The organism is Sideroxydans sp. CL21 (assembly GCF_902459525.1).
In the GTDB taxonomy this organism is placed as follows: domain Bacteria; phylum Pseudomonadota; class Gammaproteobacteria; order Burkholderiales; family Gallionellaceae; genus Sideroxyarcus.
In genome coordinates this window covers 2,803,560-2,858,560 of sequence record NZ_LR699166.1, presented here as the reverse complement: position 1 = coordinate 2,858,560, position 55,001 = coordinate 2,803,560, and the positions used below count along the sequence as shown (strand labels likewise).

At 55.3% G+C, this 55,001-nt stretch carries 67 protein-coding genes and 4 tRNA genes (2 of these 71 cut by a window edge); 62 read left to right on the top strand and 9 right to left on the bottom strand.

Annotated elements, in window-relative coordinates; genetic code table 11:
* Positions 1-530, bottom strand: the 5' end (the start) of a protein-coding gene (locus tag QOY30_RS13530) for a proline--tRNA ligase (RefSeq protein ID WP_283745144.1). It extends 1,171 nt beyond the left edge of the window; 530 of the gene's 1,701 nt are visible here — the first part of the coding sequence; the start codon lies at positions 528-530; its stop codon lies beyond the left edge, outside the window.
* A 122-nt stretch (positions 531-652) separates the two neighbouring features.
* On the opposite strand from QOY30_RS13530, the gene QOY30_RS13525 reads away from it, so the two are divergent.
* The 3 genes from QOY30_RS13525 (at position 653) to QOY30_RS13515 (ending at position 2,824) form a co-directional block, all read left to right on the top strand.
* Entirely contained in the window at positions 653-1,210 is a 558-nt protein-coding gene (locus QOY30_RS13525; protein WP_283745143.1) for an RNA pyrophosphohydrolase, read from the top strand.
* Between the two features lie 95 nt (positions 1,211-1,305).
* The gene (locus tag QOY30_RS13520; RefSeq protein WP_283745142.1) at positions 1,306-1,809 is read left to right on the top strand and encodes a CBS domain-containing protein; all 504 of its coding nucleotides are present in this window, start codon (positions 1,306-1,308) and stop codon (positions 1,807-1,809) included.
* A 121-nt stretch (positions 1,810-1,930) separates the two neighbouring features.
* Positions 1,931-2,824, top strand: coding sequence for a PEGA domain-containing protein (locus QOY30_RS13515; protein ID WP_283745141.1), 894 nt, complete (start codon positions 1,931-1,933; stop codon positions 2,822-2,824).
* Positions 2,825-2,876: 52 nt separating this feature from the next.
* Here QOY30_RS13515 and dut read toward each other — a convergent pair whose 3' ends face one another.
* Positions 2,877-3,326 (bottom strand): dUTP diphosphatase, encoded by a 450-nt coding sequence (dut, locus tag QOY30_RS13510; protein WP_283745140.1) that lies wholly within the window; start codon positions 3,324-3,326, stop codon positions 2,877-2,879.
* A complete protein-coding gene (gene coaBC, locus QOY30_RS13505; RefSeq protein WP_283745139.1) occupies positions 3,323-4,516 on the bottom strand; it encodes a bifunctional phosphopantothenoylcysteine decarboxylase/phosphopantothenate--cysteine ligase CoaBC in 1,194 nt (397 codons plus the stop codon). Before coaBC ends, dut begins: the two co-directional genes overlap by 4 nt.
* A 324-nt stretch (positions 4,517-4,840) precedes the next feature.
* Here coaBC and radC point away from each other — a divergent pair, with 324 nt between their 5' ends.
* The 47 genes from radC to rplQ all read left to right on the top strand — a co-directional run bounded on the left by radC (position 4,841) and on the right by rplQ (position 37,616).
* Positions 4,841-5,515 (top strand): RadC family protein, encoded by a 675-nt coding sequence (radC, locus tag QOY30_RS13500; protein ID WP_283745138.1) that lies wholly within the window; start codon positions 4,841-4,843, stop codon positions 5,513-5,515.
* Between the two features lie 350 nt (positions 5,516-5,865).
* Positions 5,866-5,950: transfer RNA gene (locus QOY30_RS13495), tRNA-Tyr, on the top strand.
* A 46-nt stretch (positions 5,951-5,996) separates the two neighbouring features.
* Positions 5,997-6,070: transfer RNA gene (locus tag QOY30_RS13490), tRNA-Gly, on the top strand.
* A gap of 11 nt (positions 6,071-6,081) precedes the next feature.
* Positions 6,082-6,156: transfer RNA gene (locus QOY30_RS13485), tRNA-Thr, on the top strand.
* A 43-nt stretch (positions 6,157-6,199) separates the two neighbouring features.
* Positions 6,200-7,390: an elongation factor Tu gene (gene tuf, locus QOY30_RS13480; RefSeq protein ID WP_283745128.1), complete on the top strand. Its 1,191-nt coding sequence runs from the start codon at positions 6,200-6,202 to the stop codon at positions 7,388-7,390.
* A gap of 60 nt (positions 7,391-7,450) precedes the next feature.
* Positions 7,451-7,526, top strand: a tRNA-Trp gene (locus tag QOY30_RS13475).
* The gene (gene secE, locus QOY30_RS13470) at positions 7,521-7,904 is read left to right on the top strand and encodes a preprotein translocase subunit SecE (RefSeq protein ID WP_283746070.1); all 384 of its coding nucleotides are present in this window, start codon (positions 7,521-7,523) and stop codon (positions 7,902-7,904) included. Before QOY30_RS13475 ends, secE begins: the two co-directional genes overlap by 6 nt.
* Positions 7,904-8,437: a transcription termination/antitermination protein NusG gene (gene nusG / locus QOY30_RS13465; RefSeq protein ID WP_283745137.1), complete on the top strand. Its 534-nt coding sequence runs from the start codon at positions 7,904-7,906 to the stop codon at positions 8,435-8,437. Before secE ends, nusG begins: the two co-directional genes overlap by 1 nt.
* 91 nt (positions 8,438-8,528) lie before the next feature.
* Positions 8,529-8,960: a 50S ribosomal protein L11 gene (gene rplK, locus QOY30_RS13460; RefSeq protein ID WP_283745136.1), complete on the top strand. Its 432-nt coding sequence runs from the start codon at positions 8,529-8,531 to the stop codon at positions 8,958-8,960.
* Position 8,961: 1 nt separating this feature from the next.
* Positions 8,962-9,657, top strand: a complete 696-nt coding sequence (rplA, locus tag QOY30_RS13455; protein ID WP_283745135.1) for a 50S ribosomal protein L1 — start codon at positions 8,962-8,964, stop codon at positions 9,655-9,657.
* A gap of 258 nt (positions 9,658-9,915) precedes the next feature.
* Positions 9,916-10,410, top strand: coding sequence for a 50S ribosomal protein L10 (rplJ, locus tag QOY30_RS13450; protein WP_283745134.1), 495 nt, complete (start codon positions 9,916-9,918; stop codon positions 10,408-10,410).
* A 33-nt stretch (positions 10,411-10,443) separates the two neighbouring features.
* Positions 10,444-10,821, top strand: coding sequence for a 50S ribosomal protein L7/L12 (gene rplL, locus QOY30_RS13445; protein ID WP_283745133.1), 378 nt, complete (start codon positions 10,444-10,446; stop codon positions 10,819-10,821).
* A 159-nt stretch (positions 10,822-10,980) separates the two neighbouring features.
* The gene (gene rpoB / locus QOY30_RS13440; protein WP_283745132.1) at positions 10,981-15,048 is read left to right on the top strand and encodes a DNA-directed RNA polymerase subunit beta; all 4,068 of its coding nucleotides are present in this window, start codon (positions 10,981-10,983) and stop codon (positions 15,046-15,048) included.
* A 91-nt stretch (positions 15,049-15,139) separates the two neighbouring features.
* Entirely contained in the window at positions 15,140-19,357 is a 4,218-nt protein-coding gene (gene rpoC / locus QOY30_RS13435; protein WP_283745131.1) for a DNA-directed RNA polymerase subunit beta', read from the top strand.
* A gap of 148 nt (positions 19,358-19,505) precedes the next feature.
* Entirely contained in the window at positions 19,506-19,883 is a 378-nt protein-coding gene (gene rpsL, locus QOY30_RS13430) for a 30S ribosomal protein S12 (RefSeq protein WP_237248080.1), read from the top strand.
* A gap of 36 nt (positions 19,884-19,919) precedes the next feature.
* Positions 19,920-20,390, top strand: coding sequence for a 30S ribosomal protein S7 (gene rpsG, locus QOY30_RS13425; protein WP_283745130.1), 471 nt, complete (start codon positions 19,920-19,922; stop codon positions 20,388-20,390).
* A gap of 27 nt (positions 20,391-20,417) precedes the next feature.
* The gene (gene fusA / locus QOY30_RS13420; protein WP_283745129.1) at positions 20,418-22,514 is read left to right on the top strand and encodes an elongation factor G; all 2,097 of its coding nucleotides are present in this window, start codon (positions 20,418-20,420) and stop codon (positions 22,512-22,514) included.
* A gap of 25 nt (positions 22,515-22,539) precedes the next feature.
* Positions 22,540-23,730, top strand: coding sequence for an elongation factor Tu (gene tuf, locus QOY30_RS13415; protein WP_283745128.1), 1,191 nt, complete (start codon positions 22,540-22,542; stop codon positions 23,728-23,730).
* 88 nt (positions 23,731-23,818) lie between these two features.
* A complete protein-coding gene (gene rpsJ, locus QOY30_RS13410) occupies positions 23,819-24,130 on the top strand; it encodes a 30S ribosomal protein S10 (RefSeq protein ID WP_283745127.1) in 312 nt (103 codons plus the stop codon).
* Positions 24,131-24,218: 88 nt separating this feature from the next.
* On the top strand, positions 24,219-24,863 hold the full coding sequence (gene rplC, locus QOY30_RS13405; RefSeq protein WP_283745126.1) for a 50S ribosomal protein L3: 645 nt from the start codon (positions 24,219-24,221) through the stop codon (positions 24,861-24,863).
* Positions 24,863-25,483, top strand: coding sequence for a 50S ribosomal protein L4 (gene rplD / locus QOY30_RS13400; protein WP_283745125.1), 621 nt, complete (start codon positions 24,863-24,865; stop codon positions 25,481-25,483). Before rplC ends, rplD begins: the two co-directional genes overlap by 1 nt.
* On the top strand, positions 25,480-25,797 hold the full coding sequence (gene rplW, locus QOY30_RS13395; protein WP_283745124.1) for a 50S ribosomal protein L23: 318 nt from the start codon (positions 25,480-25,482) through the stop codon (positions 25,795-25,797). The genes rplD and rplW overlap by 4 nt, the downstream gene beginning before the upstream one ends.
* A 3-nt stretch (positions 25,798-25,800) precedes the next feature.
* On the top strand, positions 25,801-26,628 hold the full coding sequence (gene rplB / locus QOY30_RS13390) for a 50S ribosomal protein L2 (protein ID WP_283745123.1): 828 nt from the start codon (positions 25,801-25,803) through the stop codon (positions 26,626-26,628).
* Positions 26,629-26,641: 13 nt separating this feature from the next.
* On the top strand, positions 26,642-26,923 hold the full coding sequence (gene rpsS / locus QOY30_RS13385; protein ID WP_283745122.1) for a 30S ribosomal protein S19: 282 nt from the start codon (positions 26,642-26,644) through the stop codon (positions 26,921-26,923).
* A gap of 9 nt (positions 26,924-26,932) precedes the next feature.
* Complete coding sequence (gene rplV / locus QOY30_RS13380; protein ID WP_283745121.1) at positions 26,933-27,262, top strand: 50S ribosomal protein L22; 330 nt, start codon at positions 26,933-26,935, stop codon at positions 27,260-27,262.
* 3 nt (positions 27,263-27,265) lie between these two features.
* Positions 27,266-27,985, top strand: a complete 720-nt coding sequence (rpsC, locus tag QOY30_RS13375) for a 30S ribosomal protein S3 (protein ID WP_283745120.1) — start codon at positions 27,266-27,268, stop codon at positions 27,983-27,985.
* Complete coding sequence (gene rplP / locus QOY30_RS13370; protein WP_283745119.1) at positions 27,969-28,385, top strand: 50S ribosomal protein L16; 417 nt, start codon at positions 27,969-27,971, stop codon at positions 28,383-28,385. Before rpsC ends, rplP begins: the two co-directional genes overlap by 17 nt.
* A gap of 2 nt (positions 28,386-28,387) precedes the next feature.
* Entirely contained in the window at positions 28,388-28,582 is a 195-nt protein-coding gene (gene rpmC / locus QOY30_RS13365; protein ID WP_283745118.1) for a 50S ribosomal protein L29, read from the top strand.
* The gene (rpsQ, locus tag QOY30_RS13360) at positions 28,579-28,842 is read left to right on the top strand and encodes a 30S ribosomal protein S17 (protein WP_283745117.1); all 264 of its coding nucleotides are present in this window, start codon (positions 28,579-28,581) and stop codon (positions 28,840-28,842) included. The genes rpmC and rpsQ overlap by 4 nt, the downstream gene beginning before the upstream one ends.
* Positions 28,843-28,979: 137 nt before the next feature.
* On the top strand, positions 28,980-29,348 hold the full coding sequence (gene rplN / locus QOY30_RS13355) for a 50S ribosomal protein L14 (protein ID WP_283745116.1): 369 nt from the start codon (positions 28,980-28,982) through the stop codon (positions 29,346-29,348).
* Positions 29,349-29,368: 20 nt separating this feature from the next.
* Entirely contained in the window at positions 29,369-29,683 is a 315-nt protein-coding gene (rplX, locus tag QOY30_RS13350; protein ID WP_283745115.1) for a 50S ribosomal protein L24, read from the top strand.
* An 11-nt stretch (positions 29,684-29,694) separates the two neighbouring features.
* A complete protein-coding gene (rplE, locus tag QOY30_RS13345) occupies positions 29,695-30,234 on the top strand; it encodes a 50S ribosomal protein L5 (protein ID WP_283745114.1) in 540 nt (179 codons plus the stop codon).
* Positions 30,235-30,241: 7 nt separating this feature from the next.
* Positions 30,242-30,547, top strand: a complete 306-nt coding sequence (gene rpsN, locus QOY30_RS13340; RefSeq protein WP_283745113.1) for a 30S ribosomal protein S14 — start codon at positions 30,242-30,244, stop codon at positions 30,545-30,547.
* A gap of 10 nt (positions 30,548-30,557) precedes the next feature.
* Positions 30,558-30,953, top strand: a complete 396-nt coding sequence (gene rpsH, locus QOY30_RS13335; RefSeq protein WP_283745112.1) for a 30S ribosomal protein S8 — start codon at positions 30,558-30,560, stop codon at positions 30,951-30,953.
* 9 nt (positions 30,954-30,962) lie between these two features.
* Positions 30,963-31,496: a 50S ribosomal protein L6 gene (gene rplF / locus QOY30_RS13330; protein WP_283745111.1), complete on the top strand. Its 534-nt coding sequence runs from the start codon at positions 30,963-30,965 to the stop codon at positions 31,494-31,496.
* A gap of 11 nt (positions 31,497-31,507) precedes the next feature.
* On the top strand, positions 31,508-31,864 hold the full coding sequence (rplR, locus tag QOY30_RS13325) for a 50S ribosomal protein L18 (protein ID WP_283745110.1): 357 nt from the start codon (positions 31,508-31,510) through the stop codon (positions 31,862-31,864).
* A gap of 13 nt (positions 31,865-31,877) precedes the next feature.
* Positions 31,878-32,402 carry a 30S ribosomal protein S5 gene (gene rpsE, locus QOY30_RS13320; RefSeq protein WP_283745109.1) on the top strand — a complete coding sequence of 175 codons (525 nt, stop codon included), beginning with the start codon at positions 31,878-31,880 and terminating at the stop codon, positions 32,400-32,402.
* 3 nt (positions 32,403-32,405) lie between these two features.
* On the top strand, positions 32,406-32,606 hold the full coding sequence (rpmD, locus tag QOY30_RS13315; RefSeq protein ID WP_283745108.1) for a 50S ribosomal protein L30: 201 nt from the start codon (positions 32,406-32,408) through the stop codon (positions 32,604-32,606).
* Positions 32,607-33,041, top strand: coding sequence for a 50S ribosomal protein L15 (gene rplO, locus QOY30_RS13310; RefSeq protein ID WP_283745107.1), 435 nt, complete (start codon positions 32,607-32,609; stop codon positions 33,039-33,041).
* 9 nt (positions 33,042-33,050) lie between these two features.
* Positions 33,051-34,358, top strand: coding sequence for a preprotein translocase subunit SecY (secY, locus tag QOY30_RS13305; RefSeq protein ID WP_283745106.1), 1,308 nt, complete (start codon positions 33,051-33,053; stop codon positions 34,356-34,358).
* The gene (infA, locus tag QOY30_RS13300) at positions 34,359-34,577 is read left to right on the top strand and encodes a translation initiation factor IF-1 (protein WP_013028925.1); all 219 of its coding nucleotides are present in this window, start codon (positions 34,359-34,361) and stop codon (positions 34,575-34,577) included.
* Positions 34,578-34,601: 24 nt separating this feature from the next.
* Positions 34,602-34,718, top strand: coding sequence for a 50S ribosomal protein L36 (gene rpmJ, locus QOY30_RS13295; protein ID WP_013028926.1), 117 nt, complete (start codon positions 34,602-34,604; stop codon positions 34,716-34,718).
* 60 nt (positions 34,719-34,778) lie between these two features.
* A complete protein-coding gene (gene rpsM / locus QOY30_RS13290) occupies positions 34,779-35,144 on the top strand; it encodes a 30S ribosomal protein S13 (RefSeq protein ID WP_283745105.1) in 366 nt (121 codons plus the stop codon).
* Positions 35,145-35,164: 20 nt separating this feature from the next.
* Positions 35,165-35,554, top strand: coding sequence for a 30S ribosomal protein S11 (rpsK, locus tag QOY30_RS13285; RefSeq protein ID WP_013028928.1), 390 nt, complete (start codon positions 35,165-35,167; stop codon positions 35,552-35,554).
* A gap of 12 nt (positions 35,555-35,566) precedes the next feature.
* The gene (gene rpsD, locus QOY30_RS13280) at positions 35,567-36,196 is read left to right on the top strand and encodes a 30S ribosomal protein S4 (RefSeq protein WP_283745104.1); all 630 of its coding nucleotides are present in this window, start codon (positions 35,567-35,569) and stop codon (positions 36,194-36,196) included.
* A gap of 17 nt (positions 36,197-36,213) precedes the next feature.
* Complete coding sequence (locus tag QOY30_RS13275; RefSeq protein ID WP_283745103.1) at positions 36,214-37,185, top strand: DNA-directed RNA polymerase subunit alpha; 972 nt, start codon at positions 36,214-36,216, stop codon at positions 37,183-37,185.
* Between the two features lie 41 nt (positions 37,186-37,226).
* A complete protein-coding gene (gene rplQ / locus QOY30_RS13270; protein ID WP_283745102.1) occupies positions 37,227-37,616 on the top strand; it encodes a 50S ribosomal protein L17 in 390 nt (129 codons plus the stop codon).
* A 69-nt stretch (positions 37,617-37,685) separates the two neighbouring features.
* Here the strand turns inward: rplQ and QOY30_RS13265 are convergent, their stop codons facing one another.
* The 4 genes from QOY30_RS13265 to uvrA form a co-directional block, all read right to left on the bottom strand.
* Positions 37,686-38,096: a hypothetical protein gene (locus tag QOY30_RS13265; RefSeq protein WP_283745101.1), complete on the bottom strand. Its 411-nt coding sequence runs from the start codon at positions 38,094-38,096 to the stop codon at positions 37,686-37,688.
* Positions 38,093-38,428 (bottom strand): hypothetical protein, encoded by a 336-nt coding sequence (locus QOY30_RS13260; protein ID WP_283745100.1) that lies wholly within the window; start codon positions 38,426-38,428, stop codon positions 38,093-38,095. Before QOY30_RS13260 ends, QOY30_RS13265 begins: the two co-directional genes overlap by 4 nt.
* A gap of 151 nt (positions 38,429-38,579) precedes the next feature.
* On the bottom strand, positions 38,580-39,101 hold the full coding sequence (locus QOY30_RS13255; RefSeq protein WP_283745099.1) for a CAP domain-containing protein: 522 nt from the start codon (positions 39,099-39,101) through the stop codon (positions 38,580-38,582).
* A complete protein-coding gene (gene uvrA / locus QOY30_RS13250; RefSeq protein ID WP_283745098.1) occupies positions 39,098-41,917 on the bottom strand; it encodes an excinuclease ABC subunit UvrA in 2,820 nt (939 codons plus the stop codon). Before uvrA ends, QOY30_RS13255 begins: the two co-directional genes overlap by 4 nt.
* 170 nt (positions 41,918-42,087) lie before the next feature.
* Between uvrA and QOY30_RS13245 the strand changes: the two genes are divergently transcribed.
* The 6 genes from QOY30_RS13245 (at position 42,088) to QOY30_RS13220 (ending at position 46,403) form a co-directional block, all read left to right on the top strand.
* On the top strand, positions 42,088-42,336 hold the full coding sequence (locus QOY30_RS13245; RefSeq protein WP_283745097.1) for a type II toxin-antitoxin system CcdA family antitoxin: 249 nt from the start codon (positions 42,088-42,090) through the stop codon (positions 42,334-42,336).
* Positions 42,336-42,650 (top strand): CcdB family protein, encoded by a 315-nt coding sequence (locus QOY30_RS13240; protein ID WP_283745096.1) that lies wholly within the window; start codon positions 42,336-42,338, stop codon positions 42,648-42,650. The genes QOY30_RS13245 and QOY30_RS13240 overlap by 1 nt, the downstream gene beginning before the upstream one ends.
* Before the next feature lie 171 nt (positions 42,651-42,821).
* A complete protein-coding gene (locus tag QOY30_RS13235) occupies positions 42,822-44,228 on the top strand; it encodes an MFS transporter (protein WP_283745095.1) in 1,407 nt (468 codons plus the stop codon).
* 63 nt (positions 44,229-44,291) lie between these two features.
* A complete protein-coding gene (gene ssb, locus QOY30_RS13230) occupies positions 44,292-44,759 on the top strand; it encodes a single-stranded DNA-binding protein (protein ID WP_283745094.1) in 468 nt (155 codons plus the stop codon).
* A 99-nt stretch (positions 44,760-44,858) separates the two neighbouring features.
* Positions 44,859-46,094, top strand: a complete 1,236-nt coding sequence (locus tag QOY30_RS13225; RefSeq protein WP_283745093.1) for a 4Fe-4S binding protein — start codon at positions 44,859-44,861, stop codon at positions 46,092-46,094.
* Positions 46,095-46,214: 120 nt separating this feature from the next.
* On the top strand, positions 46,215-46,403 hold the full coding sequence (locus QOY30_RS13220) for a hypothetical protein (RefSeq protein ID WP_283745092.1): 189 nt from the start codon (positions 46,215-46,217) through the stop codon (positions 46,401-46,403).
* Positions 46,404-46,429: 26 nt separating this feature from the next.
* Here QOY30_RS13220 and QOY30_RS13215 read toward each other — a convergent pair whose 3' ends face one another.
* Both QOY30_RS13215 and QOY30_RS13210 read right to left on the bottom strand, forming a co-directional pair.
* Complete coding sequence (locus QOY30_RS13215; RefSeq protein WP_283745091.1) at positions 46,430-48,343, bottom strand: nitric oxide reductase activation protein NorD; 1,914 nt, start codon at positions 48,341-48,343, stop codon at positions 46,430-46,432.
* Between the two features lie 116 nt (positions 48,344-48,459).
* Complete coding sequence (locus tag QOY30_RS13210) at positions 48,460-49,266, bottom strand: CbbQ/NirQ/NorQ/GpvN family protein (RefSeq protein ID WP_283745090.1); 807 nt, start codon at positions 49,264-49,266, stop codon at positions 48,460-48,462.
* A gap of 281 nt (positions 49,267-49,547) precedes the next feature.
* Here QOY30_RS13210 and QOY30_RS13205 point away from each other — a divergent pair, with 281 nt between their 5' ends.
* The 6 genes from QOY30_RS13205 to cysE all read left to right on the top strand — a co-directional run.
* Entirely contained in the window at positions 49,548-50,246 is a 699-nt protein-coding gene (locus QOY30_RS13205; RefSeq protein WP_283745089.1) for a VIT1/CCC1 transporter family protein, read from the top strand.
* 209 nt (positions 50,247-50,455) lie between these two features.
* The gene (locus QOY30_RS13200) at positions 50,456-50,779 is read left to right on the top strand and encodes a HesB/IscA family protein (protein ID WP_283745088.1); all 324 of its coding nucleotides are present in this window, start codon (positions 50,456-50,458) and stop codon (positions 50,777-50,779) included.
* A gap of 101 nt (positions 50,780-50,880) precedes the next feature.
* On the top strand, positions 50,881-51,771 hold the full coding sequence (nifU, locus tag QOY30_RS13195) for a Fe-S cluster assembly protein NifU (RefSeq protein WP_283745087.1): 891 nt from the start codon (positions 50,881-50,883) through the stop codon (positions 51,769-51,771).
* 60 nt (positions 51,772-51,831) lie between these two features.
* The gene (nifS, locus tag QOY30_RS13190; RefSeq protein ID WP_283745086.1) at positions 51,832-53,040 is read left to right on the top strand and encodes a cysteine desulfurase NifS; all 1,209 of its coding nucleotides are present in this window, start codon (positions 51,832-51,834) and stop codon (positions 53,038-53,040) included.
* A 111-nt stretch (positions 53,041-53,151) separates the two neighbouring features.
* Complete coding sequence (gene nifV / locus QOY30_RS13185) at positions 53,152-54,303, top strand: homocitrate synthase (RefSeq protein WP_283745085.1); 1,152 nt, start codon at positions 53,152-53,154, stop codon at positions 54,301-54,303.
* A gap of 6 nt (positions 54,304-54,309) precedes the next feature.
* Positions 54,310-55,001, top strand: partial view of a serine O-acetyltransferase gene (cysE, locus tag QOY30_RS13180; RefSeq protein WP_283745084.1) — the 5' portion only. Its footprint extends 94 nt past the window's final position; 692 of the gene's 786 nt are visible here — the first part of the coding sequence; it begins with the start codon at positions 54,310-54,312; the stop codon falls past the right edge of the window.

The window sequence follows — 55,001 nt, the reverse complement described above, 5'->3', positions numbered from 1 at the left end:
ATCACGCGGTAGGTCTGCTCCAGGCTTTCGAAGCTGCTATGGAAGGAATAGGCATCCTTCATCACGAACTCGCGTGCGCGCATCACGCCGAAGCGGGGGCGGACTTCGTCGCGGAACTTGGTCTGGATCTGGTAGAAATTCAGCGGCAACTGGCGGTAGCTTTTCACCTCGCGGCGCGCGATGTCGGTGATGACCTCCTCATGCGTGGGGCCAAAGCAGAACAGGTTGTTGTGCCTGTCCTTGATCTTGAGCATCTGCGGGCCGAAGACTTCCCAGCGTCCGGTCTCCTGCCATAGTTCGGCGGGCTGCACGGCGGGCATCAGCAGCTCGATGCCGCCGCTCTTGTTCATTTCTTCGCGAACCACGGCCTCAACTTTGCGCAGTACGCGCAGACCCAGAGGCATCCAGGAATACAAGCCGCTGGAAAGCTTGCGAATGTAACCCGCGCGCAACATCAGGCGATGGCTGGGCAGTTCGGCTTCGGCGGGGGCTTCTTTGAGAGTAGAAATAAAAAATTGTGAAACGCGCATGTTTTATGACTCATCGTACTGGTTGGAGGGCGCGATTCTACTGCATGCGGCGATTGGCGTCTTTCCAGTGGGGGTGAAATGTGGAACAATCCACCACATTGAAAAACAGAGTGGGGCGAATCATGATAGACCGAGAAGGTTATCGCCCGAATGTCGGCATCATTCTGACTAACGCAAAGAATCAGGTATTTTGGGGCAAACGCATCAGGCAGGATGCATGGCAGTTTCCGCAAGGCGGCATCCAGCACGGCGAAACGCCGGAGCAGGCGATGTACCGCGAGTTGCACGAGGAAGTCGGGCTGCATACCTGCCATGTACAGATATTGGGGCGTACCCGCGATTGGATGCGTTATGAGGTGCCGCAGACTTGGGTCAAGCGCGATTCGCGCGGCAACTACAAGGGGCAGAAGCAGATTTGGTTCCTGTTGCGTCTGGTTGGGCGGGACTGCGATGTATCGTTGCGCGCTTCCGGACACCCGGAGTTCGATGCGTGGCGCTGGATTGATTACTGGGTCGAACTGGACAGCGTCATCGAGTTTAAACGCGATGTTTACCGTTTGGCACTGAATGAACTGGTTCGTTACTTGCCGCCGCTGAAAGCCGGGGCACGCAGGGAAACTGCAGGTAAGATGCAGGACAGCAGCATGGATGAACACAAGCAATTAATTCAAAGAGGATAGGCATGCGCCATAATTTTTCAGTATTAACCAATCGCCCCTTAAAAGCAGGTGCAAGTTTTTCCAGGCCGACGCAGGTATTGCCACAGAATGTCGTTATGAACGATCCGGCCATCAGTGTGATGACAGATCTGCGTAGCGTTTCGGTCGTCAATGTGCGGGCCAGGACATCTCTGGATAAGGCGAATGCCAAGATGATCCGTTATGGCGTGCGGACCTTGTTGGTACTTGACGACGCCGACAAGGTGGTCGGATTTCTGACTGCAACGGATGTGATGGGTGAGAAACCGGTGCGCTTTCTGCAACAAGTAGGCGGGACGCATGCCGATATTATGGTGAGCGATGTGATGACAGTGCAGAGCGAACTGGAAGTGCTGAATCTGGTTGACGTGCTGAAAGCCAAAGTGGGAAATATCCTCGTTACGCTGAAGGCGTCCGGACGGCAACACGCCATGGTGGTTGAAGAAAATGCGGACGGTAGCCAGACAGTGCGAGGCTTGTTTTCCGCAACGCAAATTGCCCGGCAGCTGGGCTTGCAGATCAAGACGGCCGAAGTTGCCAAGATTTTTGCCGAAATCGAGGCGGCGGTCGGCACACATTAAGTATTCAGCACTGTGTTCATTCGAGCACAGGTTCACTCTGGTTGGAGGTTTGATGGGCCGTTTTGCTTTGTATTTGATTTCAGGGTTGGTAGGGATTGTTTTGGCCGGGTGTGCCAGTTTCATGAGTGACGATATTCATGTTGGTGAGAAAGAAAAAGTCAATGCTAATGCGTCGAAAGTCAAGGCCCTCGCTTCCATCCGTATTGCAGGCTATGTTGATGGGCGCAATGTAGGCAACCCGCGAAAAATCGGCATAAACGAAGAACGGGTATTTGGTATGTCAGGAAAAGACATCGTTCTGGATCGCGATGTGACGGACGTTGTAGCTGATTTTTTGCGCAAACGCCTGGATAATTCGGGCATACAGATCTTGGGAAAAGACGATGCCAACGCACTGTTCGAACTGAGCGGGGTCGTCAAGGAGTTGCGCTATGATGTAAAGGCGCGCGACTATGTGCTTATCAGACTGGATACCACTCTTAAAGAGGTTGCTACTGGAAAAGTGGTTTGGGCTGGCGAAGTGGAGGAGAAGGCTGATCGCTTTGCCGGAGTGTCCGGCAATACCAAGGGCGATATTGCCGATTACCTGAAACAGGAAATCGGTGTGGTGACGGACAAGACTTCGGAAGCAATCTATACCGTACTGATGGCTACCCGTCCCGAATTGTTTAACCTGACCCCGGGCACCAAGGTGATTCCGGGCGTTAAGGTTCTGGTGACTCCGGGTGTCGCTTCATCTCCTGAACCAGCCGTTCCCGCACCTGCGGCGCCTGCCGCTGGCGACAAATCGCATGACTCAACTTCTGCAAACGGAATGTTGGAGGTGAATACCACACCCGACCGTGCCAAGGTGTATGTGGACGGCATCTATTTCGGAATGTCACCGCTGCGCGCAGAGACCGATCCTGGCGTGCACAAGGTAGAGGTCAAGATCAAGGGGTACAAGACTGCATCCGAGAAAGTCTCGATACGCAAAGGCGAAAGTACCGAGCTGGAATTGACGTTGGAACATTGACCTGGGAAACAGCAAAAAGGCCCGCTTGATGCGGGCCTTTTTTATCTGGCAATTAATGCTTGCCCGTGCTGCCGAAGCCGTTGGCGCCGCGCTGGCTCATCGGGAATTCCTCCACGATATTGAACTGTACTTGCGCTACCGGCACGATGACCAGTTGCGCGATTCGCTCCATCGGCATTAATGCAAAAGGGTGATGTCCGCGGTTCCAGATCGAGATGAATATCTGCCCCTGATAATCCGAGTCGATCAGTCCGACCAGGTTGCCGAGCACGATGCCATGCTTGTGTCCCAGGCCGGAACGAGGCAGGATCATGGCCGCATAATGCGGGTCATTCAGGTGCAGGGCGATGCCGCTGGGGATGAGTTCGCATTGACCCGGCTGGATGGTCATGCTGCCGTCGATACAGGCGCGCATGTCTATACCTGCCGAACCCGGGGTGGCGTAGGCGGGCGGGTGTTCGTGCAGGCGCGGGTCGAGTATCTTCACATCCACTTTTTTCATTGCTTGCTTCCTTTCCTGTAAAGAACAGCGGCATGACGCAACAGCGCCCGTGCCAAAGCGAGTTTATCGGCGCGCGGCAACACATGCTCGCCCGCATCGTCGAACAATACCAGTTCATTGTCGTCGCTGCCGATGGCATTTTGCGCCAGGTTGGCGGCCAGCAAAGGAATGTTCTTCTTCCTGCGTTTGGTTGCGGCGTATTCGCTCAGTTTCTCGCTCTCGGCCGCGAAGCCAACGCAGAATGGCGGTTTGGGCAGGCTGGCGACGTAGGCCAATATGTCGGGATTGGGGATGAGTTCCAGCGTCAGCCCAGTATCGCTCTTCTTGATCTTCTGCTCGCTCGGTTGTGCCACGCGGTAATCGGCGACCGCGGCCACGGCAATGAACATGTCGGATCTTGCCGCCTGATGTTTTACCGCTTCAAACATCTCGGCGGCGCTCGTGACGTTCACCGTGTTCGCTCCATTGGGCTGAGGCAGCGCCGTCGGTCCCGAAACCAGGGTGACTGCGGCACCCATTTCCAGTGCCGCTTGCGCAATGGCATAGCCCATCTTGCCACTGCTGCGGTTGGTGATACCGCGGACTGCGTCAATCGCTTCGTATGTTGGGCCTGCAGTGATGAGAATATTTATTCCAGCCAGAAGCTTGGGCTGGAACAGTGCGACGATATCTTGCGCCAACGTTTCCGCTTCCAGCATCCGTCCCATGCCTTCTTCTCCGCAGGCCTGTATTCCGCTCGACGGTCCCAATACCGTCACGCCGTCGGAGATAAGTTGTTGCAGGTTGCGTTGCATTGCAGCATTCGACCACATTTGCTTGTTCATAGCGGGTGCGACCAATAGCGGGCAATCGCGCGCCAGACATAAAGTGGAAAGCAGGTCATTGGCGAGGCCGTGCGCCAGTTTGGCGATGAAATCTGCGGTGGCGGGAGCGATCACGATGGCATCGGCAAGACGGCTGGCATGAATGTGGGCCATACCCTTGTCGTCCTGCCACTGGTCGATCAACACCGGCTGCCCGGTGAGCGCCCGCATCGTGGCGGGCGTGATGAAGTGCGTCGCCGCTTCCGTCATTGCAACCTGCACCTCGATGTCCAGTTTCACCAGCAGGCGTGCCAACTCTGCCGCCTTGTAGGCCGCGATGCCGCCGGTGATGCCGAGCACAATGCGTTTTGTCTGGGCCATGTTCATAATGCCGCGCATCTTAACAAGAAAGCGTCTTGTATGGCGGGTGCGTTGGAAAGCCAGGTCGTGTAGTCGAATGAACGGGCTATGGACAGGTGGTAAGTGTTTTGGATTGCATATATTTTTATAGTTGTGGGCATAGTTCTGTTTGGTAAGAATGCAGGTATGGGAAGTTATCCGGACCCTCAGGCATATTGACCCTACTATGAAATCAGGTTAATTTGCGATCATGATTTTTGTGCACTACTTCCTTTCCGCCCTCTTCGGTCGCAACAGAGTTACTGTTGCGCAATTATTCACATCGCTTACTCAATATGCAGTATATCAAGCATGAGTATCGCTGACTGGCCTGCCGGAGAACGCCCGCGCGAGAAATTGTTGCAGCGTGGGGCGGCAGCATTGTCGGATGCTGAGCTACTGGCTATCTTCCTGCGCACAGGGGTAGTCGGCAAGAGTGCGGTTGATCTGGCGCGCGACGTACTCGCGCGATTCGGCACTCTCACCCGGTTGTTCGCGTCCGAGGAGCGGGAATTCTGCGACATGCACGGAATGGGGCAGGCCAAGTACGTGCAGTTGCAGGCGGTGCTGGAGATGTCGCGGCGCGCACTGCAAGAAGAGATGCGGTCAGGAGATGCGCTGAATTCACCACGTATGGTGCGCGAATATCTGCAATTGTTGCTACGTGCACGGCAGCAGGAGGTGTTCGTTGCGATCTTCCTGGATGCGCAGCATCGGGTGGTTGCGGCGGAAGAGTTGTTTCAGGGCACTTTGACGCAAACCAGCGTATATCCGCGCGAAGTGGTGAAGCGGGCATTGCATCACAATGCGGCGGCGGTAATTTTTGCGCACAATCATCCTTCCGGGGTGGAGGAGCCAAGCGATTCGGATCGGTTGCTGACCGGTGCGTTAAAGCAATCTCTGCAGTTGATAGATGTGCGAGTGCTGGATCATTTCATTGTGGCGGGAGCGTGCTGCCTTTCGTTCGCGGAAAAGGGCATGTTGTGAGAAACCGAAATATGGCTATTGATATAGAAGCGGCGTTCTACAACATGCCCATTTATAATTAAGCCGTATCAGGGCAAGGGGCCGGGAGAGAGCGTGCAGCAACACTTATTACACCTTCAAAAGCTGCCCCGACAGCCTTTTTAACTTGATCGGATGATGTCCAAAAGTAGGTGGAGTCACTATTTGGTTGCTGCTTGGCTGGTTATTCCGGACAAGTTGCAAGTATTTACCTGAGCAAGTCTAGATTTTTCAGCCGGAATGAGTCGGGCTGGCCTGCTTCTTGCTGAAAATTCCGTTGATTCCCTTTGACAAGGCGCGTAGTTATCTGGATAATCGCGCGCTCTTTGAATGGAGGGGTGGCCGAGCGGTTAAAGGCAGCAGACTGTAAATCTGCCCTCTCAGAGTACGAAGGTTCGAATCCTTCCCCCTCCACCAGATTTTGCAGTTTGCTGTTTTTAAGTGGGCTGGTGTTGGGTTTTTTGCGGGAGTAGCTCAATGGTAGAGCTGAAGCCTTCCAAGCTTATGACGAGGGTTCGATTCCCTTCTCCCGCTCCAGTTTTTCGCTTGCCCATGTGGCTCAGTGGTAGAGCACTCCCTTGGTAAGGGAGAGGTCGTGAGTCCGATTCTCACCATGGGCACCAGTTTTTTTTGTGATTAATGTTTGGCATTGATAAGGGATAAATCATGGCAAAGAGCAAATTTGAACGAACGAAGCCGCACGTAAACGTAGGCACGATTGGACACGTTGACCACGGCAAGACCACCCTGACAGCGGCGATCACCATGGTGTTGTCGAAGAAGTTTGGCGGCGAAGCCAAGGCTTACGACCAAATTGACGCGGCACCGGAAGAAAAGGCGCGCGGTATTACTATTAATACTGCCCACGTTGAATACGAGACGGCCAACCGCCACTACGCGCACGTTGACTGCCCGGGCCACGCCGACTACGTCAAGAACATGATTACCGGTGCCGCCCAGATGGACGGCGCGATCCTCGTTGTATCCGCCGCTGACGGCCCCATGCCTCAGACCCGCGAGCACATCCTGTTGGCGCGTCAGGTTGGCGTACCGTACATCATCGTGTTCATGAACAAATGCGACATGGTGGACGACGCAGAATTGCTGGAACTGGTCGAAATGGAAATCCGGGAATTGCTTTCCAAGTATGACTTTCCTGGCGACGACACCCCCATCATCAAAGGCAGCGCCAAGCTGGCGGTTGAGGGTGACCAAGGTGAACTGGGTGAGCCCTCTATCTTCCGTCTGGCCGAAGCGCTTGACACCTACATTCCGACACCGGAGCGCGCCATCGACGGCGCCTTCCTGATGCCCGTGGAAGACGTATTCTCCATTTCCGGTCGCGGTACTGTTGTGACGGGCCGTATCGAGCGCGGCGTAGTCAAAGTCGGCGAAGAGCTGGAAATCGTCGGTATCAAACCGACCCAAAAGACCACCTGCACCGGCGTTGAAATGTTCCGCAAGCTGCTGGACCAGGGTCAGGCAGGCGACAACGTGGGCGTGCTGCTGCGCGGCACCAAGCGTGAAGAAGTTGAGCGCGGCCAAGTGCTGTGCAAGCCAGGTTCCATCAAGCCGCACACCAAGTTCACAGCCGAGATTTACGTCTTGGGCAAGGATGAGGGTGGCCGCCATACCCCGTTCTTCCAAGGTTATCGTCCGCAGTTCTACTTCCGTACGACGGACGTGACGGGTGCGGTCGAACTGCCGGCAGGAACCGAGATGGTGATGCCTGGCGACAACGTGAGCATCACGGTGAACCTGATCAACCCGATCGCGATGGAAGAAGGTCTGCGCTTCGCGATCCGCGAAGGCGGTCGTACCGTCGGCGCGGGTGTGGTTGCCAAGATCATCGAGTAATTATTAGCGATGATGGCGGAGTGAAGTGATTCGCTCCGCTGTTGTCATTTGCAGGTTTATAGGCCAGTAGCTCAATTGGTAGAGTATCGGTCTCCAAAACCGAGGGTTGGGGGTTCGAGACCCTCCTGGCCTGCCAGTTAGTAAAGTAGAAACGGACAGTTCGTACATGGCTGACAAGATCAAATTACTGGTTGCATTTCTGTTCGTCGTGGCAGGTGTGGTTGGCTACTATGCATTGCAGGATAGTGCTGCGGTATTGCGCGTACTGTCGGTGCTTTTCGGTGTGTTGCTGGCGGCAGGTATGTTCTGGATGACCGTGTCCGGCAAGCAGTTCTTTGGATTTGCCGGCGACTCGGTGGCGGAAGCCAAGCGCGTAGTGTGGCCGACGCGTAAAGAGACGATACAGACCACGGCAGTGGTGATTCTGTTTGCGGTGATAATGGCGCTGTTCCTGTGGGCGGTAGATGCGAGTCTGTTGATGATCGTCAATAAATTGATGGGACGGAGTGAGTGATGGCCAAGCGTTGGTATGTGGTGCATACGTACTCGCAGTTCGAGAAAAGCGTACAGCGTGCTTTGCTGGAACGTATCGCGCGCGAAGGAATGGAAGACTTGTTCGGTCAGATTCTTGTTCCGGTCGAAGAGGTTGTCGAACTTAAGTCCGGTCAGAAGAGCATCAGTGAGCGCAAATTCTTTCCCGGTTATGTGCTTGTCGAAATGGATATGACCGACGAGAGCTGGCACCTGGTGAAGAATACGCCCAAGGTTACCGGTTTCCTCGGTGGTTCGGCCATGAAGCCGACGCCGATCAGCCAGAAAGAAGTCGACAACATCATGCAGCAGATGCAGGCGGGTGTTGAAAAGCCGCGTCCCAAAGTGTTGTTCGAAGTGGGCGAGGCGGTGCGAGTCAAGGAAGGTCCGTTCACGGATTTCCACGGTATGGTGGAAGACGTCAATTACGACAAGAGCAAGCTGCGGGTTGCGGTCACCATTTTTGGACGGTCGACACCTGTGGAACTGAATTTCGGGCAAGTCGAAAAAGCCTGATGTTGAGCGCCGGGATTTCCGGCATGGCAAACGGGGAGTGTATCGGTGCGGTAGCGATATGCGTTTAACCCACTAAGCAAGGAGTAGCAACGTGGCAAAGAAAATCATCGGCTTCATCAAGCTGCAAGTACCGGCCGGCAAGGCCAATCCCAGTCCTCCTATCGGCCCGGCGCTCGGTCAGCGCGGCCTGAACATCATGGAATTCTGCAAGGCGTTCAACGCGCAGACCCAGGGTGTCGAGCCAGGTCTGCCAATCCCGGTGGTGATCACCGCGTTTGCGGACAAGAGCTTCACCTTTGTGATGAAGACTCCTCCTGCGACCATTCTGATCAAAAAGGCCGCCGGTGTGCAAAAAGGCAGCAAGACGCCGCATACCGACAAGGTTGGTAAACTGACCCGCAAGCAAGCGGAAGATATTGCCAAAGCCAAGCAGCCTGACCTGACGGCGGCCGATCTGGATGCCGCAGTACGCACCATTGCCGGTAGCGCGCGCAGCATGGGCATCACTGTGGAGGGCGTATAACATGGCACAAATTTCCAAACGATATAAGGCGCTCGCCGCCAAGGTCGATCGCAACAAGTTGTATGCGCTGGATGAGGCGCTGAAGCTGGTGAAAGAAACCGCAAAAGCCAAGTTCGATGAGTCTATCGACGTCGCTGTGAATCTGGGTATCGATGCCAAAAAGTCCGACCAACTGGTTCGCGGTTCCGTGGTGTTGCCCAAGGGCACCGGCAAGACCGTGCGCGTGGCCGTATTCGCGCAAGGTGCGAAGGCTGAAGAAGCCAAAGCGGCGGGTGCCGATATCGTCGGTTTCGACGATCTGGCCGAAAGCATCAAGGCTGGCAAGATGGATTTTGACGTGGTGATCGCTTCTCCCGATGCAATGCGTATCGTTGGTCAATTGGGTCAGATCTTGGGCCCGCGCGGTTTGATGCCCAACCCCAAGGTGGGCACCGTGTCCGCTGATGTGGCGGGTGCAGTGAAGAACGCCAAGGCTGGTCAGGTTCAGTACCGCACAGACAAGAACGGTATCGTGCAGTGCACTATCGGTCGCGCTTCTTTCGCATCGGAAGCGTTGCGCGAGAACATGCTGGCGCTTATTGATGCCTTGAACAAGGCCAAGCCTGCGGCTTCCAAGGGTGTTTACCTGAAGAAAGTGGCGATCTCCAGCACCATGGGCGTCGGCATTCGTGTTGAGCAGGCTAGTCTGGCTGCGTAAAGTTTTGATTTTGGCGGCGGGGGTTTCCCCGTTGCCATTTGTTCTTTGACTGCTGGCGGTATAGGCAGATTATCAAAGACCGTTGGTGTCGAAGGCGTTGTTGGCCCGAGGCTTAATCGACGGCAGTTGCGTCAGCCCACGTAGATGGTGTGCCCGCGAGCAGGAAGTATTTGTTGTTCCCTGTCTTGAGGACGCGGTCGTTAATCATGGAGTATCAAACTACGGTGCGATATTCCGCTGTGAAGATGGAGGAAGACTTTGGGTCTTAATCTGCAAGAAAAGCAAGCGGTGGTCGCGGAAGTCAGCGCACAAGTGGCGCAGGCTCAGACTATTGTACTGGCTGAGTATCGCGGCATCGAAGTCGGCGACATCACCAAGCTGCGTGCCAATGCACGCAAGTCTGGTGTGTATTTCCGCGTGGTAAAAAACACGTTGGCACGCCGTGCGGTGCAAGGCACTCCTTTCGAGGTGTTGGCAGAGAAGATGGAGGGGCCGCTGGTATACGGCATCAGCGCTGATCCTGTCGCCGCTGCGAAAGTAGTGTATGACTTCGCCAGAACGAACGAAAAATTGGTGATTACAGCGGGTGCTTACAACGGCAAGATGCTGGACAAGGCGGGTGTTTCCGCATTGGCCACCGTACCGCCGAAGGAAGTTCTGCTGGCGCAACTGCTGGGTCTGTTGCAATCACCGGTTTCGGGTTTGGCGCGCGTACTCGTCGCAGTGGCAGAAAAGAAGACTGCTACCGCGTAATTTATTTCGATCTTTTAATTCAGGAAGAACAACATGGCATTCGATAAAGACGCATTTTTGACAGCACTGGACGGTATGTCTGTGCTGGAACTGAACGAGTTGGTAAAGGCTGTTGAAGAGAAGTTTGGCGTGTCAGCTGCTGCGATGGCTGCTCCTGCTGCTGCTGGTGGCGCCGGTGCCGGCGCTGCCGCAGTCGAGCAGACCGAATTCACTGTGACCCTGAAGTCGGCTGGTGAGGCCAAGGTTAACGTGATCAAAGTCGTGCGCACTATCACTGGTCTGGGCTTGAAAGAAGCCAAGGATCTGGTTGACGGCGCACCGAAGGCAGTCAAGGAAGGCATCAGCAAAGCTGACGCCGATGCGATCGCCAAGCAATTGATCGAAGCTGGCGCAACTGCTGAAGTCAAGTAATCTCAGCGTTTGCAGAGAGGCTGACGGAAAACCCGTCAGCCTTTTGCCGCTTCTGGAAACAAAACCGGAATGTTGTGTTTGGATGTTTAGAAGTTAACGGTTAAGCGGTGCGCGAGCGCCGATTGTCCCTTACCTTTTCCTTCTGTTAGTGGAGATACCATGAGCTATTCTTTTACCGAAAAAAAACGTATTCGTAAAAGTTTTGCAAAGCGCGTCGGCGCTTTGCCGGTGCCGTTTTTGCTGTCCACCCAGCTGGAATCATACAGCGATTTCCTGCAGGCTTGGGTCGCGCCCGAGCAGCGCAAGAATGAAGGCCTGCAAGCGGCTTTCAATTCCATCTTTCCGATTGAAAGCCACACCAAGTTCGCGCGTCTGGACTTTGTCAGCTATACGCTGGGTATGCCGCCGTTCGATGTGCGTGAGTGCCAGCAGCGCGGCCTGACTTACGCATCTCCATTGCGTGCTCGCGTGCGCCTGACCATCCTGGACAAGGAGGCATCCAAGCCGACCGTGAAAGAAGTGAAAGAGCAGGAAGTCTATATGGGCGAGATCCCGTTGATGACGCATACCGGCTCTTTCGTTATCAACGGCACGGAGCGCGTTATCGTTTCGCAGCTGCACCGTTCACCCGGCGTGTTCTTCGAGCATGACCGCGGCAAGACCCATTCTTCCGGCAAGCTGCTGTTTTCGGCGCGCGTGATTCCCTATCGCGGTTCCTGGCTGGACTTCGAGTTCGATGCCAAGGACTACGTGTATTTCCGTATCGACCGTCGCCGCAAGATGCCGGTGACCATTCTGCTGAAGTCATTGGGCTATACACCCGAACAGATTCTGGAGATGTTCTTCAGCAACGACACCTTCCATTTCAGCAAGAAAGGCATCCAGTTCGAAGTGGTGCCGGAGCGACTGCGCGGCGAAATCGCGCGCTTTGATATTGAAGGCAAAGGCAAGCTCATCGTTGCCAAGGACAAACGCATCACCGTGCGGCACATCCGCGAGATACAGGAAGCAGGTATCGACAAGCTGGCCGTGGGAGCGGATTTCCTGATAGGCCGTGTATTGGCGCACAACATCGTTGACAAGGACAGCGGCGAGATCATCGCCAATGCCAATGATGAAATCACCGAGACATTGCTGGGCAAGCTGGAAGCGGCTGGCGTGGCAAAAATTCATACCCTGTATACGAATGATCTGGATCAGGGAGCATTCATTTCACAGACTCTGCGTACTGATGAGACTACAGATTTGTGGACGGCACGCGTGGCGATCTATCGCATGATGCGTCCCGGCGAGCCGCCTACTGAAGACGCCGTAGAGGCGTTGTTCAACGGTCTATTCTTCAATGAAGACCGCTACGATCTGTCCGCCGTGGGCCGCATGAAGTTCAACCGTCGCGTCGGTCGCGAAGAGTTGACAGGTGCCGTCATCCTGTCCAATGAAGACATCGTGGAAGTGATCCGTATTCTGGTCGAGTTACGCAATGGTCGCGGCGAGATCGACGACATCGATCACCTGGGTAACCGCCGCGTGCGCGCCGTGGGCGAATTGGCCGAGAACCAGTTCCGTACCGGTCTGGCTCGCGTTGAGCGCGCCGTGAAGGAACGCCTCGGCCAAGCCGAAGCCGACAACCTGATGCCGCACGACCTGATCAACGCCAAGCCGATTTCGGCTGCGGTGAAGGAATTCTTCGGTTCTTCGCAATTGTCGCAGTTCATGGACCAGACCAACCCCTTGGCGGAAGTGACACACAAGCGTCGTATCTCCGCACTGGGTCCGGGTGGTCTGACCCGCGAACGCGCCGGTTTCGAAGTGCGCGACGTGCACCCGACCCACTACGGCCGCGTGTGCCCGATCGAAACACCGGAAGGTCCGAACATCGGCCTGATCAACTCGCTGGCGCTGTATGCACGCACCAACGAATACGGCTTCATCGAAACACCTTATCGCCGTGTCGTGAAGAGCCGTGCGACCGACGATGTTGACTATCTGTCCGCCATCGAAGAAGGCAAGTTCACCATCGCCCAGGCGAACGCCGAACTGGACAAGAAGGGTCACTTCACCAACGACATCGTGTCTGCACGCCAGCATAACGAGTTCGTGTTGGCCGAGCCGGACAAACTGGAATACATGGACGTGGCGCCGGCACAGGTGGTGTCCGTGGCTGCGTCGCTGATCCCGTTCCTGGAACACGATGACGCGAACCGCGCATTGATGGGCGCCAACATGCAACGCCAGGCTGTGCCTGTGTTGCGTGCCGAGAAGGCGCTGGTCGGTACCGGTATCGAGCGTACGGTAGCGGTCGACTCCGGCACGGCTGTGCAAGCTTGGCGTGGTGGTCGTGTGGACTATGTGGATTCCGGCCGTATCGTGGTTCGAGTCAATGACGACGAAACCACTGCAGGAGAAGTCGGTGTGGACATCTACAACCTGACCAAGTACACCCGTTCCAACCAGAATACCAACATCAACCAGCGTCCGCTGGTGCGCGTGGGCGACGAAATTGCTCGCGGCGATGTGGTGGCAGACGGTGCATCGACCGATATGGGCGAGTTGGCGCTGGGCCAGAACATGATGATCGCGTTCATGCCATGGAACGGTTACAACTTCGAGGACTCGATCCTGATCTCCGAGCGTGTGGTTGCAGAAGACCGCTTCACTTCGATCCACATTGAAGAGCTGACGGTGATGGCGCGCGATACTAAGCTGGGCACGGAAGAAATTACACGCGATATCCCGAATTTGTCCGAAGCACAGATGGCGCGTCTGGACGAGTGCGGCATTGTGCACATCGGCGCGGAAGTCGGGGTGGGCGATGTGCTGGTGGGCAAAGTCACTCCAAAAGGCGAAACGCAACTGACGCCGGAAGAGAAGCTGCTGCGCGCGATCTTCGGCGAGAAGGCGTCCGATGTGAAGGATACTTCGCTGCGCGTGAAGGCCGGTATTTCCGGTACCGTCATCGATGTGCAAGTATTCACCCGCGAAGGTCTGCAACGCGACAAGCGCGCTCAGCAGATCATCGACGACGAACTGTCACGCTACAAGAAAGACTTGGCCGACCAGATGCGCATCGTTGAGGCTGACTTGTTCTCCCGCCTGGAAAAGCTGTTGCACAACAAGGTCGCCAACGGCGGTCCGAAGAAGCTGGCCAAGGGCACCAAGCTGAGCAAGGAATATTTGCATAGCGTCGAGCATCATCAGTGGTTCGACATCCGTGTCGCCGACGATGATGTGGCTGTCCAGATGGAGCAGGTCAAGGAAGGTTTGGCGCAGAAACGTGTGGAATTCGACGCAGCGTTCGAACTGAAGAAGAAAAAACTGACGCAGGGCGACGAGTTGCAAGCCGGCGTACAGAAGATGGTCAAGGTGTATGTGGCTGTGAAACGCCGTCTGCAGCCCGGCGACAAGATGGCCGGCCGCCACGGTAACAAGGGTGTGGTGTCACGCATCGTGCCGGTGGAGGACATGCCGCGCATGGCCGACGGTACGCCGGTGGAAGTGGTGCTGAACCCGCTGGGCGTGCCGTCGCGTATGAACATCGGTCAGGTGTTGGAAGTGCATTTGGGTTGGGCTGCAAAAGGCCTGGGCAAAAAAATCGAGCAGATGCTGGAAGCGCAAGCAAAGGTCGCCGACGTACGCAAGTTCCTGGGCAAGATATACAAAGGCGACCAGGCCGACGAGATTGCGACCTTTACCGACGAAGAAGTGGTCGAGTTGTGCCGCAACCTGAAGGCAGGTGTGCCGTTTGCAACGCCGGTATTCGACGGTGCCAGCGAAGAAGAGATCAAGGATCTGCTGGAACTGGCCGATCTGCCGCGCTCCGGACAGATACAGCTGTATGACGGACGTACCGGTGACCCATTCGATCGCAAGGTAACCGTGGGTTACATGCACGTGTTGAAGCTGCACCACTTGGTCGACGACAAGATGCACGCGCGTTCTACTGGCCCGTACAGCTTGGTCACTCAGCAACCTCTGGGCGGCAAGGCGCAATTCGGTGGTCAGCGCTTCGGTGAGATGGAAGTGTGGGCGCTGGAAGCATATGGTGCGGCGTACACGCTGCAGGAAATGCTTACGGTCAAGTCGGATGACGTTAACGGACGCACCAAGGTGTACGAGAACATCGTCAAGGGCGAACACAAGATCGATGCGGGCATGCCTGAGTCGTTCAACGTGCTCACCAAGGAAATCCGCTCGCTGGGTATCGATATCGATCTGGAACGCCACTAATTCAGGAATCAGGATACGGGATACAGGATTTAGCCAAGTGCTTTCCTGAATCCTGTATCCCGTACCCTAAATCCTTAATAAGGAGTTACACATGAAAGCATTGCTGGATTTATTCAAGCAGGTTACACAGAAGGAAGAGTTCGACACGATCAAGATCGGTCTGGCTTCTCCCGAAAAGATCCGTTCGTGGTCCTACGGCGAAGTAAAAAAGCCGGAAACCATTAACTATCGCACGTTCAAACCGGAGCGTGATGGCCTGTTCTGCGCCAAGATATTCGGGCCGGTCAAAGATTACGAATGTCTGTGCGGCAAGTACAAGCGCCTCAAGCATCGTGGCGTGATCTGTGAAAAATGCGGTGTCGAAGTTACCTTGTCCAAAGTGCGCCGCGAGCGCATGGGTCATATTGAGCTGGCTTCGCCGGTTGCGCATATCTGGTTCCTGAAATCGCTGCCGTCCCGTCTGGGCATGGTGCTGGACATGACCCTGCGCGACATTGAGCGCGTGTTGTACTTTGAAGCCTATGTCGTGACCGAGCCGGGCATGACCCCGTTGAATCGCGCCCAGCTGCTGTCGGAAGATGACTACCTGGCCAAGCTGGAAGAGTACGGCGACGAATTTCAAGCGGTGATGGGTGCGGAAGGTGTTCGCGCTCTGCTACGTGCGCTGGACGTGCCTGCCGAGATCGAGAAGCTGCGCGCCGAATTGGAAGCGACCAGTTCAGAGACCAAGATCAAGAAATACGCCAAGCGCCTGAAGGTGCTGGAAGCGTTCATGCAGTCCGGCATCAAGCCGGAATGGATGGTGATGGAAGTGCTGCCGGTACTGCCGCCTGAACTGCGTCCGTTGGTACCGCTGGACGGCGGTCGTTTTGCCACGTCCGATCTGAACGATCTCTATCGCCGGGTCATCAACCGCAACAACCGCCTGAAACGCCTGCTCGAGCTGAAAGCGCCGGAAATCATCGTGCGCAACGAGAAGCGCATGTTGCAGGAGTCCGTGGACTCTCTGCTGGATAACGGCCGTCGCGGCAAAGCCATGACTGGAGCCAACAAGCGTCCGCTGAAGTCGCTGGCCGATATGATCAAGGGCAAGGGCGGTCGTTTCCGTCAGAACTTGCTGGGTAAGCGCGTGGACTACTCCGGCCGTTCCGTGATCGTGGTGGGGCCGCAACTCAAGCTGCATCAGTGTGGCCTGCCCAAGAAGATGGCGCTGGAACTGTTCAAGCCTTTCATCTTCGAACGTCTGGAAAAGATGGGTCTGGCGACCACGATCAAGGCCGGCAAGCGCATGGTCGAGGCTGAAGAACCTATCGTGTGGGACATCCTGGAAGAAGTCATCCATGAACACCCGGTAATGCTGAACCGTGCGCCGACGCTGCACCGTTTGGGTATCCAGGCATTCGAACCTATCCTGATCGAAGGCAAAGCGATCCAGCTGCATCCGCTGGTCTGCTCTGCATTCAACGCCGACTTCGACGGTGACCAAATGGCCGTGCACGTTCCGCTGTCGCTGGAAGCGCAGATGGAAGCACGCACCCTGATGCTGGCCTCCAACAACGTGTTGTCGCCCGCCAACGGCGAGCCGATCATCGTTCCGTCGCAGGATATCGTGCTGGGTCTGTACTACATGACGCGCGAAAAGATTGGCGCATTGGGCGAAGGCTCGATGTTTGCCGATGTATCCGAAGTGTTGCGTGCCTACCGTTCCAACCAGGTCGACCTGCAAGCCAAAGTGTTGGTGCGCATCAAGGAATCGTTTATCAACGAAGCGGGCGAGAAGGAAGAAAAGCGTACGCGTTACGAAACGACTGTTGGTCGTTCCATCCTGTCCGAGCTTTTGCCGACTAACCTGCCGTTCAGCGCCGTCAACAAAACACTGAAAAAGAAAGAGATCTCGCGTCTGATCAACACCAGTTTTCGTCGTTGTGGGCTGCGCGACACGGTGATCATGGCCGACCAGTTGATGTATACCGGCTTTGCCTATGCGACCCGCGCCGGTATCTCGATTTGTGTGGACGACATGCTGGTTCCGCAACAGAAGAACGAGCTGATCGCCGCTGCAGAGAAGGAAGTGCACGAAATACAGACCCAGTACACCTCCGGCCTGGTGACTCAGGGCGAGCGTTACAACAAGGTGGTGGACATCTGGGGCCGTACTGGTGACCAGGTTGCCAAAGCCATGATGGATCAACTTGGTGTCGAGCCCGTTCGCGATCTGCTGACTGGCGAGGCGCTGTTTGACAAGAAGGGTAAAGCGATTACGCAGGAGTCGTTCAACTCCATCTACATGATGGCCGACTCCGGTGCGCGCGGTTCTGCGGCGCAGATCCGTCAGTTGTCCGGTATGCGCGGCCTGATGGCGAAGCCGGACGGTTCCATCATCGAGACGCCGATCACCGCGAACTTCCGCGAAGGTCTGAACATGCTGCAGTACTTCATCTCCACGCACGGTGCACGTAAGGGCTTGGCGGATACGGCGTTGAAGACAGCGAACTCCGGCTACCTGACACGCCGTCTGGTGGATGTGACGCAGGATCTGGTCATTACCGAAACCGATTGCGGTACGACCAACGGCCGTTCGATGAAGGCGCTGGTCGAAGGCGGTGAAGTGATTGAGGCCCTGCGTGAGCGCATCCTTGGTCGCGTCGTGGCGGCTGACGTGGTTAATCCGGAAACCAGCGAAACCATGTATGAAGCAGGAACGCTGCTCGACGAAGACAAAGTGGAACATATCGAGTCTCTTGGTGTTGACGAAGTGCGGGTGCGCACCCCGCTGACCTGCGATACGCGTTATGGTTTGTGTGCCAAGTGCTACGGTCGCGATCTGGGTCGCGGCGGCTTGGTGAACGTGGGCGAAGCGGTCGGTGTGATCGCCGCACAGTCCATCGGCGAACCGGGTACCCAGCTGACCATGCGTACTTTCCACATCGGCGGCGCGGCATCGCGTACCGTGGTGGCCAGCCAGGTCGAAAGCAAGTCGAACGGTCTCATCAAGTACAGCCCGAACATGCGTACCGTGACCACGGCACGCGGTGAGCTGGTGGTGGTGGCGCGTTCCGGCGAAGTGATGGTGACCGACGATCATGGTCGCGAGCGCGAGCGTCACAAGGTGCCTTACGGTGCCAACCTGACAGAGCGTGAGGGGGTTTCAGTGAAGGCAGGAGTAGTGCTGGCGACATGGGATCCGCATACACGTCCGATCATTACCGAATACGCGGGTCGTGTGCGTTTCGAGAATGTGGAAGAGGGTTCTACCGTTGCCAAGCAGATCGACGAAGTGACCGGCCTGTCCACCTTGGTGGTCATCGATCCTAAGCGCTCCACAACCGGCAAGGGCGTGCGTCCGCTGGTGCGCCTACTGGATGACGCCGGACACGAGATCAAGATCGCCGGTACCGATACGCCAATCTCGGTGACTTTCCAGGTCGGCTCCATCATTACCGTGGAAGACGGTCAACATGTGGGCGTGGGCGACGTGCTGGCACGTATCCCGCAGGAAAGCTCCAAGACTCGCGACATCACCGGCGGTCTGCCGCGTGTGGCCGAGTTGTTCGAAGCACGCTCGCCGAAAGATGCGGGCATGCTGGCGGAAGTCACCGGTACGGCCTCGTTCGGCAAGGAAACCAAGGGTAAACAGCGCCTGGTTATCACCGACGTTACGGGCGAGGCGCATGAATTCCTGATCACCAAGGACAAGCATGTGCTGGTGCACGATGGTCAAGTGGTGAACCAGGGCGAAATGATCGTGGACGGCCCGGCCGATCCGCACGACATCCTGCGCTTGCTGGGTATCGAGGCATTGGCACAGTACATCACTGACGAAGTGCAGGATGTATACCGCTTGCAGGGCGTGAAGATCAACGACAAGCACATCGAAGTAATCGTGCGTCAGATGTTGCGCCGGATCGCCATCGTCGATGAGGGAGATACCACCTTCATTCCAAAAGAGCAGGTGGAGCGCGCAGAGATGTTGCAGGAGAACGAGCGCGTGGTGGCGGCAGGCAAGGAGCCGGCGACATTCCAGCACATGCTGCTGGGTATCACCAAGGCATCATTGTCCACCGATTCGTTTATCTCCGCCGCTTCCTTCCAGGAAACGACGCGCGTGCTGACCGAAGCGGCAATCATGGGCAAGAAGGACGATTTGCGCGGACTCAAGGAGAACGTCATCGTGGGTCGCCTTATCCCGGCAGGTACCGGTTTGGCCTATCACGTGCTGCGTCGCAAGCAGCGATTGGGTCTGGACATTGCCCAAGGCGCTGGATTGGCCGAGGTTGCAGCAGCTGCGGAGACGCAAGAGGGCGTCTAGTTGCTTGACAGGCAAGGGCTTCATCAATAGAATGCGCGGTCTTTTTAGTCCGCGCATTTCTGTGCAAATCGACGCGGGAGCAGTTGCTGAACAAGTATTTTGGTTTAACTATTAGTTTTTAAACAGTTTTCAGGAAGCGGAATAAATAATGCCAACCATCAACCAGTTAGTGCGCACGGGCCGTACGGCGGAAGTGACCAAGAGCAAGGTGCCGGCTCTCGCGGGAAGTCCTCAAAAACGCGGTGTTTGCACGCGCGTTTACACCACGACACCGAAGAAGCCGAACTCGGCGCTGCGTAAAGTTGCCAAGGTGCGTTTGACCAATGGCTTCGAGGTTATCTCCTACATCGGCGGCGAAGGCCATAACCTGCAAGAGCACAGCGTGGTGTTGATTCGCGGTGGTCGTGTGAAGGACTTGCCTGGTGTGCGTTACCACATGGTGCGCGGCAGTCTGGATACGGCAGGCGTGAAGGATCGTAAACAGTCCCGTTCCAAGTACGGCGCGAAGCGTCCGAAAAAAGCGTAATTCAGAAGTTTAGACAGATATAACTGAGGTATTGATATGCCAAGACGTAGAGAAGTCCCCAAGCGCGAAGTCCTGCCGGATCCAAAGTACGGCAATCAGGATCTTTCAAAGTTCGTTAATGTGCTGATGACGGCCGGCAAGAAGTCGGTCGCCGAGCGCATTTTGTACGGTGCGCTGGAGCAGGTCGCAAAGAAGAGTGGCAAGGATCCGATTGAGGTGTTTAATCAGGCGATCTCCAATGCCAAGCCTCAGGTTGAGGTGAAGAGTCGCCGCGTCGGTGGTGCCAACTATCAGGTTCCGGTCGAAGTTCGTCCGTCGCGCCGTATGGCGCTGGCAATGCGCTGGTTGAAGGAGTTTGCGCGCAAGCGTGGCGAAAAATCCATGGGTATGCGCTTGGCTGGAGAGTTGATCGATGCTGCAGAAGGTCGTGGCGGTGCAGTCAAGAAGCGTGAGGAAGTCCATCGCATGGCTGATGCAAACAAGGCGTTCTCGCATTTCCGTTTCTAAAAGTATAAAGACAAGGTTAGGTACACCGTGGCACGCAAAACACCCATCGAACGCTATCGCAATATCGGTATCAGTGCGCACATTGATGCTGGTAAAACAACGACTACCGAGCGCATCCTGTTTTACACAGGTGTGAGTCACAAGATCGGTGAGGTGCACGATGGTGCTGCCACGATGGACTGGATGGAGCAGGAGCAGGAGCGTGGTATCACGATTACTTCTGCAGCGACGACCTGCTTCTGGAAGGGTATGGACAATTCCTATCCGGAGCATCGTTTCAACATCATTGATACTCCGGGGCACGTGGACTTCACCATTGAGGTGGAGCGTTCCATGCGTGTGCTGGATGGCGCCTGCATGGTGTACTGTGCCGTGGGTGGTGTGCAGCCTCAATCTGAGACGGTTTGGCGTCAGGCGAACAAGTACAAAGTGCCTCGTCTGGCCTTTGTCAACAAGATGGACCGTACCGGGGCGAACTTCTTCAAGGTGGTTACGCAAATGGAAACCCGCCTGAAGGCCACCCCTGTTCCGCTCGTAATTCCTATTGGTGCGGAAGAAGGGTTCACCGGCGTTGTGGATCTGATCAAGATGAGAGCCATCATCTGGGATGAAGCTTCCCAGGGTATGAAGTTCGAATACAAAGAAATTCCGGCTGAGTTGGTTTCGACTGCCAATGAGTGGCGCGCAAAGATGGTTGAGACGGCCGCCGAAGCGTCCGAAGATCTGATGAATCAGTATCTCGAAAATGGCGAATTGACTGAAGAGCAAATTATTCTGGGTATTCGCACGCGTACCATTGCCTGTGAAATTCAGCCGATGTTGTGCGGCTCCGCTTTCAAGAACAAGGGTGTGCAGCGCATGCTGGATGCGGTGATCATGTTCTTGCCGTCGCCGGTTGATATTCCGGATGTGACTGGTGAGACTGAAGAAGGCGTTCCGACATCCCGCAAGGCGGATGACGGCGAGAGCTTCTCTGCGCTTGCATTCAAGCTGATGACCGATCCGTTTGTTGGTCAGCTGACTTTCGTGCGCGTCTATTCTGGCGTACTCAAGAAGGGTGACACGGTTTACAACCCGATCCGTGGCAAGAAAGAGCGTATCGGTCGTATCGTTCAGATGCACGCAAACGAGCGCAAGGAAGTTGACGAGATTTTGGCGGGCGATATCGCCGCCTGTATCGGTTTGAAAGATGTGACCACCGGCGAATCGCTGTGTGATCCTAACAAGCCGATTATCCTTGAGCGCATGATATTCCCGGAGCCGGTGATTCACGTTGCTGTCGAGCCAAAGACTAAGGTGGACCAGGAGAAAATGGGCATTGCGCTGGGTCGTTTGGCGGCAGAAGATCCTTCGTTCCGTGTACACACCGACGAAGAGTCCGGTCAGACTATCATGTCCGGTATGGGTGAGTTGCACCTGGAAATTCTGGTTGACCGCATGAAGCGCGAGTTCGGCGTGGAGGCGAATGTGGGTGCGCCGCAAGTTGCTTACCGCGAAGCGATTCGCAAGTCGGTCGAAGTTGAAGGCAAGTATGCCAAGCAGACCGGTGGTCGCGGCCAGTACGGTCACGTATGGATCAAGATGGAGCCGAACGAGACAGGCAAAGGATTCGAGTTTATTGATGCGATCAAGGGTGGTACTGTTCCGCGCGAATTCATTCCTGCTGTTGAAAAAGGTTTGCGCGAATCGCTGCCTAGCGGTGTGTTGGCCGGCTTCCCGGTGGTGGATGTAAAGGTCACGCTTTTCGACGGTTCCTACCATGATGTGGACTCCAACGAAAACGCCTTCAAGATGGCTGCATCCATGGCTTTCAAGGACGGGATGCGCAAGGCCAGTCCGGTATTGCTGGAGCCGATGATGTCGGTGGAAGTGGAAACTCCGGAGGACTATACCGGCACGGTGATGGGTGACCTGTCTTCCCGTCGTGGCATGGTGCAGGGTATGGATGATATGGCTGGCGGCAGCAAGAGTGTGAAGGCGGAGGTGCCGTTGTCCGAAATGTTCGGCTACTCGACTTCGTTGCGTTCCGCAACCCAGGGGCGTGCAACTTACACTATGGAATTCAAGCACTACACTGAAGCACCCAAGAGTGTCGCTGAAGCAGTAATGAACACCAAGAAATAATACAGACTAGTCGGAGAGATAAATCATGGCAAAGAGCAAATTTGAACGAACGAAGCCGCACGTAAACGTAGGCACGATTGGACACGTTGACCACGGCAAGACCACCCTGACAGCGGCGATCACCATGGTGTTGTCGAAGAAGTTTGGCGGCGAAGCCAAGGCTTACGACCAAATTGACGCGGCACCGGAAGAAAAGGCGCGCGGTATTACTATTAATACTGCCCACGTTGAATACGAGACGGCCAACCGCCACTACGCGCACGTTGACTGCCCGGGCCACGCCGACTACGTCAAGAACATGATTACCGGTGCCGCCCAGATGGACGGCGCGATCCTCGTTGTATCCGCCGCTGACGGCCCCATGCCTCAGACCCGCGAGCACATCCTGTTGGCGCGTCAGGTTGGCGTACCGTACATCATCGTGTTCATGAACAAATGCGACATGGTGGACGACGCAGAATTGCTGGAACTGGTCGAAATGGAAATCCGGGAATTGCTTTCCAAGTATGACTTTCCTGGCGACGACACCCCCATCATCAAAGGCAGCGCCAAGCTGGCGGTTGAGGGTGACCAAGGTGAACTGGGTGAGCCCTCTATCTTCCGTCTGGCCGAAGCGCTTGACACCTACATTCCGACACCGGAGCGCGCCATCGACGGCGCCTTCCTGATGCCCGTGGAAGACGTATTCTCCATTTCCGGTCGCGGTACTGTTGTGACGGGCCGTATCGAGCGCGGCGTAGTCAAAGTCGGCGAAGAGCTGGAAATCGTCGGTATCAAACCGACCCAAAAGACCACCTGCACCGGCGTTGAAATGTTCCGCAAGCTGCTGGACCAGGGTCAGGCAGGCGACAACGTGGGCGTGCTGCTGCGCGGCACCAAGCGTGAAGAAGTTGAGCGCGGCCAAGTGCTGTGCAAGCCAGGTTCCATCAAGCCGCACACCAAGTTCACAGCCGAGATTTACGTCTTGGGCAAGGATGAGGGTGGCCGCCATACCCCGTTCTTCCAAGGTTATCGTCCGCAGTTCTACTTCCGTACGACGGACGTGACGGGTGCGGTCGAACTGCCGGCAGGAACCGAGATGGTGATGCCTGGCGACAACGTGAGCATCACGGTGAACCTGATCAACCCGATCGCGATGGAAGAAGGTCTGCGCTTCGCGATCCGCGAAGGCGGTCGTACCGTCGGCGCGGGTGTGGTTGCCAAGATCATCGAGTAAGCATACAATGCGCGCCCTCGCGTGGCTGCGGTCACGCGTTTTCGTTCTTTAAACCAGCGGCAATGCCGCGTAGATGCAAGAGAAGATTATGCAAAGTCAAAAAATTCGCATTCGCCTGAAGGCGTTCGATTATCGTTTGATCGACCAATCCGCGCTGCAAATTGTGGATACGGCCAAACGTACCGGTGCTGTGGTCAAGGGCCCGGTTCCGTTGCCCACCAAGATCGAGCGTTTTGATATTTTGCGTTCGCCGCATGTGAACAAGACTTCGCGCGACCAGTTTGAAATTCGCACCCATCTGCGCCTGATGGACATCATGGATCCGACGGACAAAACCGTGGATGCGCTGATGAAGCTTGATCTGCCGGCTGGTGTGGATGTGGAAATCAAGTTGCAATGATTGTTGTCGGGTAGTTAATAGTTTTAGCAGTTTGTAGTACGGATCGGCTGACCAATTGAAGTCAGCCCCTTAATAAAAGGAAAATATAATGAGCTTAGGACTTGTCGGTCGCAAGATTGGCATGACTCGCATCTTTACCGACGACGGTACATCGTTGCCGGTGACGGTGTTGGACGTGTCCAACAATCGTGTCACCCAGATCAAATCCGCTTCCACGGACGGTTACAGTGCAGTGCAGGTTGCGTACGGTACGCGCCGCGCCAGCCGTGTGACCAAAGCCGCTGCGGGTCATTTCGCAAAAGCCGGCGTCGAGGCCGGTAGCGTGCTGAAAGAATTCACTGCCACGCCAGAACAGCTTGCCAGCCTGACCCTCGGTGGCAAGGTTGGCGTGGATCTGTTTCAGGTTGGTCAGAAAGTCGACGTGACGGGTGTTACCATCGGTAAAGGTTATGCCGGTACCATCAAGCGTCACCACTTTAAATCTGGTCGTGCCTCTCACGGTAACTCCAAGTCGCACAACGTTCCGGGTTCTATCGGTATGGCGCAGGATCCGGGACGCGTGTTCCCAGGTAAGCGCATGACCGGTCACTTGGGTGACGTGCAGCGCACAGTGCAAAATCTCCAAATCGTTCGTATTGATGCCGAACGCCAGTTGTTGCTGGTGCGCGGCGCCGTACCGGGCGCGCCAGGCGGCGACGTGATCGTGCGCCCGGCAGTGAAAGCGGGGGCATAATGGAACTAAAGGTTATTAACGAAAACGGCAAGGCGGCGCCGAGCATGAGCGCTTCTGACGATCTGTTCGGCCGTGAGTACAATGAAACGCTGATTCACCAACTGGTTACTGCGTATCAAGCAAACGCGCGTTCGGCTAGCAGCAAACAAAAAGGCCGTAGCGAGATCGCCAAATCCACGCGCAAGCCTTTCGCCCAAAAGGGTACCGGCCGCGCTCGTGCCGGTATGGCATCAAGCCCGTTGTGGCGTGGTGGCGGCAAGATTTTCCCGAACTCGCCTGACCAAAACTACACTCAAAAGATTAACCGCAAAATGTATCGCGCCGGCTTGGCTTCCATATTCTCGCAATTGGTGCGAGATGGTCGTCTGAGTGTGATAGATGCGTTGTCAGTTGCGGCGCCTAAGACCAAGCTGTTGGCTGAGAAGATCAAAGCCATGGGTCTGGATCGTGTGCTGATCATTACTGATAGCCTGGACGAAAACCTGTATCTGTCGTCGCGCAATCTGCCGAACGTGTTGGTGGTGGAAGCACACCAGGCCGACCCGGTCAGCTTGGTTCGTTTCCCTCAGGTTTTGGTGACGCGCGGCGCGATCGCAAAAATCGAGGAGATGCTGGCATGAGTACACAAAAATTCAACGAAGAGCGTTTGCTGAACATTTTGCTAGCGCCGCAGATTTCTGAGAAGGCAACCTACGTTGCCGAACTGAATGAGCAAGTGATTTTCCGCGTGGCATCCGATGCTACCAAGCCGGAAGTCAAGGCCGCTGTTGAGAAGCTGTTCAATGTCACTGTTGATAGCGTACAGATCAGCAACGTCAAGGGCAAACAAAAACGTTTCGGCCGCTATATGGGCGCCCGCAAGGACTGGAAGAAGGCTTATGTGTGCCTGGCTGCCGGTCAGGAAATCAACTTTGCTGCAAGCGAGCAGGGGTAAAACATGGCACTGATCAAACTCAAACCGACATCACCTGGAACTCGCGCTGTTGTACGCGTTGTCACTCCGGAGTTGCACAAGGGCAAGCCCGAAGCGTCGTTGCTGGAGAAGAAGACCAGAACCGCAGGGCGTAACCATAACGGCCACATTACCGTGCGTCACATGGGTGGTGGGCACAAAAAGCATTACCGCCTCGTGGATTTCAAACGCGACAAGGACGGTGTTCCGGCTAAAGTTGAGCGTCTGGAATACGACCCGAACCGCACTGCGCACTTGGCGTTGCTGGTGTATGCAGACGGTGAGCGTCGCTACATTATCGCTCCCAAAGGGATTTTTGCAGGAGCTCAGTTGATGAGCGGTCCGGAAGCGCCTATTAAAGCTGGTAATGCACTGCCGCTACGCAATATCCCGGTTGGTTCCACGATTCACGCGATCGAAATGTTGCCTAACAAGGGTGCTCAATTGGCGCGTTCGGCCGGTGCATCTGTGCAATTGCTGGCACGTGAAGGCAGCTACGCTCAGTTGCGTCTGCGCTCCGGCGAAATCCGCAAGGTGCACGTTGATTGCCGCGCGACCATCGGAGAAGTCGGTAACGGCGAACATTCCCTGCGTTCCATTGGCAAAGCTGGTGCAAATCGTTGGCGCGGTATCCGCCCGACAGTGCGCGGTGTGGCAATGAACCCGGTCGATCACCCGCACGGTGGTGGTGAAGGTAAAACTGCGGCAGGCCGTCATCCGGTCAGTCCATGGGGTGTGCCAGCCAAGGGCTTCCGCACGCGTCGCAACAAGCGTACTAGCGGCATGATTGTGCGCCGCCGCTTTCAGGTTTAAGGGGTAACTAGATATGGCTCGTTCAGTTAAAAAAGGCCCATTCGTCGATCTGCATCTGCTGAAGAAGGTGGAGACAGTGCGCGCAACCAGCGACAAGCGCCCGGTGAAAACCTGGTCGCGTCGTTCCACCGTGTTGCCCGAGTTCGTTGGTTTGACGATCGCGGTGCACAACGGCAAGCAGCATGTCCCGGTGTACGTTTCCGAGAACATGGTTGGACACAAGCTTGGCGAATTTTCTTTGACCCGCACCTTCAAAGGTCACGCTGCTGATAAAAAAGCAGTCGCCAAGAAATAAGGAGACATGATGAGTACAAAAGCAGTCATCCGTGGTGTTCGCCTGTCGGCACAGAAAGCCAGACTGGTTGCGGACCAGATTCGTGGTCTGCCTGTTGCGCAAGCGCTGAACATCCTCGCTTTCAGCCCGAAAAAGGGCGGTGGCATTATCAAGAAGGCACTGGATTCCGCGATTGCCAACGCCGAGCATAACGACGGCGCCGATATCGACGAATTGAAGGTCGCTACCATCTACGTGGACAAAGGTACTTCTTTGAAACGCATGATTCCTCGCGCCAAAGGCCGTGGTAACGGCATCGAGAAGCAAACCTGTCACATAACGATCGTCGTCGGGAGCTAAAGCATGGGTCAGAAAATTCATCCAATTGGATTCCGTCTGAGCGTTCAGAAAAACTGGACATCGAAGTGGTATTCCAACAGCAAGCACTTTTCCGAGTTGCTGCTGAAAGACATCGAAGTGCGCGACTATCTAAAGAAGAAACTGGCGGGTGCCGGAGTCTCCAAGATCGTTATCGAACGTCCGGCCAAAAATGCCAAGATCACTATTTACACGGCCCGTCCTGGCGTGGTGATCGGCAAGAAGGGCGAGGATATCGAGTCCCTGCGCAACGAACTGAAGAAACGCATGGGCTTGCCCGATGTGGGTCTGAACATCGAAGAAGTGCGCAAGCCGGAAGTGGACGCGCAACTGATTGCCGACTCCATCACCCAGCAGCTCGAGAAGCGCATCATGTTCCGTCGCGCCATGAAACGCGCGATGCAGAACGCAATGCGTTTGGGCGCGCAAGGCATCAAGATCATGAGTTCTGGGCGTTTGAACGGAATCGAGATCGCGCGTACCGAGTGGTATCGCGAAGGCCGTGTGCCATTGCATACTCTGCGTGCAGAAATCGACTACGGAACATCCGAAGCGCTGACCACCTACGGCCTGATAGGTGTCAAGGTTTGGGTCTACAAGGGCGATCATCAGACTGGACAACAGGAAGCTGCTGCCCCCGTCGTTGCTGAGCCGGAAAAGAAAGTAAGAAAGTCGTCGGGAGCTAAGCATGCTACAGCCAGCTAGAAGAAAGTACCGCAAGGAACAGAAGGGTCGTAACACCGGAGTCGCGACACGCGGCAACAAAGTAAGTTTCGGCGAGTTTGGTCTCAAGGCCGTGGGTCGCGGTCGTCTGACCGCACGTCAGATCGAAGCGGCACGACGTGCCATGACCCGCCATATCAAGCGCGGTGGACGTATCTGGATTCGCATTTTCCCGGATAAACCGATTTCCAAGAAACCGGCCGAAGTTCGTATGGGTAACGGTAAGGGTAGTCCAGAGTACTATGTCGCCGAGATTCAGCCAGGCAAGATGTTGTACGAGATGGACGGCGTGGATGAGGTGTTGGCGCGTGAGGCTTTCAAGTTGGCTTCAGCCAAGTTGCCGATTGAAACAACATTCGTCGTTAGACAGGTAGGGGCATGATCATGAAGGCAAGCGAACTGAAAAACAAATCGGTGGCCGATCTGCAACAAGAGCTGTTGTCCCTGAGCAAGGAGCAATTCGGCCTGCGTATGCAAGTGGCAACCCAGCAATTGAGCAACACCAGCCAATTGACCAAGGTGCGCCGCAATATCGCGCGAGTGAAAACGGTATTGACCGAGAAGGGTGTGCAGCAATGAGTGCAACGAATCTGAAACGTGCGTTGACCGGGACTGTCGTCAGCAACAAGATGGATAAGACCGTCACGGTGCTGGTCGAACGCAAAGTCAAGCACCCGGTGCTGGGCAAGGTTGTGCGTGTATCTAAAAAATACCATGCGCATGATGAGAACAACGAGTTCAATCAAGGTGATGTGGTTACCATTGAGGAGACACGTCCCTTGTCCAAGACCAAGACTTGGCGCGTGTCCAAGTTGCTGGAAAAGGCTGGCGAAGCATAATTTATTAATTAAAGCTTGCGGATCCTGGCAAGTTTGAATAGAATGCGCGGCTTCGTTTCACCGTCGCTATGCGGCGGCCTAACCCGAACGGGTTCCAAAACTAGCCGCCGCAGGCGGACAAAGTTGGAGATTGAAAAATGATACAAATGCAGTCTGTTTTGAATGTTGCCGACAATACTGGTGCGCGCTCGGTTATGTGCATCAAGGTATTGGGCGGTTCCAAGCGCCGCTACGCTGGCGTTGGTGATGTGATCAAGGTTAGCATCCGTGATGCGGCTCCGCGTTCTCGCGTCAAAAAAGGCGAGGTGTACAGCGCCGTGGTAGTACGTACCGCCAAGGGTGTGCGCCGCTCAGACGGATCCTTGATCAAATTTGATGGCAATGCGGCTGTGTTGCTGAATAACAAGCTGGAGCCGATCGGTACCCGTATTTTTGGACCGGTGACTCGTGAACTGCGCAATGAGCGCTTCATGAAGATCGTCTCTCTGGCGCCGGAAGTGTTGTAAGCGACAGTCGAGGATAAATCATGAACAAGATTAAAAAGAACGACGATGTAATCGTCATCGCCGGCAAGGATAAGGGCAATCGCGGCAGCGTGTTGAACGTGTTGGATAACGACCGAGTGCTGGTGGCTGGCATCAACAAAGTCAAGAAGCATCAGAAGCCGAATCCGGTAAAAGGTACGACAGGCGGTATCGTGGAAATCGAGAAGCCTATCCATATTTCCAATATCGCCATCTATAACTCGACCACCAAGAAGGCGGATCGTGTTGGCGTCAAGCAGTTGGGGGACGGTCGCAAAGTGCGCGTGTTCAAGTCCAACGGCGAAGTGATTGCGTAAGGGGTAAGAACATGGCTCGTTTATACGACTACTATAAAAAGAACGTGACAGAACAGCTGATGAAGCAGTTTGGTTACAAATCCGTCATGGAAGTGCCGCGCATCGAGAAGATCACCCTGAATATGGGGGTGGGTGAGGCGGTAGCCGATAAAAAAGTGATGGATCATGCTGTCAGTGATATGCAAAAAATCGCCGGTCAAAAACCGGTAGTAACCAAATCCAAGAAATCAATCGCTGGTTTCAAGATTCGCGAGAACTATCCGGTTGGCTGCAAGGTGACGTTGCGTCGTGAGCGTATGTATGAATTTTTGGATCGTCTGGTGACGGTTGCTATTCCCCGTATTCGTGACTTCCGTGGCATTTCTGGCAAGTCTTTTGATGGTCGTGGTAATTACAACATGGGCATCAAAGAGCAGATCATTTTTCCGGAAATCGAGTACGACAAGATTGATGCGCTGCGTGGTATGAATATTACTATCACGACCACTGCGAAGACCGACGATGAGGCTAGGGCGCTTCTGTTGGCTTTCAAATTCCCATTGAAGAACTGAGGGCGATATGGCTAAGATGGCTGTGATTAACCGCGAGCAAAAGCGCCGCGATACAGTGAAGAAATTCGCTGCGAAGCGCGCAGCTTTGCTGGCAATCATTACAAATGTGTCGTTGAGCGAAGAAGAGCGCTTTGCCGCACGTCAAAAATTGCAAGCATTGCCGCGCGATTCAAGCCCGGTGCGTTTGCGTAATCGCTGTGCGTTGACTGGTCGTCCGCGCGGAGTGTTCAGTAAGTTCGGTTTGGGGCGTACCAAGTTGCGTGAGTACGCGATGCGCGGCGAAATCCCAGGTGTAGTCAAGGCAAGCTGGTAAGGGTGAATCTATGAGTATGAGTGATCCTATCTCCGACATGTTGACGCGTATTCGTAATGCGCAAATGGCGGAAAAGTTAACGGTATCAATGCCTTCTTCCAAGATCAAGGCGGCTATCGCCAAGGTGTTGCTGGACGAAGGTTATGTGGAAGGTTTCAAGGTCATCGACCATGATGGCAAGCCCACGCTGGAAATTGGCCTCAAATATTATGCAGATCGCCCTGTGATCGAAAAGATCCAGCGTGTGAGCCGCCCGGGCCTGCGTGTATACAAGGGTAGCGAAGATATACCGCGTGTGATGAATAATCTGGGTATAGCGATCGTTTCCACCTCCAAGGGGCTGATGACAGACCGCAAAGCACGCGCCAATGGTATCGGCGGCGAAGTGCTCTGCATCGTGGCGTAAGGGGGAAATATGTCTAGAGTCGCTAAAAATCCTATTGCGGTTCCGTCTGGTATCGAAGTGACGGTCGCAACCGATAAAATTTCCGTGAAGGGCCCGTTGGGTACTCTGACACAGGTGCTTAAGGGTGATGTGGTCGTTGTACGCGAGGGCGATGCCCTGCTGTGCAAAGCTACGGATGAATCCGCCCAGGCTGATGCGCAGTCCGGCACCATTCGCGCTTTGGTGGCGAACATGATAGTCGGCGTGAGCAAAGGCTTCGAGCGCAAACTGACGCTGGTTGGCGTGGGTTACCGTGCACAAGCTGCCGGTGATGCGCTGAACCTGACATTGGGCTACTCGCATCCTGTGGTGCACAAGATGCCCAAGGGTGTAAAGGTGGCGACACCTACCCAGACCGAGATCATATTGACCGGTTCGGACAAGCAACAAGTTGGTCAAGTCGCCGCCGAGATTCGTGCATATCGTGAACCTGAACCCTATAAGGGCAAAGGTGTGCGTTATTCCGACGAAGTGGTGATCCTGAAAGAAACCAAGAAGAAATAATCGAGGTTGATATGTTGAATAAGAATGAAGCGCGTCTGCGCAGATCACGCAAAACCCGTGCAAGAATCGCTGAACAAAAGACGGTGCGTCTGGCGATCCATCGCACAAACCTGCATATCTATGCCCAGGTGATCTCTGCCGACGGTGGCAAAGTGCTGGTGAGTGCCTCCACGCTGGAAGCGGAAGTGCGCAAAGCTGTCGGTAACGGCGGTAATGCGGCAGCTGCAGCGGCAGTAGGTAAGCGTATTGCCGAAAAGGCCAAGATCGCCGGTGTGACAGCGGTTGCATTCGACCGTTCCGGCAACAAGTACCATGGTCGCATCAAGGCGCTGGCTGATGCCGCGCGCGAACATGGCTTGCAGTTCTAACCTGGGGTGAATCATGGCACAAGCTAAACAAGGCAAGAATCAGCAGCAAGAAGACAAAGGCGACGGCCTCATCGAAAAGATGATCGCAGTGAACCGTGTGACCAAGGTTGTTAAGGGTGGTCGTATCATGGGTTTTGCTGCGCTGACCGTGGTAGGCGATGGCGATGGCCGTATCGGCATGGGTAAGGGTAAATCCAAGGAAGTGCCGGTGGCTGTGCAGAAGGCGATGGAAGAGTCACGCCGCAAGTTGCTTAAAGTGAATTTGAAGGACGGTACGCTGCACCATGCAGTAATTGGTCGTCATGGAGCAGCCAAGGTTTACATGCAGCCAGCATCCGAAGGTACCGGCATTATTGCTGGTGGCGCGATGCGTGCAGTGTTCGAGGCTGTGGGTGTGCGTAACGTGTTGGCCAAATGTATCGGCTCCAGCAATCCTTATAACGTTGTGCGTGCCACGCTGAACGGTTTGAAGGCTCTGAATTCGCCAGCCGAGATCGCTGCAAAGCGCGGCAAGAGCGTAGAAGAAATCACGGGGTAAGTCATGGCAAAAGCTAAAACGGCGCAAGCCAAAACATTGAAGGTGACGCTGGTAAGAAGCATTATCGGCACCAAAGAAACTCATCGCGCTACTGTGCGAGGATTGGGGTTGCGGCGCATGCATCATACCGTCGAAGTGGAAGATACTCCGGCAGTTCGCGGCATGATTAACAAAGTGTATTACTTGGTCAAGTGCGAGGCGTAAATGCAACTCAATCAAATTAAACCTGCCGAAGGTTCAAAGCATGCTAAACGCCGCGTCGGTCGCGGCATTGGTTCAGGTCTGGGCAAAACGGCCGGTCGTGGCCACAAGGGCCAGAAATCGCGTTCAGGCGGTTTCCACAAGGTCGGTTTTGAAGGCGGTCAAATGCCATTGCAACGCCGTCTGCCTAAACGAGGCTTCGTTTCGCTGACACGCAATGACACTGCGCAAGTGCGCTTGTCCGATCTGGAGAAAATGCCGGTTGACTCGATTGATCTGTTGGCTTTGAAACAAGCAGGTGTTGTGGCCGCTACCGCTTTGAGTGCCAAGGTTGTAATGGCAGGGGAGATCAAGCGTGCCGTCAAGCTGCAAGGTCTGTTGCTGACCAAAGGTGCACGTGCCGCAGTGGAAGCTGCAGGCGGCAGCATCGCGGAATAAGGGCAGTCTGTGAACAAAGTTGTGAGCAAAGGTAAGTACGGTGATCTGGGGCAGCGTCTCTGGTTCTTGTTGCTTGCATTGATTGTCTACCGGATCGGGGCTCATATCCCCGTGCCCGGAATTGATCCGAATGTGCTGGCAGACCTGTTCAAGTCGCAGAAGGGTGGCATTCTGGGCATGTTTAACATGTTCTCGGGCGGTGCGTTGTCGCGCTTTACCATCTTTGCGCTGGGCATCATGCCGTACATATCCGCCTCCATCATTATGCAGCTTGCAGCGATTGCTGTGCCGCATTTGGAGCAACTGAAAAAGGAAGGCGAAGCAGGGCGCCGAAAGATTACACAGTACACCCGCTACGGCACCTTGGTGTTAGCGCTGTTTCAGGCGTTCGGCATCTCTGTTGCATTGCAGTCGCAGGCTGGTTTGGTATTGCATCCTGGATCGATGTTCCAGATGACAACCGTGATCACTCTGGTAACGGGCACGATGTTCCTGATGTGGCTTGGTGAGCAGATTACTGAACGCGGCTTGGGCAACGGTATCTCGCTGATCATTTTCGCTGGTATCGCAGCAGGTCTGCCGAATGCATTGGGCAATACGTTGGAGATGGCTCGCACCGGAGCGTTCTCTATCCCGTTGGTGCTGGCGTTGTTTGTTGTTGCGATCTTGGTGACGGGCTTGGTGGTGTTCGTGGAGCGTGGGCAGCGCAAGATTTTGGTGAATTATGCCAAGCGGCAAGTGGGTAACAAGGTATATGGTGGGCAAAGCTCCCATTTGCCGTTGAAACTGAATATGGCTGGAGTGATTCCACCAATCTTCGCTTCCAGCATTATTCTGTTCCCGGCGACAGTGGCAGGTTGGTTTGGATCCGGTCAGAACATGACCTGGTTGAAAGATGTAAGCGAGAAGTTGTCGCCGGGACAGCCAATTTATGTGTTGTTCTATGCGTCAGCCATCGTGTTCTTCTGTTTCTTCTATACGGCGCTTGTATTTAGCCCGAAAGAAACGGCGGACAATTTGAAGAAAAGCGGTGCTTTTTTGCCGGGTATCCGACCCGGAGAGCAGACTGCGAAGTATGTTGAGAAGATCATGTTGCGCCTGACATTGGTCGGTGCGGTATACATCACCCTAGTGTGTTTGTTGCCGGAGTTTTTGGTGGTTAAGTGGAACGTACCATTTTATTTCGGCGGCACATCGCTGCTGATCTTGGTAGTGGTGACTATGGATTTTATGGCGCAGGTGCAGTCTTACATGATGACGCACCAGTATGAGAATCTGTTAAAGAAGGCCAATTTTAAGGCCGGGATAACGCGATAGATGGCAAAGGAAGACGTCATCCAGATGCAGGGTGAGGTTGAAGAGTCCCTGCCTAACGCGACTTTCCGGGTGAAGTTGGAAAATGGTTTTGTTGTTCTTGGCCATATTTCTGGCAAGATGCGTATGCATTACATACGCATACTGCCGGGCGACAAAGTGACGGTGGAAGTATCACCCTACGATTTGAGCAAGGCGCGCATTGTTTTCCGCGCCAAGTAAGTTGAGAGAAGCAAGGAGAAGCAAATGAAAGTGCAAGCGTCCGTGAAAAAAGTGTGCCGTAACTGCAAGATCGTGCGGCGCAATCGTGTGGTTCGTGTGATCTGCAGTAGTGATCCGCGTCACAAACAGCGCCAGGGCTGATTGAGTTAAATCGCCTCTGGATGGTACAATTTACGACTTTTGAATAAATAGGGTAGCTGCATGGCTCGTATTGCCGGTGTAAACATTCCAAACCATCAACACGCCGAGATCGCATTAACTGCGATTTACGGTATCGGGCGCACTCGTGCTCAGCAGATTTGTTCTGCTGCCGGAGTCGTCACTTCTACCAAGGTTAAGGACATTAGCGATTCCGATATGGAAAAGCTGCGCGACGAAGTCGCCAAGTTCACGGTGGAAGGCGATTTGCGTCGCGAAATCTCAATGAACATCAAGCGTTTGATGGACTTGGGCTGCTACCGCGGTCTGCGCCATCGTCGCGGATTGCCGTGCCGTGGCCAGCGCACACGCACCAATGCACGTACCCGCAAAGGACCTCGTAAGTCCATCGCCGGCGCGAAGAAGTAATCTAGTAGAGGATCGAAGACATGGCAAAGCCCAGCACGAGAGTGCGCAAGAAAGTTAAGAAGAACGTAGCCGAAGGTATCGCGCACGTTCACGCCTCCTTTAACAATACCATCGTGACCATTACGGATCGTCAAGGCAATACCTTGGCTTGGTCGACCAGTGGCGCGCAGGGTTTTAAGGGGTCTCGTAAGAGTACCCCGTTCGCAGCGCAGATCGCCGCCGAGACAGTCGGCAAGTCTGCTGTTGAATGCGGTGTCAAGAATCTGGAAGTTCGCATCAAGGGCCCAGGCCCGGGGCGCGAGTCCGCAGTGCGTGCGTTGAACGCCGCAGGTTTCAAAATAACAAGCATTTCGGATATTACGCCGGTACCGCACAACGGCTGCCGTCCTCCGAAAAAGCGTCGTATCTAAGGAGCATAGATCTTGGCTAGAAATCTTGATGCAAAATGCCGTCAGTGCCGCCGCGAAGGCGAGAAGCTGTTCCTCAAGGCAGAGAAATGTTTTACCGACAAGTGCTCAGTAGAGCGTCGCGCCTATCCGCCCGGTCAGCATGGTCAGAAAAAGAACCAGCGCCAATCCGAATACGGTGGCCAATTGCGCGAAAAGCAAAAGCTGCGTCGTATCTACGGCATGATGGAAGGCCAGTTCCGTTTGACTTACAAGCGCGCTGAGCAATCTCGCGGCATCACCGGTGAAAGCCTGCTGCAGATGCTGGAATCGCGTCTGGACAACGTTTCATACCGTATGGGTTTCGGTGCTTCGCGTTCCGAAGCACGCCAAGTGGTGCGTCACAATGCCATTCTGGTTAACGGCAAACGCGTCAATATCCCGTCGTACCAAGTACGTCCAGGTGATGTGGTCGAAGTGGCGGAAAAATCCAAGAACCAGTTGCGTGTTAAAGCAGCTTTGGCGGCTGCCGAACAGCGTGGCTTCCCTGAATGGCTCGAAGTCAATGCCAAGGAGTTCAAAGGAACTTTCAAGTCGGTTCCGCAGCGTTCCGAATTGCCTGCGACGATCAACGAGCATCTCGTGGTCGAGTTGTATTCCAAGTAATCCACGCGGAGTAGCATATGTCTAACAATAATCTGTTGAAACCTCGCATCATTGATGTGCAGCGCACTACACCCACCCAAGCACGGGTGGTGATGGAGCCATTCGAGCGAGGCTACGGACACACGCTGGGCAATGCCCTGCGTCGTGTTCTGTTGTCTTCCATGCCTGGCTACGCGGTGACTGAAGTCAAGATCGCGGGCGTGTTGCATGAATACTCGTCTATCGACGGCGTTCAAGAGGACGTGGTCGAGATCCTGTTGAATCTGAAGGGTCTGGTATTGAAGCTGCATAACTCGCGTGAAGCGACATTGCATTTGCGCAAATCCGGCGCGGGCGTCGTGACGGCTGCCGACATTGAAGTCGGAGCAGATACCGAAGTCATCAACCCGAATCATGTCATCGCCCATCTGGCCGCTGGCGGCAAGCTGGATATGGAAATCAAGGTAGAGCAAGGTCGCGGTTACGTGTCCGCTATCTCTCGTATGCAGCCAGGTGCGACTCGTCCGGTTGGACACATCGCCCTGGACGCATCGTTCAGCCCGGTTTCTCGCGTGAGCTACGCTGTTGAAAGTGCGCGCGTTGAACAACGTACCGACCTCGACAAGCTGATCATGGACATCGAGACCAACAGCGCGATCGATCCCGAAGAGGCCATCCGTTATGCAGCACGCATTCTTATGGATCAACTCTCCGTGTTCGCTGCGCTGGAAGGTACACCGGCCCCGGTAGAGAAGCCACAGACGCCGAAAGTCGATCCGATGTTGCTGCGGCCGGTCGACGATCTGGAATTGACACCGCGTTCTTCCAACTGCCTCAAGGCTCAGAGCATTCATTACATCGGTGATCTGATTCAAAACACCGAAGCGGATCTGTTGCGCACCCCGAATCTGGGCCGCAAATCGCTGAACGAGATCAAGCAAGTGCTGGCCGAACACGGCTTGTCGCTGGGCATGAAGTTGGAAAACTGGACGGCAATGTCCGAGAAATAAGCTGATCCAGCCGTGAGGCTGGGCTGCAAGAGAGGAAAATCATGCGTCACCGTTTAGGACTTAGAAAACTTAACCGCACCAGCAGCCACCGTCTGGCAATGTTGCGCAACATGACCGTTTCGCTGCTGCGTCACGAAGTCATCAAGACTACCCTGCCGAAGGCCAAGGAGCTGCGCCGCGTCGCCGAACCTATCCTGACTCTGGGCAAGAACCCAAGCTTGGCTAACCGCCGTCTGGCGTTCGCTCGTCTGCGTGATCGCGAGATCGTTACCAAGCTGTTCGACGAACTCGGCCCGCGCTATGCAGCCCGCAACGGCGGCTATTCGCGCATCCTCAAGTTCGGCTTCCGCAAAGGCGACAATGCACCGATGGCACTGGTCGAACTCTTGGATCGTCCGGCAGATGCTCAACCGGTAGATGCAGGCGAGTAAGATTCAAACGCTGCAATAAAAATAATCAAGGCCGGATCTAATCCGGCCTTGTTGTTTTTGCAGAACGGTTCAGGAGAACCAGCGCAGGAAAGCAGCACCTGATATCGCTGTGATTGCCAGTACAGATGACGAAATCCAAGCTTTGTTCTTACCCTGTTCAGTCCAGCGATGGCCTTGCCAAAGGTAAGCTGCAAGCAGCAAAATCCCCAGCGTCGCGCAAACCATCTTGATTGCCAGTGCATCGACTGCTATCCCGGAAATGTCCGGAAACTGGTGGTAAAAGTGGTAAGTGACCATACCGAAGGTGGCACCACTTACGGCTTGTGTCACCCAGCCGATCAGCACCAGATTTGCCAACCTGCGTCGCGTAACGTTATCTCGCAACCGCGTTGCAATCACCGATCCACCCACTGCCGCAACAGCACCGAAGTTATGCACAACCTGAATTACACTGTAGCTCAGATTCTGTGCAGCACTCATTGCGCAGCTATGTCTACGCAGCTTTCGACACCAGTCGGTGCATGTGAACTTGTATTGACGGTCAGGCAGACGTGATGTTTGCCGACAGACAAGGGGTCAAGCTCTGCAGTTCCCTTTATTTGGCGCAACACGTCCACACGTTTGCCATCGACATAAAGGTGCAGGTGATCTCCGTTCGGGCCGAGCGTGGCTGCGTAAGTAACCGGAACCTTGTCTTTGGCGCTGACCATGGCGCCATTGGCGGGGCTGCTGATCGTGATGGAACCGTCTGCTGCATAGGCCTGACTCCACACGAGAGTCAAGAGAAGCGGGGCTAACATCTTGATGTTCATGATCGTTCTCCTTTGGATTTGGTTGTTGGAGCAAACGCGGCAATTATCTAACAATAACCAACAATACTTGTCAAGTAACTATTGGCGACCGGGAATATGCATAAACGACAAGGCCGGATTTAAACCGGCCTTATCATTATCTGATTTAGAATCAATATGGCTTTTGCCCAACCCAGTTGCCGGGCGGCTGATATTGGCAGACCCAGATTTGGTCGCGTGAGTCCTCGCACGTGGCGACAGCACAACCGACCGTGGTCGTGGCCTTCCAGACGAGCTGTGTGTAATGCCCGCACATCTTGCCTTTAACGCAGTTGTTGTTCTTGTAGCTGTAGTTCGAACGCTCGCTGCCCCAGTCATTCACCACTGTTTCCGGCCTGACTTTTTGCAGCTCGCGCCTGCCATCGGACCATTGCACCGCACTTGCCCAGAACAGGTTCTCGCCGTAGCGCCCGTCCGGCTTGCTGTGCTGCATCCTGCAATGGTTGCTTTCCTTCAGGTGGTTCGCCCATTCCTGGGCCGAAGCCGCAAGGTCGGTCGAATAGGAGAGCGGCGGAGCGCCGACAGTCTTGCGCCAGCGGTTATGGGCGACAACCATTTCATTCGCATCAAAATCGTGCGCCTGCGCCAATAGGGCAGGGAAAAGAAGGCAGGCGAGCAAACTGCGCTTCATCATTTGCCCAGCAGTTTTTGCAGGTAGGGCCCTGTCACACTTTCCGGATTCGCCGCGATGTCCTTGGGCGAGCCCTGTGCCACGATACGCCCACCGCCGTTGCCACCTTCCGGCCCCAAGTCGATGACCCAGTCGGCAGTCTTGATCACGTCCAGATTGTGCTCGATGACCACCACCGTGTTGCCCTGGTCGCGCAGCGTGTGAATGACCTTGAGCAGCATTGCGATATCATGGAAGTGCAGCCCGGTGGTCGGTTCGTCGAGGATGTATAGCGTGCGCCCGGTGTCGCGTTTGGAGAGTTCGAGCGAGAGCTTGACGCGCTGGGCTTCGCCGCCGGACAGGGTGGTGGCGCTTTGCCCCAGCGTGATGTAGCCCAATCCCACGTCAAGCAGCGTTCTCAGCTTGCGCGCGAGAATTGGCACGGCGGAGAAAAACTCGTGCGCCTGTTCCACCGTCATCTCCAGCACTTGATGGATGTTCTTGCCCTTGTACTGAACCTCCAGTGTCTCGCGGTTGTAGCGGTGGCCATGGCACACGTCGCACGGTACATACACATCTGGCAGGAAGTGCATCTCCACCTTGATCACACCATCGCCCTGGCAGGATTCGCAGCGCCCGCCCTTGACGTTGAAAGAGAAACGTCCCGGCCCGTAGCCGCGTTCGCGTGACATGGGCACACCGGAGAACAGGTCGCGTATCGGCGTGAACAGGCCGGTGTAAGTCGCCGGATTGGATCGCGGTGTGCGTCCGATGGGCGACTGATCGACGTTGATGACTTTATCGAAGAACTCCAGGCCTTCAATCTCCGCATAAGGCGACGGCTCGGCATTGCTGCCGTACAGGTGCTTGGCCACAGCGTGATACAAGGTATCATTGATGAGTGTGGACTTGCCAGAGCCGGACACGCCGGCGACGCACACGAGCAGGCCGACCGGCAGGTCGAGCGTGACGTCCTTCAGGTTGTTGCCGCAGGCGCCGACGATCTTCAGTCGTCGCTCGGGATCCGGCTTGCGATATTTTTTCGGTGCTTCGATACTGCGCCGTCCGGACAGGTAATCGCCTGTGAGCGATTGAGGGTTGGCGCATACTTCTTCAGGAGTACCCTGCGCCACGACCTTGCCGCCATGTTCACCCGCGCCGGGGCCCATGTCCACCACGTAATCGGCCGTCAGGATGGCGTCCTCGTCATGCTCCACCACGATCACGCTGTTACCCATGTCGCGCAGGCGTTTCAGGGTGGCCAGCAAGCGGTCGTTGTCGCGCTGGTGCAGGCCGATGGAAGGCTCATCCAGTACATACATCACGCCCGTGAGTCCCGAGCCGATCTGCGATGCGAGGCGAATACGCTGCGCTTCGCCGCCGGAGAGCGTCTCGGCAGAGCGATCCAGGGAAAGATAGTCCAGCCCCACGTTGTTGAGGAAAGTCAGGCGACTGGCGATCTCCTGCACGATCTTCTCGGCGATAGCCTGCTTGTTGCCGGGCAGCGTCACGCCCTGGAAAAAAGTCAGCGCCTGCTTCAGCGCCAACGCGCTGAGCTGGTAGATGGTGTGGTCGGCCACACGCACATGGCGCGCCTCGATGCGCAGGCGGGTGCCGTTGCAATCCGGGCAAGTGCAGCCGTTGAGGTACTTCGCCAGTTCTTCGCGCACCGTCGGCGAATCCGTCTCCTTGTAGCGCCGTTCCAGATTGTTGACGATGCCTTCGAAGGGATGCTCGCGCATCATCTTCTTGCCGCGCTCGTTCAGGTACTGGAAAGGAATCTCTTCACGCCCGCTGCCGTACAACACAACCTTTTGAATCTTCTCCGGCAGGCTTTCGAACGGGCGCTCCAGGTCGAAATCGTAATGTTTCGCCAGACTGTCCAGCATCTGGTAATAGAACTGGTTGCGCCTGTCCCAACCCTTGATCGCGCCGCCGCTCAGCGAGAGTGATGGAAAAGCCACAATGCGTTTCGGATCGAAGAAACTGATCACGCCCAGGCCGTCGCACTTCGGGCACGCGCCCATCGGGCTGTTGAACGAGAATAGCCGCGGCTCCAGTTCCTGCAACGAGTAATTGCAGATGGGGCAGGCGAACTTCGCCGAGAACAGATGCTCCTTGCCCGTATCCATCTCCACCGCCAGCGCACGCCCGTCAGCGTGGCGCAACGCCGTCTCGAACGACTCTGCCAGCCGCTGTTTGATATCGGTTGATACTTTCAAGCGATCCACCACGATCTCGACGGTGTGCTTCTTGTTCTTCTCCAGTTTCGGCAGGTTGTCCATCTCGCACACCTTGCCGTTTACACGCAGGCGTACAAAACCTTGCGCACGCAGTTCGTCGAACAACTCCAGCTGTTCGCCCTTGCGCTCAACGACCAGCGGCGACAGGATCATCACCTTGGTCCCCTCCGGCAGTGCCAGCACATGATCCACCATCTGTCCTACGGACTGCGCCTGCAACACCAGATCATGTTGCGGACAATACGGATCACCGGCCCGTGCAAACAGCAGGCGCAAATAGTCGTGGATCTCGGTGACCGTACCCACAGTGGAGCGAGGGTTATGCGAAGTGGCTTTTTGCTCGATGGCGATAGCGGGGGAAAGCCCCTCGATCAGATCGACATCCGGTTTCTCCATCAGCTGCAGAAATTGCCGCGCATAAGCGGAAAGCGACTCCACATAGCGCCGCTGCCCCTCGGCATACAAGGTATCGAAAGCGAGTGAGGACTTGCCAGAGCCGGATAATCCGGTGATCACCACCAATTGGTTGCGTGGCAGGTCAAGGCTGATGTTCTTCAGATTGTGGGTGCGGGCACCGCGTATTTTTATGTATTCCATTCCGGGCAGCGAGTCAGTAAAACGACCTGACAATATACGCGAGTTTTGATGCTTTCCCAACCTGCAGAAACTGCCATTCGCGGCCTGTCCAATTTGTTGCTAAATGCTTGCTTTTGACGTGTATGATTAATGCGCGTAAATTATGCGCATAAAAAATTGGTGAAAGCATTATGGGTAATATTACATTCAATCCAGCCGGCCCCAAGAAGTCGGCCAACCTCAGTATCAATGCCGATCTCTTGCAAAAAGCCAAGCAACTCAACATCAATCTTTCGCAAACACTGGAGCAACATCTAGCTGAGATCGTACGTCAAGCCCAACGAGACCAGTGGCTGACAGAGAACAAGGGCGCTCTGGAAGAATACAACCGCCGCATTGAACTACGCGGCACCTTTAGTGACGGGCTGCGGAGATTCTGATGGCTCAGTACGATGTCTATCTGAATACGAATGCAGATACGCGCGACGTTATCCCATTCCTGCTGGATGTTCAGGCCGATCTTTTGGACATGCTATCCACGCGCGTAGTCGTACCGTTAGTCGTTGCTGAAGAAATGACGCTGGCAGCGAAACATCTCAATCCGCAATTCAGGATCAAAGGCGTGGCAGTCGTCATGTCTACAGCAGAATTGGCGGGTGTGCCTGGCCGTTCGCTGGGCGATAAAGTGATATCGATTAAAAATAAGCGCGATGAAATCATCGCAGCGCTGGATTTGCTGTTTACTGGAATTTGATGCGCCCGTTGCATCTCGCTGCCCAAAGCCATGCCTTATTCCTGGCCAAACAACCATACTCATCACAAAGTGTACCGGTAGAACCTGGCTATCAAGCAGATAGCCAGACCTGTTAATATACGCACCTTCTGAATTTAAATTTGTCGCTTAATGTCCGCTTCAGATTCCGCAATGACCCCCCTTGAGCGCCGCGCCAGTATAGGTTTGGCCGGCATTTACGGCCTGCGCATGCTGGGCCTGTTCATCATCCTGCCGATCTTTGCCCTGTACGCCGAAAAGTTGCCGGGCGGACAGAGTCATTTTCTGATCGGGATTGCGCTCGGTGCGTATGGTCTGACGCAGGCGATCCTGCAAATTCCGGCAGGCTGGTTATCCGATCGTTACGGACGCAAGCCGGTGATCATCGTCGGCTTGCTGCTGTTTGCGGCAGGCAGTTTTGTCGCGGCTTCAGCAGACAACATCTATTGGATCATTTTTGGCCGCGTGATTCAGGGCGCGGGAGCGATTAATGCTGCTGTAATGGCACTGACTGCCGACCTCACGCGCGAGGAACATCGCACCAAAGCAATGGCGATGATCGGCATCACCATCGGCATTACGTTTTCGATCTCGATGGTGCTGTCGCCGTTGCTGTACAAATATATTGGCATGTCCGGCATGTTTACGCTGATCGGCCTGCTGGCCTTCGTTTCGATCGGCGTTGTGTTGTGGTTCATTCCCAATCCCACCATCACGCGTTTCCATTCCGACACTGAGGCAAACACCAGCAAACTCGCCGAAGTGTTGCGCAACAAGGATTTGCTGCGCATGGATTTCGGCGTGTTCACCCTGCATGCGATCCTGATGTCGGTGTTCATGCAGGTCCCGTTCATCCTGCGCGCCGACGGGCTGGATGCACAGCACCAGTGGCAGGTCTATCTGCCGGTGATGCTGATCGCATTTGGACTCATGGTGCCGCCCATCATCATTGCGGAGAAGAAGGCGAAGATGAAGGAAGTGTTCATGATCGCCATCGCGCTGGCAGCCGTGGCGCAAGTGGCGATCCTGTTTTTGCATGACAGCATCTGGGGTGTGGCAGTTTCGTTGCTGATGTTCTTTACCGCATTCAACGTGCTGGAAGCCACGCAACCCTCCATCGTCAGCAAGATATCGCCGCTGGCCGCCAAGGGTACGGCGATGGGGGTATTCAGCAGCGTGCAGTTCCTCGGTGCCTTCTTCGGATCGGCCATGGGTGGGCTACTGATGCAGCTGTATGGAGGCAATGCAGTGCTGGTGTTTGCAGTGTTCATGTTGCTGCTGTGGCTGGCAGTGGCGTCCACCATGCAGGCGCCGAAGCCATTGGCGACCAGAATATATCACCTGAAAGAGATGGATGAAGATGCGGCGCGTACATTGCAACTGGCCTTGGCCCGGGTGCGCGGAGTAAGCGAAGTGCTGGTGGTTGCAAACGAGCAGATCGCCCTAGTTAAAGTTGAAATAAGCGGATTCGACGAAGATGCAGTCGAAAATATGGTTTCCTTCTCCTCGACCCTCAATCAAGAGGGAGCAACAAAGGTAGGCAATCCTCAGCTCATATAACGAATGTGGAATTGAAGCAGGGGAAGATCGTGAGTGGCGTAATAATTTTTAAAGGGGCATGTAATGACAGTGAATAAGGCGATTCTGATCGGACGTCTGGGCAAAGACCCGGAGACACGCTACATGACCAATGGCGAAGCGGTAACCAATGTTTCTCTAGCCACGTCGGAAAACTACAAAGACAAAAGCGGCGAAAAGCAGGAACGCACCGAGTGGCACAACTTGGTGCTTTACCGCCGTCTGGCTGAAATCGCCGGAGAGTATCTGAAGAAGGGCTCGATGATTTATGTCGAAGGCCGTATCCAGACGCGCAAGTGGCAGGATAAAGAAGGCAAGGATCGCTACACCACAGAGATTATCGTCAACGAAATGAAAATGCTGGGCAGCAAACCCGGCAGTGGCAGCGGGAGCTTTGAAGTTGTGGAAGACCAGTCTGCACCCGCTGCACGCAGCGCTCCGGCTGCAAGACCAGCGGCTGCGCCTGCAGCCAAGGGCAACTTCGACAATTTCGATGATGACATCCCTTTCTAGTGGTTACTTGCGATTAGCAGAGTAAAGTATTAGCCAGAAGCCCCTGTAAAACAGGGGCTTCGTTTAATTGCAATTGGAGATTGTGTCGAATTCAATTCTATGGAAAAAACAGTAAACATGTTTCCGACGAACTACCGTTTGCCCAGACGGGCTATCCAGCTAGTTACACTGCTTGTGATCGCGCTTATTCCTGCCCTCGGGATATTCCAGATTGACTGGGCTTTGGCGAGCTTCCATATCGTGGGCCACCAGATTTGGTGGTCGAATTTTTTCTTTATATTCGGCTTGGCAATCGCACTCACTACTTTACCTGTCATCACCTATACGACGATTGGCGCCGTCTGGTGCGGGTGGGCCTGTCCGCAGAACCTGCTTGCAGAATGGGCGAACAACCTGACATACAAATTCCTGGGCAAACGTGCGGATGTTCGTGTCGACGGCAAAGGTGCGATCGTTGCGGCGGCAAAGAACAAAGCGCTCAATTGGCTGGTTCTGGGTGCAATATTTCTTGGTGCAGCGATGGTTTTGGCACTCGTTCCGGTGCTGTTTTTCTATTCGCCTCACGAAGTGTGGTCATTCGTTACCTTTCAATCCAACAACACATCAGGCTTCATACAATTTCCATATTTATTTTCAGTACTACTGATCTTTATCGACATCGCGGCCGTGCGCTATTTCATGTGTGATTACGCATGCCTGTACCGCATGGGGCAGAAGATGTTCAAATCACGGAATGCACTGCATGTTTCCTACGATGCTTCGCGTTCGGCCGATTGCACCAAATGCAATTACTGTGCAACGTTGTGCATTACCGATATTCAGCCGACCAGTATTAAAATGTACGACAGCTGTTTCGACTGCGGAGAATGTATTGATGCCTGCAACCAATTACACGCAAAATCCGGAACACCGGGATTATTGAATTTCAAATTGGGCGAACAGGGGAAAGAATCGACCTGGCAAAAAGTACTGGGCATCGTGTTTTCCCGATTCAACTGGCTCATGGGCAGTTTCTTTGCGGTGGGCGTGGCCATGATGGTATGGGGTATCTATACGCAGCCGCCGGTTGCAGCGCAGGTGCCGATCGAACAGCAACTGAAAGAGCGTCAGATTGCCCGAGTCTGCGGCAGCCAGTGCGCGGAGCCGCAAGCTTTGTGCAAAAAAGGCAACATTGCCGAGTGCTACCGCGCATCCGCCTGTAAATGCACATGTTCCCTGCAGCAGGATCCGGGCAACTCTGCCAGTGGCGAATGGCGGCAATGCGTTCAGCACTACACGACCGAAGCTGAAACATTTGGCACCCACCCCTCCGGCATGAGCAAGATGGCTCAGTGAGCGGGTAACCAAACTTACCTGTTTTCTTGTCCTGAAGACCAGATGTGTTCATGAGTCTGAAGATGGCAAGGCCAGGATTGCAGCACCGGAATATCGCAACTCAAGTTGAAGGAGAAGATTATGTTCAAGCTGCCCATGGTGATCATCTATATGATCATCGCGTTTAATATCACCGCATTCACGGTGGTCTTGCTGTTGAATATGCTGATCATCACTTCGCTCATCGCCAAAATAATCGCATGCGCCTTGACCATAGGCGCATGGGTGCTGGCTTATGTCAACCGGTACAAAGTCGTCAAGATATTCTAAGCAAGCATCAGGGCTGTACCGGATCGCTAACGGGTAAGCCCTGCATACAGCATCAGCATCTTTTCAGGCAAACACCTGACATGGTCCACGACCATGTAGTTTCTGGCGCCGAATATTCTGGATACATACCTGTCGGCTCTGGGGTCGAGGCTAATGCAGAATGTATTGATACCGCTGCGGCCGGCACTCTCGACCGCTTTCTTTGCGTCCCAGCGCAGATATTCTTCACCGCGCACGTCAATGTCATCCGGCGCACCGTCGGTGATGAGTATCAGGAGTTTCTTGCGGGACTGCTGCTTGTTTAGATGATAGGTGGCATGGCGTATCGCTGCACCCATGCGGGTGGCGCGCTGGCCGGTCATGCCGGCGATCCTGGCTTTGGGAACATCGTCGTAGGGCTGATCGAAATCCTTGAGTCGATAGTATTCGACGTTGTGCCGACTTTCGGAACAGAAACCGTGGATGGCAAACGGGTCGCCGACCGTTTTGATCGCATCCGAAAACAGCACGCAAACCTGCTGGGTAAGTTCCAGCACGGTGTGCTCCTGGCCTTGAACCTTTTCGTTCGTCGACTGGGAAAGATCCAGCAGCAACAGCACCGAGATGTCGCGCGTCTTCCGCACCGTGCGCATCATGATCCGGGGGTCCGGTTGCACGCCGAGCCTGATGTCGATCTGGGAACGAATGGCCGCGTTGATGTCTATTTCGTCGCCTTCCTCGAGCTTCCTGACGCGATGCACTCCCCCGTACCGGATGGCGTTGAGCAGTATCTTCATGCGCGACAGGAGGTGATTGTTCTGCTCGATAATGTTATCGACAATCTGCAAATCGCCGGGCGTGGCGTTCATTTCCCGTAACGTCACCCAGGATTCGGTTTCGTTCTGGCTGCGGAAATTCCATTCGGAATAATGATAAGTTTCCGGAGACGATGCTTCGGCGGCCGTTTTTTTGGATAACAGGGCGGACAGCTTGTTGAGATCTTCCTCCGACTCCAGCCCCGAAGCTGTGTCGGCTTCTTCGTCGGAAAGCGGTTTGTCGTCTGAAAAGAGAAACTCGGCATCGTAAAAGGTGATCGCCGACTTTCGCTTCTCGCCGTAACCGAATCTCGCAAACTCCCATATGGACAGAATCTTGGATTCGAAGAACGTGGTGGGCGCTATCTGCTCTTCTTCGGCGGCGGGTTTGGCGGACTCCCATAGATGGCGGTTGTCGTCGCGGTAGGCCGCGCCGTGTACATAGGAATCGGCTTTGAACCTGATGTTCCTTTTCTGAAGCTCATGCGCCAGCGCCATGCCGATGTCCCGTACGAGATGGTCGTCCTCCAGATTGCCCGCTGTCTTGAACAGTTCGCGTCCCTGCTTGATCCAGGGATCGTCATCCAGATAGGTGTCATCCAGCAACGCGCGCGCCAGGCGATCGAGATAATCATCGGCAGTTTCATTATGCTCGGGAGAGGCCGTATGTTGCTTCGCCCAGAGTTTTTTCAGGCCGGGGAATCTGCGTACCGCCAACGCTTCGACGCGTGCATCTTCGATCGTGGAAATCAAAGCTATTTGCCATTGGTCGAGCGCGACTGAAGGGGATTGTCTCCTTGAATAAAAGATGTGGGCCGCAGCATGGGCGGAAGCTGCACGATAGAACTCCAAACCCGTGAAGTGAGAAGATCCGTTCTGTGTGACTTCGTAATAGGTATCGGGCACATGGATGGAGTTGTCTTCGACGAAGGGTTTGCATCCGTGTAGACTTTCAAATTTCTCTTCTGTCGGCTTGAAGATGAAATCGCAGCCCCAGAGGCCTCGCAAATACATGTTGATGCGTCGCTGAACATCCGTGAACTTTATTCTCTCCCGCTCCTTCCTCAAGGCGGCCAGGGATTTTTTGGGAGACAGGCCGAGATATTTTTTAAGCCCGAGTGCGAGGCGATTGAAGGCGGGCTTCATTTCGAAATCGCAGCTCCACAAGATAGAATGCAAGATGAACAGGACATGAAGGTCATGCCTCCTCTGTTACCGATCACCGATTGTGTCTTTCATCGGTTTCATTTTTGTCGTACCGCCTATCCAAAAAACGTCGTCACCGCTGCATCAAGTGCATCGCGCATGTCCGGGTCGTCCGTGATCGGAGCGATCAGGGCCACGCAGCAAGCCTTTTTGACTTCGACGCCCTTGGCGATCAGGTTGCCTGCGTAGATCAGCATGCGGGTGGAGATACCCTCATCCAGTCCATGACCTTTCAGGTTACGCGCCATTTCCGCAATCGAAACCAGTTTTCCCGCGATATCGCGGGCAACGCCCGTCTCATGGGAAACAATTTCTTCTTCAATTGCATGCTCGGGATAATTGAAGTCCAGGGCACCGAAGCGCTGCTTGGTGGACTGCTTCAAATCCTTCATCACGCTCTGATAGCCGGGATTGTAGGAGATCACCAGCTGGAAATCCGGATGTGCGTTGATGAGCTCGCCTGTTTTCTCCAGGGGAAGCACCTTGCGGTTGTCGGTGAGCGGATGGATCACCACGGTGGTGTCCTGGCGCGCTTCCACGATCTCGTCGAGATAGCAGATCGCACCGTAACGGGCCGCGATGGCGAGCGGCCCGTCCTGCCAGCGCGTGCCGGTGGCATCAAGCAGGAACCGGCCCACGAGATCGGAAGCGGTCATGTCTTCGTTGCACGCGACCGTGATCAGGGGCTTCTGGAGTCTCCAGGCCATATATTCGATGAACCTTGTTTTGCCGCAGCCTGTCGGGCCCTTGAGCATCATGGGCATGCGCACAGAATAAGCCGCGTCAAAAACGGACAGTTCGTCCGATACGACGCGGTAGTAGGGTTCCTTCTCGATGCGGTATTGGCTAATGACGTCTCTCATTACTCTTCCTCTTCACACTCTCTTTACATTTAAAACAACGCTGAAATTTTTTCTGAATTATCGTTCATTTTTTTGCTGTTGATTTTGTGTTTCCTGATTTTCTGATTGATTTTTTTCATGCAGCCATTTCATCGCTTCGTCAGCCAACTACGAGATTTTCTTTCTGTGGCTTTGCATTCACGCTGATTTCACTGGCTACAGGTTGATGGTGCTATGCTTGTTCTTGTCAAAGCGCTTATTTGGCGCACCTCGCGTATTTGAAATTGGAGAAACAGCACGCCATGCCCCGATCTGTCCACCGTGAATCGCATCGCTTTCAGCGCATAGGCTGGTTACGCGCCGCCGTGCTGGGGGCGAATGACGGGATCGTCTCCACCGCCAGCCTGATGGTCGGTGTGGCGGCGGCCAATGTGGGGCGTAGCGAGCTGCTGGTGGCGGGGGTGGCCGGGCTGGTTGCGGGCGCGATGTCGATGGCTGCGGGAGAGTATGTGTCGGTCAGTTCGCAGGCTGACACCGAACAGGCCGACATCACGCGCGAACGCGCCGAGCTGAAGGCGCAACCGGAGCATGAACATCAGGAACTGGCGGCTATCTATGTCAATCGGGGATTGTCTTCCGAACTTGCGGTGCAGGTTGCGGAGCAACTGATGGCGCATGACGCGCTGGGCGCCCATGCCCGCGATGAACTGGGCATCAGCGATACCCTGAGCGCCCGGCCGGTGCAGGCTGCATTCACTTCGGCGCTGACTTTTTCTGTGGGCGCAGCCTTGCCGCTACTGGCGGCACTTTTAGCTCCGCCAACGCTGATACTTCCTGTAGTCGCTGGCGTTTCCCTGGTCGTCCTCACCGCACTCGGCGCATTGGCTGCGAGTGCAGGCGGCGCCCCGATACTGCGGGCGTCACTGCGTGTGGTCTTCTGGGGCGCACTGGCCATGGGATTGACCGCAGGTGTCGGCAGACTGTTCGGAACCACGATGTAAGTCCAAATAGCATCCCCGTCAGCAATCGATGGGGATTTTCATTGCTTGTCACAAACCCTACAACACCCCATCCCCGTCTTGTTCCACACACGCGAGTTGAGCGTGAAATTAAAGCAATAGTCCATTAAAACAGCCTGTTGACTCTATCGTCACGGGCTGGCACGCAGTTTGCGATTACTCAGGCACAGACCACCTGATAGGAGCGAACCATGATCAACCTGACACCCAATGCAATCTCTGCTGTTGAGAAATTTATCAAAGGCTCGGCCACCCCCGTGGCAGGACTGCGCATCGCCATTTCCGGCGGTGGCTGCTCCGGCTTCCAGTACGGCATGTCGCTGGAAGAAGCCAGAAGCGAAGATGACACTGTGCTGGAATACGGCGCGGTCACGCTGCTGGTCGATCCGCTGTCCGCACCCTTGCTCGAAGGCGTGACTGTCGACTTCGTCGATAGCCTCAACGGCAGCGGCTTCAAATTCGAAAACCCGAATGCCAGCTCCAGCTGCGCGTGCGGTTCATCTTTCTCTGCCTGACGATCATGTTCATGATCGTCTCCCTCACCCCCGTCCCCCCTCTCCCCGAGGGCGAGGGGTACGGTCGGTTGCTACGCAATTTTGGATACTAGGAGAACACCATGTGGGATTACTCGGACAAAGTCAAAGAGCACTTCTTTCAACCCCGTAACGCCGGAGTACTAGCTGATGCGAACGGCGTGGGTGATGTCGGCTCGATCAGTTGCGGCGACGCGCTGCGCCTGATGCTCAAGGTGGAGCCGGAGACAGACATCATCCTCGACGCGCATTTCCAGACCTTTGGCTGCGGCTCGGCCATCGCGTCTTCTTCCGCGCTCACCGAGATGATCAAGGGCAAGACCCTGGATGAAGCACTCAAAGTCAGCAATCAGGACATCGCCGATTACCTCGACGGCCTGCCTCCGGAAAAGATGCACTGTTCCGTGATGGGGCGCGAGGCGCTGCAGGCCGCCGTGGCCAACTACCGCGGCGAAGTGTGGAGCGACGATCACGAAGAGGGCGCACTCGTGTGCAAGTGCTTCGCCATCGATGCGGTGCTGATCGAAGACACCATACGCGCCAACAACCTGTGTTCGGTACAGGACGTGACCAACTACACCAAGGCTGGCGGCGGTTGTTCCTCCTGCCACGAAGGCATCGAAGAGATCCTGGTCAAGGTGATGACCGAGCGCGGCGAGGCTTTCAAGCCGGGCACGCCCGCCAAGGAAGAAGCAAAGCCTGCAGGCATGACCAACCTGCAACGCATTCGCAAGATCGAGGCCGTGCTGGATTCTGTGCGCCCGCAACTGAAGCGCGATGGCGGCGATATCGAGCTGGTGGACGTGGACGGCAAGACCATCTACGTCAACATGACCGGTGCCTGTTCCGGCTGCCAGATGGAAGCGCTGACGCTGCAAGGCATCCAGCAGAAGCTGATGGAAGAGCTGAAAGAGTTCATCAAGATCGTGCCAACCAAGGCCGGGGCGTTGAGCCGGGCGAGTTGCCATCCGTGATGGGTTAACTCCCTTCTCCCGCAAGCGGGAGAGAGGATAAAGAAAATTAAGGAGCAGAAAATGGAAGGCATCTATTTCGACAACAACGCAACCACGCGGGTCGATCCCGCGGTAGTGGAGGTCATGCTGCCGTATTTCACCGAGCAGTTCGGCAACCCATCGTCGATGCACAGCTTCGGCAACAAGGTTGGCCTGGCGATCAAGAAGGCGCGCATGCAAGTGCAGGAGTTGCTGGGAGCGGAACACGACTCCGAGATCATTTTCACTTCCTGCGGTACCGAGTCGGATTCCACTGCGATCATCTCTGCGCTGAAAGCGCAGCCGGAACGCAAGGAGATCATCACCACCACCGTCGAACATCCGGCCATCCTTACGCTGTGCACCCATCTGGAAAAAGAGGGCTACAAGGTGCATCTGCTCAAGGTGGACGGCAAGGGCCGCCTTGACCTGGACGAATACAAGAAGTTGCTGACCGATCAGGTTGCCGTGGTATCGGTGATGTGGGCGAACAACGAAACCGGGACTTTCTTCCCTGTGGTCGAGATGGCCGAGCTGGCGAATGCCGCCGGTGCCATGTTCCACACCGACGCCGTGCAGGCCGTGGGCAAGGTGCCGCTGAATTTGAAAGATACCAAGATCGACATGCTCTCCGTATCGGGGCACAAACTGCATGCGCCCAAGGGCATCGGCGTCCTGTACCTGAAGCGCGGCACTCGGTTTCGTCCGCTGTTGCGTGGCGGTCATCAGGAACGCGGTCGCCGTGCCGGTACCGAGAACACCACCTCCATTGTCGGCTTGGGCAAGGCTGCCGAGATGGCGCTGGAAGCAATGACCTTCGAGAACACCGAAGTCGCACGTCTGCGCGACAAGCTGGAAGCAGGCATCCTTTCCAAAGTGCCGCGCTCGTTCGTGACCGGCAACCCGGATAACCGCCTGCCGAACACCAGCAACATCGCGTTCGAGTTCATCGAAGGTGAAGCGATCCTGTTGCTGCTCAATAAATTCGGCATTGCCGCCAGCTCAGGCTCAGCCTGCACTTCCGGTTCACTGGAGCCCTCGCATGTGATGCGTGCGATGGGCATTCCCTACACTGCCGCTCACGGTACGGTGCGCTTCTCATTGTCGCGTTACAGCACCGAAGCAGAAGTCGATCGCGTGATTCAGGTTGTGCCGGAGATCATCGCGCAACTGCGCAAGCTGTCGCCGTATTGGGAAGGCGACGGTCCTAAAGCCGAACCGGAAAAGGCGTTTGCGCCGACTTACGCATAATCATGAAAAACCTATTTTCCTTAGCCGTAGGTTGGGTGGAGCGCAGCGATACCCAACATATGCAAACGATGGGTATCGCTACGCTCCACCCATCCTACATTTGTGGATGAAATGACCATCATGTCCCGCACCATCATCATCGACGACACCACCCTGCGCGACGGCGAACAGACCGCGGGGGTGGCGTTCACGTTGGAGGAGAAGCTGGACATCGCGCGCCAGCTCGACGCACTCGGCGTGCCAGAACTGGAAGTCGGCATTCCGGCGATGGGGCATGAAGAACGCGAAAGCATCAACGCTGTTGCTGCACTCGATCTGAATGCCAAGCTGATCGCGTGGAGCCGCATGTGCAAGGCCGACATCGACACCGTCGACCAGCTTGACGTGCATATGATCGATGTCTCCATACCGGTGTCGGACATCCATCTTGCCAAGAAGCTGAAACGCGACCGAGCCTGGGTGCTCGATACCATCTTTGAATTGGTGCCTTACGCTTACGACTACGGGCTGGAAGTCATCGTCGGTTGCGAAGACGCTTCGCGCGCCGATCCTGAATTCATTCTTCAAGTGGCCGAAGCCGCACAAGCCGCAGGTGCGTGCCGTATCCGCTATGCCGATACGCTGGGCGTGATGGAACCGTTCGGCGTGCACAAATCCATTTCCGCCTTGCGCAGTGCGGTGGATATCGAAATCGAGATGCATGCGCACGACGATCTCGGTCTGGCCACGGCCAACAGCCTTGCGGCTGCTGTGGCAGGTGCAACGCACATCAACACCACGGTGAATGGTCTGGGCGAACGCGCCGGTAATGCACCGCTGGAAGAAGTCGCGATGGGCTTGAAAAAACTCTACAACCTGAATACCGGCATCGACCTCGCGCATTTCCCTTCCTTGTCGGCGTTGGTTGCGGCTGCTTCGGGACGACCTGTGCCCTGGCAGAAGAGTTTGGTGGGCGAGGGCGTGTTCACGCACGAGGCGGGTATCCATGTCGATGGACTGCTCAAGGATCCCGACACCTATCAGGGCTTCGACCCGGTAGAAGTCGGCCGTCATCACAGGCTCGTGGTCGGCAAGCATTCCGGGGCGCACGGCATCATCGCTGCCTACGCCACCATGGGGCTGAATCTCAGTCAGGCCGAAGCGCGCGCCCTGCTGCCGGACATCCGCAATTTTGCAGAACGCGCCAAACGCTCGCCTGCGGACCAGGAATTGCTGTTCCTCTACCAACGCTACATCGGGCGCCAGCCCAGTGCGGCGCACTAGGAGCGCATGATGGAAGACGTGATCAGCAACGTGAATGTGGTTTCCAAGCCGGTTCAGCCGTCGTTGTTGCGGCTGTTGCTTGAAGACGTGAGTTGCGTGTTCCAGCGTGATCCTGCCGCACGTTCGCGCTTCGAAGTGCTGACCACTTATCCCGGTGTGCACGCCATTCTGTTGCAGCGCATCGCACACCGTCTGTGGAAATGGAAATTGCGCTATATGGCGCGCTTGCTTTCATGGTTCGCGCGTTTCATGACCAACATCGACATTCATCCGGGTGCCACCATAGGCAGGCGCTTCTTTATCGATCACGGCGCAGGCGTGGTGATCGGCGAGACCGCGGAGATCGGCGACGACGTGACGCTGTATCACGGCGTCACACTGGGCGGCACGACATGGAACAAGGGCAAGCGCCACCCGACTCTTGGCGATGGCGTCGTGGTTGGCGCGGGCGCAAAGATACTGGGCGCGATCACACTCGGCGAGCAAGTGCGTGTCGGCGCCAACTCGGTCGTGGTCAAAGATGTGCCTGCGCATCGCACCGTGATCGGCATTCCCGGCAAGATCGTGTTGCGCACCGAGGAGGCCAACGCCGACAACATCTACGGCATCAACCTCGACCATCATCTGATCCCGGATCCGGTAGGCCGCGCCATCGCATGCCTGATGGAACGCATCGAAATACTTGAAGGCCAACTGCG

Coding starts and splice junctions, on each gene's coding strand:
- QOY30_RS13525 (WP_283745143.1), top strand. CDS start 653: ATGATAGACCGAGAAGGTTATCGCCCGAATGTCGGCATCATTCTGACT.
- QOY30_RS13520 (WP_283745142.1), top strand. CDS start 1,306: ATGAACGATCCGGCCATCAGTGTGATGACAGATCTGCGTAGCGTTTCG.
- QOY30_RS13515 (WP_283745141.1), top strand. CDS start 1,931: ATGAGTGACGATATTCATGTTGGTGAGAAAGAAAAAGTCAATGCTAAT.
- dut (WP_283745140.1), bottom strand. CDS start 3,326: ATGAAAAAAGTGGATGTGAAGATACTCGACCCGCGCCTGCACGAACAC.
- coaBC (WP_283745139.1), bottom strand. CDS start 4,516: ATGAACATGGCCCAGACAAAACGCATTGTGCTCGGCATCACCGGCGGC.
- radC (WP_283745138.1), top strand. CDS start 4,841: ATGAGTATCGCTGACTGGCCTGCCGGAGAACGCCCGCGCGAGAAATTG.
- tuf (WP_283745128.1), top strand. CDS start 6,200: ATGGCAAAGAGCAAATTTGAACGAACGAAGCCGCACGTAAACGTAGGC.
- nusG (WP_283745137.1), top strand. CDS start 7,904: ATGGCCAAGCGTTGGTATGTGGTGCATACGTACTCGCAGTTCGAGAAA.
- rplA (WP_283745135.1), top strand. CDS start 8,962: ATGGCACAAATTTCCAAACGATATAAGGCGCTCGCCGCCAAGGTCGAT.
- rplL (WP_283745133.1), top strand. CDS start 10,444: ATGGCATTCGATAAAGACGCATTTTTGACAGCACTGGACGGTATGTCT.
- rpoB (WP_283745132.1), top strand. CDS start 10,981: ATGAGCTATTCTTTTACCGAAAAAAAACGTATTCGTAAAAGTTTTGCA.
- rpoC (WP_283745131.1), top strand. CDS start 15,140: ATGAAAGCATTGCTGGATTTATTCAAGCAGGTTACACAGAAGGAAGAG.
- rpsL (WP_237248080.1), top strand. CDS start 19,506: ATGCCAACCATCAACCAGTTAGTGCGCACGGGCCGTACGGCGGAAGTG.
- rpsG (WP_283745130.1), top strand. CDS start 19,920: ATGCCAAGACGTAGAGAAGTCCCCAAGCGCGAAGTCCTGCCGGATCCA.
- tuf (WP_283745128.1), top strand. CDS start 22,540: ATGGCAAAGAGCAAATTTGAACGAACGAAGCCGCACGTAAACGTAGGC.
- rpsJ (WP_283745127.1), top strand. CDS start 23,819: ATGCAAAGTCAAAAAATTCGCATTCGCCTGAAGGCGTTCGATTATCGT.
- rplC (WP_283745126.1), top strand. CDS start 24,219: ATGAGCTTAGGACTTGTCGGTCGCAAGATTGGCATGACTCGCATCTTT.
- rplD (WP_283745125.1), top strand. CDS start 24,863: ATGGAACTAAAGGTTATTAACGAAAACGGCAAGGCGGCGCCGAGCATG.
- rplW (WP_283745124.1), top strand. CDS start 25,480: ATGAGTACACAAAAATTCAACGAAGAGCGTTTGCTGAACATTTTGCTA.
- rplB (WP_283745123.1), top strand. CDS start 25,801: ATGGCACTGATCAAACTCAAACCGACATCACCTGGAACTCGCGCTGTT.
- rpsS (WP_283745122.1), top strand. CDS start 26,642: ATGGCTCGTTCAGTTAAAAAAGGCCCATTCGTCGATCTGCATCTGCTG.
- rplV (WP_283745121.1), top strand. CDS start 26,933: ATGAGTACAAAAGCAGTCATCCGTGGTGTTCGCCTGTCGGCACAGAAA.
- rpsC (WP_283745120.1), top strand. CDS start 27,266: ATGGGTCAGAAAATTCATCCAATTGGATTCCGTCTGAGCGTTCAGAAA.
- rplP (WP_283745119.1), top strand. CDS start 27,969: ATGCTACAGCCAGCTAGAAGAAAGTACCGCAAGGAACAGAAGGGTCGT.
- rpmC (WP_283745118.1), top strand. CDS start 28,388: ATGAAGGCAAGCGAACTGAAAAACAAATCGGTGGCCGATCTGCAACAA.
- rpsQ (WP_283745117.1), top strand. CDS start 28,579: ATGAGTGCAACGAATCTGAAACGTGCGTTGACCGGGACTGTCGTCAGC.
- rplN (WP_283745116.1), top strand. CDS start 28,980: ATGATACAAATGCAGTCTGTTTTGAATGTTGCCGACAATACTGGTGCG.
- rplX (WP_283745115.1), top strand. CDS start 29,369: ATGAACAAGATTAAAAAGAACGACGATGTAATCGTCATCGCCGGCAAG.
- rplE (WP_283745114.1), top strand. CDS start 29,695: ATGGCTCGTTTATACGACTACTATAAAAAGAACGTGACAGAACAGCTG.
- rpsN (WP_283745113.1), top strand. CDS start 30,242: ATGGCTAAGATGGCTGTGATTAACCGCGAGCAAAAGCGCCGCGATACA.
- rpsH (WP_283745112.1), top strand. CDS start 30,558: ATGAGTATGAGTGATCCTATCTCCGACATGTTGACGCGTATTCGTAAT.
- rplF (WP_283745111.1), top strand. CDS start 30,963: ATGTCTAGAGTCGCTAAAAATCCTATTGCGGTTCCGTCTGGTATCGAA.
- rplR (WP_283745110.1), top strand. CDS start 31,508: ATGTTGAATAAGAATGAAGCGCGTCTGCGCAGATCACGCAAAACCCGT.
- rpsE (WP_283745109.1), top strand. CDS start 31,878: ATGGCACAAGCTAAACAAGGCAAGAATCAGCAGCAAGAAGACAAAGGC.
- rpmD (WP_283745108.1), top strand. CDS start 32,406: ATGGCAAAAGCTAAAACGGCGCAAGCCAAAACATTGAAGGTGACGCTG.
- rplO (WP_283745107.1), top strand. CDS start 32,607: ATGCAACTCAATCAAATTAAACCTGCCGAAGGTTCAAAGCATGCTAAA.
- infA (WP_013028925.1), top strand. CDS start 34,359: ATGGCAAAGGAAGACGTCATCCAGATGCAGGGTGAGGTTGAAGAGTCC.
- rpmJ (WP_013028926.1), top strand. CDS start 34,602: ATGAAAGTGCAAGCGTCCGTGAAAAAAGTGTGCCGTAACTGCAAGATC.
- rpsM (WP_283745105.1), top strand. CDS start 34,779: ATGGCTCGTATTGCCGGTGTAAACATTCCAAACCATCAACACGCCGAG.
- rpsK (WP_013028928.1), top strand. CDS start 35,165: ATGGCAAAGCCCAGCACGAGAGTGCGCAAGAAAGTTAAGAAGAACGTA.
- QOY30_RS13275 (WP_283745103.1), top strand. CDS start 36,214: ATGTCTAACAATAATCTGTTGAAACCTCGCATCATTGATGTGCAGCGC.
- rplQ (WP_283745102.1), top strand. CDS start 37,227: ATGCGTCACCGTTTAGGACTTAGAAAACTTAACCGCACCAGCAGCCAC.
- QOY30_RS13265 (WP_283745101.1), bottom strand. CDS start 38,096: ATGAGTGCTGCACAGAATCTGAGCTACAGTGTAATTCAGGTTGTGCAT.
- QOY30_RS13260 (WP_283745100.1), bottom strand. CDS start 38,428: ATGAACATCAAGATGTTAGCCCCGCTTCTCTTGACTCTCGTGTGGAGT.
- QOY30_RS13255 (WP_283745099.1), bottom strand. CDS start 39,101: ATGATGAAGCGCAGTTTGCTCGCCTGCCTTCTTTTCCCTGCCCTATTG.
- uvrA (WP_283745098.1), bottom strand. CDS start 41,917: ATGGAATACATAAAAATACGCGGTGCCCGCACCCACAATCTGAAGAAC.
- QOY30_RS13245 (WP_283745097.1), top strand. CDS start 42,088: ATGGGTAATATTACATTCAATCCAGCCGGCCCCAAGAAGTCGGCCAAC.
- QOY30_RS13240 (WP_283745096.1), top strand. CDS start 42,336: ATGGCTCAGTACGATGTCTATCTGAATACGAATGCAGATACGCGCGAC.
- QOY30_RS13235 (WP_283745095.1), top strand. CDS start 42,822: ATGACCCCCCTTGAGCGCCGCGCCAGTATAGGTTTGGCCGGCATTTAC.
- ssb (WP_283745094.1), top strand. CDS start 44,292: ATGACAGTGAATAAGGCGATTCTGATCGGACGTCTGGGCAAAGACCCG.
- QOY30_RS13225 (WP_283745093.1), top strand. CDS start 44,859: ATGGAAAAAACAGTAAACATGTTTCCGACGAACTACCGTTTGCCCAGA.
- QOY30_RS13220 (WP_283745092.1), top strand. CDS start 46,215: ATGTTCAAGCTGCCCATGGTGATCATCTATATGATCATCGCGTTTAAT.
- QOY30_RS13215 (WP_283745091.1), bottom strand. CDS start 48,343: ATGAAGCCCGCCTTCAATCGCCTCGCACTCGGGCTTAAAAAATATCTC.
- QOY30_RS13210 (WP_283745090.1), bottom strand. CDS start 49,266: ATGAGAGACGTCATTAGCCAATACCGCATCGAGAAGGAACCCTACTAC.
- QOY30_RS13205 (WP_283745089.1), top strand. CDS start 49,548: ATGCCCCGATCTGTCCACCGTGAATCGCATCGCTTTCAGCGCATAGGC.
- QOY30_RS13200 (WP_283745088.1), top strand. CDS start 50,456: ATGATCAACCTGACACCCAATGCAATCTCTGCTGTTGAGAAATTTATC.
- nifU (WP_283745087.1), top strand. CDS start 50,881: ATGTGGGATTACTCGGACAAAGTCAAAGAGCACTTCTTTCAACCCCGT.
- nifS (WP_283745086.1), top strand. CDS start 51,832: ATGGAAGGCATCTATTTCGACAACAACGCAACCACGCGGGTCGATCCC.
- nifV (WP_283745085.1), top strand. CDS start 53,152: ATGACCATCATGTCCCGCACCATCATCATCGACGACACCACCCTGCGC.